Consider the following 56,408-nt stretch of genomic DNA (forward strand, 5'->3'; position numbering starts at 1 on the left):
AATGTTGCCATTTCTGGGAATCGTCGTCAGACTCGGCACCATGAATGTCAACGGTCCGCACATCGATGCCGCCATCTCGCAGATCGGCGCGCGCCTCAAACGCATTCGTACACAGAGGAACGTCACGCTCACAGCGCTGTCCGAGTCCACCGGTATTTCGAAGAGCACCCTGTCGAGGCTCGAAGCGGGGGAGCGTCGCCCGAGCTTGGAGTTGCTGCTTCCGATCGCGCTTGCCCACCAAGTGCCGTTGGACCAACTGGTGGCGGCACCGCAGGTCGCCGATCCACGCATCCAGAGTGCGCCTCGAAGCGTCAGTGGGCGAACGGTATTGCCGCTGACTCGGCAACCGGGTGGGTTGCAGGCATTCAAGATGACCATCCCGGCAAGCCAGACGGAACCGGATCCCCAAGTGCACGACGGCTACGAATGGCTGTACGTGTTGTCGGGGAGGTTGCGGTTGGTGTTGGCCGATCACGACATCGTGATGGGTACGGGTGAAGCTGCTGAATTCGACACCCGAAACCCGCATTGGTTCGGCAGTGACGGGCGCGGCCCGGTCGAGGTACTGAGTCTGTTCGGCCCCCAAGGAGAACGCATCCACGTTCGGGCCAGGCCTTCGGCGAAGTGACGGACAGTCATACTTTCATTCGATGCTGCCGGAAGCGAAGAGGACAGTGAGGGTCTGTGCGAATCGAAATTGACGACCTGAGTCGGGATGCGGTCCGTGCTCTACTCACCGAACATCTCGCCGACATGCACGCGACCTCGCCCTCGGACAGCGTTCACGCGCTGGACGTCACGGGGCTGATGGATATCTCTGTGACCATGTGGACGCTGTGGAGCGAAGGTGACGAGTTACTCGGTTGCGTCGCGCTCAAGGAACGGTCGTCGGCGGGCGGCGAGATCAAGTCGATGCGAACGTCATCGGCAGCAAGGGGGCGTGGCGTGGGAACGCGACTTCTTCAACACGTCGTGGACGAGTCGAGACAACGAGGTTACCGGCAACTCGAATTGGAGACCGGTACGCAAGAGTTCTTCGATCCAGCTCGCCGGTTGTACGCGAAATTCGGGTTCGTGCCTTGTCCACCGTTCGGGAACTACCGCGAAGACCCGAACAGCGCATTCTTCGTTCTCACCTTGTGAGCAGCTCGCACGCTACAGCATCTTTGCTGTGATGCGTCGTACTGCACTGTCGGAGTCCATGATTGCGGTGTCGAGCACCAGCCGTTCCGTAGTCCACGGCTCGTAGTCTCGATCCAGAATTTCCTGCCACGTCGGTAGTACGAGATCCGGGATGTCGACGACTCGCCGTTCAGCGCGTCTGCGATGCTCGCCGGGATCCGAACAGATGACCTCGACACCGAGCAGGCGCGCCGAATTATGTTGTGCGGTAGCGGACCAGGCGTCTCGTGTCGCCTCGACGGGGTTGACGCATTCGACCACGACCGAAAGTCCGAGTCGCAATTGTTCGGCGGCGAGCGCGTACCCGGTGATGTATCCGGCGGTCCCGGACCCGTCAGCGATACCGCTGCGGATCAGCGCCTGTTCGATGGTATCGATCCGCACGAAGGGGATTTGGTGACGCTGCGCAAGCGCCCGCGCGATCGTCGACTTGCCGGTGGCCGGCAAACCACCGATCACGACGAGCGTTGCGCGAGTCGATGGCTGGGGGTTGTGTCCGGCATCCACCATCCCCGAAATGTACGGGGCGTTGTCGATTTACGTGAACTCGCCCCGTACTCGCCCCGTACTCGCTCAGTTCGAGATCGCGAACTCTCGTGCTTCGAACGCCAGATCGTCGGCGGCGGATTCCATTCGTGCCGTCGCGCGGTTGGGTGCTGTCAGCACTGCGACAATCGGAACTGCCAACGCCAGCAGGCCGAGAACGAAGACAGGGAAGAGGAACGAGAACACTTCGAGTCCCTGTGGCGCCGGGGCTGCCGCGTCGTGAACAACCTCGACAGCGGCCATTCCGGTGTAGTGCATACCGACGACAGCGATGCCCATGATGATTCCGGCGACAAAACGCAGAATCGTGGACTCGAGCACCATGGTGAACCACAGTGCAGCGGTTCCGGCGACGACTGCGATGAGAACCGACAGTGCAACGAAGAGCAGGTCGTAGTGGATCTCGCCCTGAAAGCGCAAGGCGCGCATACCCGTGTAATGCATGATGTTCACGGCGAGACCGGTTACCACGCCCCCGATCAGAAGCCGCGTCCAGCGAAATTCGGTCCCGATGATCAGCAGGCCGACAAACACGGCCCCTACTGAGATGATCGCGGAGATCACGGTCCATCCGAGGTTGTATCGAATGGGACTGCCGGGGACCGCGAAGCCGAGCATGGCGATGAAATGCATGAGCCAGATGGCGACGCCACCGATCGACAAGGCAGCCATGGCGAGCCATCGCATGCGTGTGGCGGTTGTCGTCGCGGACGCTGAATGCCTGGTGCACGCCAGGCCGACTACCGACCCGACCACGGACACGACGTAGGCGAGTCCGAGCAGCCAGATTCCCATCGAGAAATGGTGCATTTCATCCGACATGCCAGTTCCTTTCGGCGACGATTCGCATCTGGTGATTCATCTAGACGACTGCTTCAGCTGCAAGTCGTTCGAGGGAGTATTCGGTGACGGCGATCAGCGCGCGTTTGGCCGATTCGCGGTTTCGGGCGTCGATCTCGATCATGGGAACCCGGTTGGGTAGAGCCAACGCCTGGCGGAGATCGCTCGCCGAATGGATTGGTGCGCCGTCGAAACGGTTGACCGCCACGATGAACGGGAGGCCTCGCGCCTCGAAGAAGTCGACTGCGGCGAAGCTGTCTTCCAGGCGACGCGTGTCGACCAGAATGACCGCACCGATCGCACCGGTGATCAGGTCGTCCCACATGAACCAGAAGCGGCGCTGTCCCGGGGTTCCGAACAGATAGAGGACCAGGTCGTCGGCGAGAGTGATGCGCCCGAAGTCCATCGCGACCGTCGTGGTGCTCTTGTCGGGAGTGGATCCGAGATTGTCGATACCGTCGCTGGCGTCGGTGACCATGGCCTCCGTGCGAAGGGGGACGATTTCGGAGACGGTCCCCACAAGTGTTGTCTTGCCAACACCGAAACCCCCGGCGATCACGATTTTTGTCGATTTCACGCGAGACGATGAGTCAGAGTGCCCGAAGTCCACTGAGGGTCCTTTCGATCAGTTCGCGTCGCTCGACTCGAGATGCGTCGCTTCGCAGAGTGGCATGTATTTCCAGTGATCCGGCTACTACGAGGTCGGCGACCAGTACCCGCACGACTCCGATCGGAACACCCAGGTGGGCAGCGATCTCGGCAACCGAGATCCGCTGCTCGCAGAGTGCGACGATCGATGCACGAATATCCTGCGGTGCAAGATTGTTCGAGACCGCGTCTTCGATCGTCGCGATGATCGCTTCGAGTGGGAGGTCGATGGACGGCAGGGTCCGACCTTCGGTGAGCGCGTACGGCCGGACCAAGCTCGGTTCGGCGTCGTCGTACTCGGATTGATGGTGAGGCATCGAACTCAAATACCCTGCGATGTTCTCGGGGCAATGTCCATGGTGGTGCCGACGCGATCGACGAGAGTCGCCATTTCGTAACCGATCTGGCCGATGTCGCATCCGGCGACAGCGAGAGCAGCAAGGTAAGCGCCACTACCGACGCCCATGAGAAGCAGGTAGCCGTTCTCCATCTCGACGACGGACTGCATGACGGCTCCACCGTCGAAGAGGCGTGACGCCCCCGCGGACAGGCTGGCGAGTCCGGAAGTGACAGCGGCTAATTGATCGGCCCGATCGAGCGGAAGATGTGTGCTCGAGGCCGTCAACAACCCGTCGGCTGAGACGATGATCGCGTGACTCACACCCGGCACGTCTCGGGCAAAAGCCGATACCAGCCAGTCGAGTGCGCGGGGAGTCTCTTGGGCTCCGACAGTGTTCACTGTTCTCCTTCATCGTTGTGCAACATCGTGGACGATTCGAAAGACTGTCCGCCATCGGGCTGATGGTCGGCGGCGCGCCGACGCCCTCGTTGTACTCCGGATTGGTAACTGCTCCAACCACGTTGGACGTCCGCCGGATTGGATGCATGGCGCTGTGTCGTTCCACCTCTCCCGACTGCGCCGGGAACCAGGCGGGCTCCGCGGTCTCGAATGGGAAGTCCGGAATCGGCGATCTTGGTGACCGGCATCTCGAACGAGGTCCGAGCGGCCAGCCAGCCTTGATCCGCGTCGGTGGTCCACGCACTGCCGGTGGAAGCAGCTGACGTCTCCGCCGTCGGGTCCACGAGCCACTCGGACACCATCCGGGCGAAAATCGGCATCGTGGTCGGGGCAGCGAGTACGCCGTTCGAGTTGCCGTCTCCCGCGCCGTCAGCGCGCGCCGATGCGCGAGCAGAGAGCCCGTCACGGGTGCGCGAGGAGAAGAACGCCGCAGTGTTTGTCGGCGTCGGGGCTGAGAGCCGGTGCCGTGGCGGCGGGGTTGTCGACGGGTGTGGACCCACCGGGATCTCGGGACCCTGTGCCGGCGAGGTGAATTCCGGCGACGGAGTACGCACGGGAAGGGACGTCGATGCGCTTGTGCCTTCGGGATCGGGCAGAGGAGCGAAGGACGACACGGAGGTGGCGGGTGCAGCAGTGGTCGGAGTCGAGGTACTGACCGCCGGTACTCCACTTGTGCCCGGAGTGCGACGTGGCAACCCCGAAGGCGCTGTTGTCGTGGGAATGGATTGCGGTGTGATCGGGGCGAACGTCTCAGTCCGGTCGGTGCTGTTGCTGGGCGTTCGACGCGGGAGATCTGCGAAACTTCTGGTCGCAGGCTGCGGGGGTGCCAATTCGGTCGGGACGGGCTGTGACCAGGACGGTTCAGACGGTGCGGGCGGCGGAGTCCGATCGAGCGTGGGCACGGGTCCGGTTCGCGGCGTGCGGATCTCGGGTCCCCGAGAAGAATCGAGTATCGACGTCGGTAGGAGCACCGTTGCGGTGATGCCGCTGTGCGTCGACGACGTTGCCGTCGGGCGCAGGCGCACAGAGATGTTGTAGCGACGACTGATTCGGCTCACGACGAACAAACCCATGCGACGCGCTGTATCCGCGCTCATCTCGCCGCCGGCGGCGAGGCGCTCGTTGGCATCGAGGATATCGGCAGGCGACATGCCGATACCGAGATCTGCGATCTCGACGATCATGGAGCCGTCGATGGTGCGGGCAGCGTTGATGGAGACGGTGGTCTCCGGCGGGGAGTACCGCAGAGAATTGTCGAGCAGTTCAGCGATGAGGTGAACGACGTCCGGGGCAGCATGACCGGTGACGACTCCGGGCGGTATCTGCCCGAGTTCGACGCGTCGATATTCCTCGACGCCTGATACCGCCGCACGAAGGATATCGCCGAGAGCGACGGGGGCGGTTCTGGCGCGGCGTACATCGGTTCCGGCGAGAACCAACAAGTTGTCGCCGTTTCTACGCATTCTCGCGGCGATGTGGTCGAGCCGGAACAGATTCTCGAGGCGACGAGGGTCGTCTTCGTCCTGCTCCAACTGTTCGATCAAACCGAGTTGCTGGTCGACGAGGGACTTGTTACGCCTCGACAGCGTTTCGAACATGTCGTTGACCTGGCGCCGCAGGGTGGCCTGCTCGCCGGCCAGCGTGATGGCCTGACCGTGCATGTCGTCCACCGCGCGTGCAAGCTCGCCGATTTCCTCGTGGGTGCGGATCGGTACACGGGCGAAGTCGACGTCGTCGATACTGGCACCTGCGCGAATTCGTTCGATCGCGTCGGGGAGTCCGCGTCGTGCTGCTTGCAATGCGGCAAATCGCAGCCGACGGATCGGATCGATGAGCGATCGGCTGATGACGAGGGCGATGGCCAGTGCCAGCAGGACCGCGCCGAGCACGATTGCAGTGTCACGAAGTGCTGCGGTTCGTGCTGCATTGGATTCAGCGGTGACGGTATCGCCGAACTCGGTGACGGTGGTGTCGGTCAGGCTGTTGTACTGGTCGTTTCCGGATTTCAGATCGGTACCGACGCGGCTCCCCAGAGGAGAGGTCGACGGGGTTGATCCGAGTGCGTTGATCCGGTTCTGAGCGGAGTTGCTGAGGGTCCGGACGGTGTCGTTGCTCCCGTCGATGGCGAGAATGTTGTTCAGAGCGACCAGTTCGGCACCGGCGGCACTGACCATCGAGGTACGAGCCTGCTGGTCCGGATCACCTGAGCCGAAGAGGATTCGTTGTTCGGCCAGTGCTCGTCGCGCATCCCAGAGTGCTGAGAGTCGGCCACCCTCTTCGCGCAGCGCCGGACGCTGAGAATGCTCGACGACGCTGGTGAAGGTGCTCGAGAGTGCGCGAGAGACTTCGCCGACCCGCGAAACCAAGCGTGCGGGAGCCACCGCGCCGGCGGCGACCTCCTCCGTGATGGAACGGCTCTCTGCGAGCGCCGAAGTCACTTGGTCGTTGAGATCGTCGTCGGACTGGAACGCGCGCGCGGCGTCGACCAGTTGATCCATTGCGTCCGAAACCGCTTGTGTGGCGGGGCCGGTGTCAGTGCGTGCCGATGCGGCTTCGGCGAGCTCGTACAGCGCGGATTCGAGATTGATCGCGGCGGGCACAGCGAGGGCGCGCTCGGACGAGGAACTCAGCTGTGCGGCTTCTTCGAGTTCCGTCTGAACGCGAAGGGCTCCGAGGACGACGGCGACGATCATCGGCAATGCGAGAACGGCGATGACCTTCCATCCCAGGCGCCATTCGCCGATCGACCACCAAGAGGTTGTCGTGTGTGAATCGTGTTTCATGCGGAACATGGCCCCTTCACGTCAACCCCCCCGTGGGTCATTGCCCGAACCCCTTCGATCCGGTTTGACCAGAAGGGGTAGTTAGCTGAACGGTAACAGACTGTTCGCTGGCTCGCTACATCCCAGTTGGCTTCTTGGATCGCCGATGACTATATCCGGATTGTAAGGCCAGGTGAAAGGGTAACCGGACAAGTGCGGCGAATGGGATAGCCGGATAGTCCAATTTGGTAGCTCGGCGAGTAGTGCTGCCCGGGAATTCGCGGAACTCACGGCAAGCATCTGGCTCGTGTCCCGACATCGAGGACACGTCCGAACGAGGCGCACACGCATGTCAGAATGTGGAAACCGCACCGATGACCGAATTGAACTTGGAGCCATAGTGAGTGGAACTGCTCGCGACGCGTTGCGCGCGATCGCCGAACTGCTCGCCCCTGACAGCGCTGTTGTCATCGATCGTGTGACTCTCGCGATCGACCAACCGGAACGGTATGTCGAAGTACAGAACGAGTTGTACTCACAGACGCTCGAGAAGCCACACCCGGAAATGGCGTGGTTTGCTCTCGTCGACGCATTGCACGAACAAGAACGCCTGGTCTGGGTGGACTGGAACGAGGATGCTGCCGAGGTTCTGGGTCAGCTGCGAGTGCTCACGTCGGCGCCGGCGGGATCGTGGGAGTGGTCGGACAGTCTTGTCGTGGCCTTCGATCGAGCTGCCGGACTCGAATCGCTTCTCGCCCGTATCGGCGACAACATCACCGATACGGGCGTTTCACTTGCCTGGCTCGACAGCGACAGCGATACGTTTCTCCTCGCGCTCGTCCCGAGTGTTCACGGTGCAACGCTCGTCGAACTCGCGCTGGCAACCGGGCACTGCGTGCGCGTGTTCTAGAGTCTCAGCGTTTGCCGAGCAGGCGGCGCAATCCTTCGATTCGATCGCTCAGTCTGGGTGGCGTGCGCTCGGGATCCATCAGTGCATTTTCAGCGAGCACGTGGTCTTCGCCGTCGACTGTGTTCCGGTCGAATTCGCGCAGACTGCGAGCGTCGGAGGTCGCGAGAGCGCGAACCGTCGACAACAGTGACTGCTCGCCCAACGCGTCGTCGACTTCTTCCTCGGTGACGTCGAGGTGCTCGCTGAGTAGGCGGCGCCTCAATCCGATGATCGAGGCGCGCAACTCGACATCTGCGACGTCGTCGGATTCGACGGCGATGTCGCACTCGGTGTCGAAGCCCATCGAACGGTTGTTGAGATTCGACGACCCGATTCGCAGGAGGCGATCGTCCATCACGAGAACCTTGGCGTGTACGTAAATAGGTGCGCCAGAAGAGGTCACGGGATAAAATGCACCGAAACGGTCGTGGATATCGGCCGACCACAGCAAATGCAGCAGGTCGTGGCGTGCCCCGTCCATCGCCTTTTGTTCGAGCCATCCATCGGCATTGCGGGGAATGACCAGAACGATTTCCGGCCCGTCGGCCTCACGTAGACGCGCGGCAATCGCCTCGGCCAGCGTGCGTGATGCGAGGTACTGGCTTTCGATGTACAGCGTGTGTTCGGCGCCGGCGATGGCGGCGAGATACAGCGCCTCGATCTCACGAACCTCCGCGCGCTCGCCGAGTTCCGGCAATGTTCTGGCGACGGCTACGTCGACCACCCGCAAGGTGGGAGCCAAATTGACGGGCCACGGAGTCGCAGTGCTCTCGACCGGTGTCAGATCCTCGCCGGTTGCGGATTTCCAGCGTGCCCGCGCCAATTCGCCGATGGCCGCAGCCGCATTGCCGTCGACCGCCGTGGTTGCGTCATGCCAAGGGCCGTAACGCCTTCCGCTCGGCGTGATTCGATAATCGTTTCGGTCGACGTGATCCGAGGTGTCCCAGCGGTCCACAGTCATGTCGATGCCGCCGCAGAACGCCAGAGCGTCGTCGATGACGATGATTTTCTGATGGTGCGCCGCACCAACCGGGTGGGCGCCGTCGATCTCGAACCGTAGGCGCTCGTCGGTCAGCCAGTTGGACACGAAGACGGGAGTCATGCCGCGGCCGATTGCGGTGAACGCGCCGATGTTCCATTTGAGTACGAGGATTTCGAGGTCGGGTTTCTCGCGGACGAGCCAGCGGAGGAACATTCCCAACCGGTTGGGGCCGTCGAGAGTCTGCTCGCCTGGTTCGAGTTTGATGCGCGTGTCGAAGTCCCAGCCGATCAACATGATTCGCTTCTCAGCTTGCAGCATTGCGGACTTCGCATGATGAAAGTAGTCAGCGGCGTCGACGATGCAGGCAAGATTGTCCGCCGGTTCGATGCGCCAGCAGGTTTCGCCCGGAACAAGGATTCTGTTCATTCGCCGATTCCCAGGTACGCGGTCAGTTCGCGCGCTGCCGCTTGGCCGGCGCGGTTGGCTCCGATCGTCGACGACGACGGTCCGTATCCCACCAGGTGCACGCGAGGGTCGGCTTCGACCTGCGTGGCGAGGCGCCCGGTCATCGGGATTCCGCCACCCGGTCCGCGCAGGTGCAACGGCGCCAGGTGATCGAGTGAGCTACGAAAACCGGTGCACCACAAGATGACATCGGCGTCGGCGACGGTACCGTCGGCCCACTCCACGCCGTTCGGAAGAATTTCGGAGAACATCGGCAGTCGATTCATCACACCACGCTCACGTGCTGCCCGGATGGCAGGCGTTACCGGGAGGCCGGTCACCGAGACAACGGATCCCGGTGGCAGGCCGCGTCGTACACGATCTTCGACCATGGCAACCGCAGCGCGGCCGATGTCCGGCGTGAACGGCTCGTCGCGGAACTCGGGTTCGCGCCGCGTCACCCAGGTAGTGGTCGTGACGCGTGAGATCTCGTCGAGCAGTTGGACAGCCGAGATCCCGCCGCCGACCACGACGACATGTTTGCCTTCGAACTCGGCAGCGGTTCGATAGTCCTTCGTGTGCAGTTGTCGGCCACGGAACGACTCGGCCCCGCGATAGTGGGGGATGAAGGGCCGCTCCCAGGTCCCCGTCGCGTTGATCAAGCCTCGCGCCGCGAATACTCCCCGGTCGGTCTCGATCCGCAGGCGCTCTTCCCTCGGACACACCACTCGCGTGTGTACCGGGCGGTGGACGGGAAGTTCGAATTGCTTTTCGTACAGTTCGAAGTAGTGGGGGACCGCCACCGATGCAGGCACCTGTTCGGCGTCTGTACCGGTGGTTTCCGCGAAGGACATTCCCGGGAGGTCATGGACGCCGTTGACGGTGCTCAGTGTCAGGCTCGGCCAACGGAACTGCCACGCCCCGCCCGGCCCCGACGCATGATCGAGCACCACGAACCCCGATTCGGGCTCGATTCCGAACTTGCGCAGGTAGTACGCGGCGGAGAGTCCGGCCTGTCCGGCGCCGATCACCACCACGTCAACCGGGTGTGGTTGCTGTGCGGCAAGGTCGTCTGTACTCATCGGTAATCTAACCTCCTGATGTACAGAACTTAGCTGCAGAGAAGTATGCGGACGGTATCGGCGCCTCGGAACATCCCTGTGTCGAGCCTTCCAGAAACGAAAGTGAGCGGACATGATCGGGTTCTCCCGTGACGGCAACGTCGTGACCATCGAGTTGCAGCGTCACGAGCGTCGTAATGCGCTCAGCGCGGAACTCTGCATCGCAATACGGGACGCGATGAACGCGGCGGTAGCCGAGCACGCGCACGTCGTCGTCATCACCGGTGAGGGATCGGCGTTCTGTGCAGGCGCGGACCTTTCCGGCGACGTCTACATGGAGGGCTTCACCGATCGCCTGTTCGAGATGCTTCGCTCTATCGACACGGCGCCCATCCCGGTCATCGCTGCCGTCAACGGTCCGGCCATCGGCGCGGGCACGCAACTGGCCATCGCGTCGGACCTTCGCGTCGTAGCGCCGAGCGCTCGCTTCGGAATCCCGGCCGCCACCCTCGGTGTCTCGGTGGACAAGTGGACGATGCGTCGGCTCGCGTCGCTGGTCGGCGGCGGTCCCGCGCGCACCATTTTGCTCGGCATCGAACAGATCGGCGCCGAAGAAGCCTTCACTCGCGGCCTCGCCAACAAAATCGGAACCCTCGACGACGCTCAGGAATGGGCACACCGCATCGCGAATCTCGCACCGCTGTCGTTGCGGCACATGAAGATGGTTCTGAACGACGACGGCACCATGGAGGAGCAGTCTCCCGAGCAGCTCGACGCGCTTCACGCCGCCTGGCTCAGCGAGGACGTCCAGGAAGCCCGCGCTGCCCGCATCGAGAACCGCCCTCCCGTATTCAAGGGTAAGTAAAGCTGGTTGCAGGGAAAACAGGCGCCGGGCACGCAGGGCAGATAGTGGCTACGCTCGTCTGAATGAAGAAGACGACGGTTCTCGGAGTTGCTGCTGTTGCCGCGGCGACGGGGTGGGTGGCGCGAGCCGCATGGGGCATCCCGACGCAGATCGGGGCCTCGCGAAACACGGTGCAACCGTATGCGGCGATGTCCCCGCGATACCGGGACCGCCAGTTCCACAACTCGGAGCCCAGCAGCACACTGGTTCCGGGCACCGATGTCGGAATGTTCAAGTCGATGGCCACGCGAGGGTCGACGGGTCGGCCGCGTCGGCCGATTCCGTTGGCCACTCCGCTGGCACCGGCGGCAGCCGGCGACGCGGCGGTGACGTGGTACGGCCATTCGAGCGTTCTCGTCGAGGTCGACGGCTACCGCGTTCTCGCCGATCCGGTGTGGAGTGAACGCGTATCACCCTCGGCCACAGTAGGTCCCGCGCGCATGCACCCCACTCCGGTGGCTTTGACCGAACTGCCTGCAGTGGATGCGATAGTCATCTCTCACGATCACTACGACCATCTCGACATGGCTACGGTCAAGACCCTGACTCGTACACAGACCGCTCCGTTCGTCGTGCCGATCGGTATCGGGGCTCACCTGCGGCACTGGAAGGTGCCCGAGAACCGGATCGTGGAATTGGACTGGGACGAGTCGACAAAAATCGACGACCTGGTCCTCACGTGCACGGAGGCTCGTCACTTCTCCGGTCGTGGCCTCGTCCGGAACACGACGCAGTGGGCGTCGTGGGTATTCGCCGGGCCGAAGCACCGGGTCTTCTTCGGTGGTGACAGCGGATACACATCGCGTTTCGAACAGCTGGGTGAAACCTATGGGCCTTTCGATCTGACGCTTCTCCCCGTCGGTGCGTACGACGTGCGCTGGCCGGACATCCACATGAATCCGGAAGAGGCAGTGCAGACGCACATCGACCTCAACAAGGGCGACGGGTCGCGCGGTGTCTTCGTCCCGATTCACTGGGCGACGTTCAACCTCGCGTTTCACTCGTGGTCGGAGCCGATCATTCGCCTCGACGAGTCGGCTGCAGATGCGGGCACAACAGTGTCGGTCCCGATGCCGGGCGGCAGGATCGACGCGTTGTCACCGACACCGCCGTCGAAGTGGTGGATACCGCTGGGCTGAGCGGCGAAGTGTCGCGGACGTGGTTGCCTGTCGAGTCGCACCCTGATTAGTTGCTCCGGGTGCGTAATCTTTGACCATGGCTCACGAGCACACCAGTTCAGAAGAGACAGCAGTGGCGGTAGCGCCTGAGCGATTGCCGGACGACGTCGACGTCGCCCGCGGTCTGACCGCCGATCAGGTTGCAGCAAGGATCGCGTCGGGACAAACCAACGATGTACCGGACCGGGCGTCCCGCTCGGTCAAGGACATCATTCGCGGCAACGTCTTCACTCGCATCAACGCGATCCTGACCGTGTTGTTGGTGATCGTGCTCGCGACGGGTTCGATCATCGACGGTATGTTCGGACTGCTGATCATCGCGAACAGCGGTATCGGCATCATCCAGGAGATCCGCGCCAAGCGCACGCTCGACGCTCTGGCCATCGTGAGTCAGGCCAAGCCCATGGTCAGGCGTGACGGCGTCGCCGTGGCGATGGCGCCCAAAGATGTTGTGCTCGACGACATTATCGAACTCGGATCCGGTGACCAGATAGTCGTCGACGGTGAGGTGGTCAGTTCGGCTGCACTCGAGGTCGACGAATCGCTGCTCACCGGTGAGGCCGATCCGGTTCACAAGGCGAGTGGCCAGCAAGTGTTGTCGGGCAGTTTTGTTGCCGCGGGCAGCGGTGCATACCGCGCCACCAAGGTCGGCGGCGATGCATACGCGGCCAAGCTGGCCGAAGAGGCGAGCAAGTTCACCCTCGTGCATTCCGAACTGCGCAGCGGCATCGACAAGATCCTGAAGTTCATCACCTACCTGATGATTCCGGCGGGTGCGCTGATCATCTTCAATCAGCTCTTCACGATCGGCCTGCCGATCCGACCGGCACTCAACGGCATGGTGGCAGCTCTGGTTCCGATGGTTCCCGAAGGCCTTGTGCTCATGACGTCCATTGCATTTGCGGTCGGTGTGATCCGGTTGGGCAAGCGCCAGTGCCTCGTTCAGGAGTTGCCGGCGATCGAGGGTCTGGCTCGTGTCGACGTGGTGTGCGCGGACAAGACCGGAACGCTGACCGAGAACGGTATGCGCCTGTCCGAGGTCGACGTCGCACCGGGTGGATCGGGGGAGACTGCGGTCAAGTCCGCGTTGAGCGCGATGGCCGCGTCCGACCCTCGCCCCAACGCGAGTGTCCTGGCGATTCGCGAGTCTCTCTCCGACGACTCCGGGTGGGGCGAAGCGACAGCGGTGGCGCCGTTCTCCTCGGCGAAGAAGTGGAGCGGCCAGTCGTACGGCAGTCACGGCAACTGGGTACTCGGTGCCCCGGACGTGCTGCTCGATCCCGACTCGGAAATGGCCCGCAAGGCCGAGGAAGTGGGTTCGAGCGGACTTCGTGTCCTCATGCTCGGCAGCAGCGACCTCCCCGTCGACGACGCCGACGCCCCTGGCACCGTCACCCCCGAAGCTCTGGTCGTGCTCGAGCAGAAAGTGCGCCCGGACGCCCAGGAGACGTTGGAGTACTTCGCCAGCCAGAAGGTCGCGGTCAAGGTCATTTCCGGCGACAACGCGGTTTCCGTCGGCGCCGTTGCCGGATCCCTCGGACTCGAAGGCGGCGACCGTCCCATCGACGCGCGAGAGCTGCCGAGCGATCAGGAAAAGCTGGCGGACACTCTCGACGGAGCAACGACGTTCGGTCGAGTGCGACCGGATCAGAAGCGGGAAATGGTCGCGGCCTTGCAGTCTCGCGGACATACCGTCGCGATGACCGGTGACGGCGTCAACGACGTGCTCGCCCTCAAGGACGCCGACATCGGAGTCTCGATGGGTTCGGGCAGCCCGGCTACCCGAGCCGTGGCCCAGATCGTGCTGCTGGACAACAAGTTCGCGACGCTCCCGTACGTCGTCGCGGAAGGCCGCCGAGTGATCGGCAACATCGAGCGTGTGTCGAATCTGTTCCTGACCAAGACCGTCTACTCGGTGGTGCTTGCGTTCCTGATCGGCATCACCGGCGTCCTGTCCCAGGTCTTCGACTTCGAACCGCTGCCGTACCCGTTCCTGCCCCGCCACGTCACGATCGCAGCGTGGTTCACGATCGGTATCCCGGCCTTCATCTTGTCTCTGGCACCCAACAACGAGCGCGCGCGAACCGGTTTCGTCTCGCGCGTGATGCGTCTGGCGTTGCCGTCGGGCCTGATCATCGGCATCACCACGTTCATCTCCTACGTATTGGCTTACCAAGGCCCGGACCAGACGGAAACCCAGAAGATCCAGGCCGGAACCAGTGCGCTCATCACGTTGATCATGATCGCCGTGTGGGTTCTGGCCGTCGTGGCTCGGCCGTACGTCTGGTGGAAGCTCGTTCTGATCGGCGGGTCGGTGGCCGGATACCTCATCCTGTTCGCGCTGCCGTTCACCCGCGAGTTCTTCAAACTGGATCCGAGCAACGTCGCTGCGACGACGCTCGCGATCACCCTCGGCGCGATCGGCGTTGTACTCGTGGAACTCTCGTGGTGGATCAGCGCACGCCTGCACGGGGAGAAACGAAAGATGTTCGCGACACCCGACGACCTGCCCGGCGAGCATCACCATGCCCACAGTGAGTGAGTAGTTTCAGCGCCTGAACATCTGCACCCAGGCAATGCGATCGCCGCCCCGCTTCTTGGCTCGGTACATCGCATTGTCTGCGTGCTCGATCAGTTCGTTGACAGCCCGATCCGGTAAGTCCGTCTCGGGACTCAGATAGACACTGACGCCGGTACTGGCGGACACAGGATAGGGATCGGAGTCGGACGAAACCGCCGAATGTATCTCGGTGGCGACCTGCTCGATATCTCCTCGATCGACTCCGCGCAGGACGACGAACTCGTCTCCACCGATTCGAGCCACCACCGCATCGGGGCCGGCGGCAGCGATGAGGCGGTCGGCGACAGCGGTCAACGCGTCGTCGCCCGCGACGTGCCCGTGCGTGTCGTTGAGGTTTTTGAACGAGTCGACGTCGATGAGTAGTGCGATCAGAGCCTGCGTTCGATCACTGCGCAGCAGATGCTGTGCCTCGTCCTGGAGTCCGCGGCGATTGAGTGTCGCGGTGAGGTAGTCCCGGTGGGCGTTGCGTGCGTCGTCGGTCAGGCGCAGCCAGACGATCTGCAGAATCCACGCGGTGGAGAAAACCACACCGGCAACCATCAGATAGAGATTCACGACCACCCAGTCGTCGTTGACCGGCTCGGACATCGCCATGGCAGCGAGCGTCGTGCAGACAGCAAGAGCCCAACCGATGTGGCTGATGGCAACGCGAGGGCTGTGAACTATCGCCGCATAGAAGCCGATCATGATGAACAGGATGCAGCCGATGGTTCCGACGAAAGCGGTGCGTACGGCGAAGAAGAGAGTGACGGCGAGCCACAGGTCGGCCCAGACGACAAAGGCCACGGATTGTCGCCAAGTTGGCCACGATTCGTTACGCGCCCAGCGGTAGCCCGCATAGGCGCCACTGATAGTTCCGAGGGCGAAGATCGACCGCGCCAGGGCGGTGTCGGAACCGAAGCGGCTCAACTGCATGGTCGCCGCGATCAGGGCGAAGAGAAAACACCACACCGCGACTAACTTGCGGCCGGGAACGGTCAGCCCGCGAGTGTCGAGGAATCGGGGGAGCCAGGTGTAATCGGTGCGATCCGACCACCACCGGGACAGCAGTTCACGCGTGGGGTAGGGGTCGCTCCCCGTCCCGCGCAGTCCTGCATTCAAACCGGGCACCTGTCGATGTCGATGGGTGGTCAATCAGCTATTGGCGGGTTAACGCTACCTCGAGTTGCGCACGGCTCGAACGCACGGACCTGCTTTCTGGCGCAGAGGCCGTCGACCTGTGAGAATCGAAGGGCGCGGAGGAACGATTCCGCCGAAGGATGTGCGTCAGCACCGGGAGAGGACACGGACATGGGTTTCTTGGACAACGTCAAGGGATTGGTCGAAAAGGGCCAGGAGCTCGCAGCGGAGAACTCCGACAAGGTTCACGACGCTATCGACAAGGTCGCCGACATCGCCGACGACAAGACCGGCAACAAGTACGGCGATCAGATCGACAAGGCAGCTGAGGCCGCCAAGAAGGCTGTTCCCGAAAAGCAGTAATATCGCATTCGGCATACCGTTTTTCGGTAGCACCGTTGCTCAGGGGCCCGTCACCGAAAAGGTTGCGGGCTTCTGTGCGTCCGCTGGGTGAACTCCCAGGGTCGGCGGGCAGAATGAACGCGTGAACTTCACCTGGATTCTGCTGGTCGTCATTGCCGCCATCGCAGTCACCGGGCTGTCCAATCGACGAAACCTGCAGGCTCCGCTGGTTTTGGTGACGGTAGGTTCGGTCGCATCCTTCATACCCGGTATGCCGCGGCCGGAACTCGATCCCCACGTCATTCTCGGTGTGGTCCTGCCGCCGCTTCTCTACTCGGCCGCTCTGAAATTCTCGGTGGCGACCTTCAAACGCAACTTGGCCCCGATCTTGCGCCTCGGCGTCGGAATGGTGTTGGTGACGGCGTTCGTGGTTGCCTTCTTCGCCGAATGGATGGTGCCCGAGTTCACGATCGGCGCCGCCCTGGTGCTCGGGGCCGTGATCGCGCCGACCGACGCCGTCAGCGCGGTGGCGGTCGGTCAGAAGCTCGGGCTCCCGAAACGGGTGATCGCCATCTTGACGGGCGAGGGGCTCGTCAACGACGCCACCGCGCTCACGCTCTTCACCGTCGCCGTCGCAGCAGTGACCGGAACGCGAATTGCCACCGATTCGCCCCTGTTGTTCTTCGCGTACGAAGTGATCGGCGGCGTTGTCGTCGGCTTGGTGCTCGCGTTTGTCGTCAAGTTCGTTCGTGCCCGCATGTACGACTCTCCACTGGAAACCGGCTTGGGGTTGGTGCTTCCGTTCGCTGCCTACCTGGCCGCCGAAGAACTACACGCGTCCGGTGTTCTGGCCGTTGTGGTCGCTGGTCTGGTGATCGGGCACTATTCGACGGACGCGTCGATCATGACGCGATTGCAGGAGCGCTCGGTGTGGTCGAGCCTGGACACTCTTCTCGAGATGTTCGTCTTCGCATACATGGGGCTCCAGCTGAGCTTTGTGATCGACGATGTTGTCGCCGACGGACTTCCGGTGCTTCACGTGTTCGCGTACGGTCTCGCAGTCCTGGCCGTTGTCATCGTGATTCGGCCGGTGTGGCTGTTCCTGAGCTACTCGCGTGTGCGATTCGGTGTAACCCTGCGCCGTGATCGCGAGAATCAACTGACGTGGAAACAGAATCTGGTGGTCTCGTGGGCTGGAATGCGCGGCGTCGTCACTCTTGCTGCGGCCGGCGGTATCCCGTTTGCACTCTCGTCCGGCGAGCCGTTCCCCGGACGCGGCGTCATCCAGGCGATCGCGTTCATCGTCGCGGTCGGGACATTGCTCATCCAGGGATCTACCTTGCCGTTCATGATCCGTCGCCTCGACGTCGCGGATCCTTACGAGCAGTTGCGCACGCAGGAACAGATGGAGTTGGCCCGCAACATTTCTCGCAAGGCGGGAGAGAAGGCGTTGGCAGACGCGGCCGCGCACCCTCCGCCGGGGATCGACGGGAAGGAACTGCAGGCGATCGTCGAACGCGTACGACGCTCGATGCAGGCGAGGCTTCAACTCCAGGAGGTCGACGAGGACGCCGATCGCGAGGCCGCCTTGTGGAATGCGGGAGCTCTGTTCGACAAGTTCCGGCATCAGTCACTGCGCTCGCAACGAGTTGCGCTGATCGCCGCACGTGACGACGGAGATCTCGACGACGAGGTATTGCGTACCGTATTGGAAGGACTCGACATCGAAGAGGCCGCAGCAGAGGAACGTGTCAGGCGTCGCCGAGCAGGTAGCGGTGCGGGCAAATAGAGGGGAACACTGCGTATGACTGTTCGGAGTTCGAGGGTTCGCGCAGTCTGGGGAGTCGTGGTGGCGAGCGCACTTCTCGTGAGCGTCGGCTGCGGATCGGATGCCTCGCCGGATGTCTCCGTCACCGACACCTCGACCACGACAACCCCGTCGGTCGAGAGCAGTGCGCAACGTGGCGTCGTGTTCGACAGTGAACCCTTCACCAGCACAGCCGAAGTGGCGGCGTCCGGAGCAAGCGCGGTGAAAATCCTGTACGGCTCCACCTCCGGTATCGACGGCCGAGAGACTCAGGTGTCGGGAACGGTGTTCACGCCGCCTGGAACTCCGCCGGAGGGCGGTTGGCCGATCGTCTCCATCGGCCATGGCACGACGGGTATTTCGGACGACTGCGCGCCGTCGGCCTCGCCGACCCTGTTCGGCACGATCGGCCTGGTCGCGCCGTTCCTCGACTCGGGATACGTGGTCGCTGTCTCCGACTTCGAGGGCCTCGGCACTCCGGACCCGCATCCTTACCTGCAACCGGACACCGCGGCGTTCAACGTCATCGACGCGGTTCGAGCGGCGCGCAACGTCGTTCCGGACACCTCGACTCGTTGGGCAACTCTGGGGCTGTCCCAAGGCGGGCAGGCATCCTGGGCAGCAGCCGAGGAAGCCGACACCTACGGCGACGGACTCGAATTCGTCGGTGCAGCAAACCTGTCCCCGGCAGCGGACATCTCGCCGATCATCTCGAGTGATTCCGAGGTGAATCTGTCACTGCCTCAGCAACTGCTGCTGCCCTATGTACTCGAAGGGCTGTCCCTCACCCATCCGGACCTCGAACGAACCGACTACGTGCGCGGCGCATTCGAGCAGAACTACGACCTGCTCACCTCGTGCCTGACCTCTCGGGCGACGGAGAAGTTGGGTCTGGTCGGAAAGGTGACGCCCGCCGACACGCGGCCGGCCACCGCCGAGGATGCGGACCGAATTCACGCGTGGCTCAGCGATGTTGCTCTTCCCCGTCAACGCGCGAGCGGTCCGATGTACGTAGTCGTCGGTACCAACGACAACCTGATCCGTCCGGAATGGACCGAGGCGGCAGTCGAACGCGCCTGCGCCGACGGTGACGTCATCGAATTCCAGGCGCGACCGGGTGAAGGTCATGCGGACGGCGCCGCTGTGCCGGGAGCTGTCGCGTGGGTGAAGGATCGATTTGCAGGTGTTCCGGCACCGAATACCTGCGGGTCGTGAATCGATGACGCCGTTGGAGCGAATCCGCGCTCTTGCACTGGCATTGCCGGAGGCGACCGAGCGGGTCAGCCACGGTGAAGCGTCGTGGTTCGTGCGCAAGGCGCCGCAGTTCGTCACCATGGCAGATCACCACCACGACGATCGCGTCGCGATCTGGGCCGCGGCCCCACCTGGGGCGCAGGCAGATTGGGTCAGTCGTGACCCGTCGAGGTTCTTCGTCCCTCCGTACGTGGGTGGCCGGGGATGGATCGGCGTGTACCTCGACGTTCCGAGTGCCGACGAGACCGAGGACGAGAAATTCTGGAACGACGTAGCCGACGTCGTCGAAGATGCGCACCGCACGGTGGCTCCGAAAACACTGATACGGAAACTGGACGAGGACTCGCGGTGAGTCCGGCCGTGGTCGCGCTTCTCAGCGTGCTGATTCTCGCAGTGGCCGGGGCGCTGACGGCTGTGTGGATGCGCACCAGACGTGAGGTGACCACCCCCACCGAACGTGCCGTCCATGCCGCTCTCCATACGGCTTCGCTTGCCGCGCGGCCACTTCGGCGTGGACTCGACGAGAATTCGGCCGCCGAGGCGGCGCCTCACCTACGTGAGCTGACCGGCGGCTCCGGTCTGGGCCTGGCAGACGCGTCGGGAAACCTGTTGGCGTGGGACGGCCGTCACGAAGCGTTGTCCGAACAATTCCACGACGCCGCCATTCGTGCGATCGCAGGCGAACGCCGGGTACTCGTCACGCACTCGGACCTGGTGCGCGGACCGAGCGATCACCATGTGCGAGCGCTGATCGCTCAGCCCCTGCTGATCGAGGACATCGGCGTGGTCGGCGTACTGGGAATCGTCACCAGCGAGGACCCGTGGCCGGGAATGCTCGGAGCGGTCACCGAGGTGGCACGATATGCCTGCAGTCAGATCGAACTCGCCGACCTCGACGCGTCCAGAGCCCTGTTGGATCGAGCCGAAGTGCGTGCCCTGCGCGCACAGATCAGTCCTCATTTCATCTACAACGCGCTCAACACGGTCGCATCGTTTGTTCGAACCGATCCGGCGCGGGCCAGAGAACTGATCCTCGAGTTCGCGGACTTCACGCGGTACTCGTTCCGATCTGCGGGTGAGTTCACCCTGCTTGCCGACGAGTTGCGCAACATCGATCGTTACCTGACCCTCGAACGCGCGCGATTCGGGGAGGCTCTGAACGTCCGCCTTCAGATAGCACCCGAAGTGCTCAACGTGGTTCTTCCTTTCCTTGCCCTCCAGCCGCTGGTCGAGAACGCGGTTCGTCACGGCATTTCGAGTAAGCCGGAGGGCGGGACCGTGAGCATCGTGGCTGCGGACGAGGGACCGGACTGCATCATCAGCGTCGAGGACGACGGTGTGGGGATGGACCCCGAACTACTGCGCTCCGGTTCGCTCGACGCCATCGAGTCGGGATCGGGGCGACCCAGCGCACGAGAAGCTGCTCACGTCGGTTTGGCCAACGTCGACGACAGACTTCGTGCCGCGTTCGGCAACGACTACGGACTCGTGGTGGAGACAGCGCCGGGTGCCGGTACGAAGGTCAGCATGCGTGTTCCCAAGTTCAAGCAGGGTATTCACGTCTGATTCTCGCCTTCGATGATCAGGCTGAAACCGTCGTGGGAACATGGACCTGTTGTGAACGAGACTGACACTGATGCCCAGCTGACCGTCCTTGCCGTCGACGACGAGAAACCAGCCCTCGACGAGCTGGCCTTCTTGCTGCGCGCCGAGGACTCGGTGGCGCACGTTCACACGGCATCGGATGCGACGACAGCGTTGCGGATACTGCGCGGTGGAAGCATCGACGCGGTGTTTCTCGACATCAACATGCCCGGACTCGACGGTCTCGAACTGGCCGGCATCCTCTCCAATTTCGCGACGCCACCGCCCGTGGTGTTCGTGACAGCGCACGACGATCGAGCGGTTGACGCATTCGATCTCGGCGCCGTCGACTACCTACTCAAACCGCTCCGGGAGGAGCGTCTCGCTCAGGCCGTTCAGCGGATCGTGGGGCTGGCCGGGCGCACCAAGAGTGAGAGCAAACCCGAAGCTGCGCCCACGGACGAGGTGATCCCGGTGGAACTGGGCGGTGTCACGACGCTCGTTCAGCGTTCCTCGGTGGAGTGGGTGGAAGCCGACGGGGACTACGCGCGTTTGCACACCGCTGGAAAGTCGCACCTGGTGCGCATCCCGATCTCGACGCTCGAATCACGCTGGGCCGACGCGGGCTTCTTGCGTGTGCACCGCTCCTACCTGGTATCTCTGGCGCTGGTCACCGGCATCCGAACAGTAGGCAGTGGATTGGTGGTCTGTCTGCGCCCGCACGGTGACAAACCTCCCGTCGAGCTTCCGGTCAGTCGCAGACACACCCGTGAACTCAAGGATCGACTGGTTCGTGCGCCCAAGCAGAGTTGGTTGTCGCGGTGACGTCGCAGTCCGATCCTCCGCAGCGTGAGCGCGTTGTGTTGGCGCAACGTAGTGGCGCACGGATCGTGCGAACACGGGTGGAGGTGCAGGAACAGACCGAAGTCGGTGACGCCATGATCCGCGGTCTCGTTCGCGCGCAGTTGGGACTGGCGATTCGCCTTGCCGTCGTGGCAGCCGGGCTCCTGTGTGCGGTGCCGCTTCTGACGCATCTCTTCCCGACGCTCTCGGAGGTCGCGGTCCTTGGCATCCGGTTGCCCTGGCTCGTGATGGGCGGCGCCGTGTATCCCTTGCTGTTGACGACCGGTTGGGTGTTCGTGCGTCGTGCGGAGCGAAACGAGCAGGACTTCAACGACATCGTGGACGACTGAGCGCGGCACTGTGGGAGGACAACCTATCCCGGTGTTGACGGTGCTCGGCATCGTGGCAGCAGCTGTCGCGACGGTGGCTATCGGAATCTACGGCGTTCGGCTCGCTCGTACCACCTCGGACTTTCTCGTCGCGTCCAGAACCGTCAGTGCGCGGTGGAATGCGACGGCCATCTCCGGCGAGTACCTCTCTGCTGCTTCGTTTCTCGGTGTTGCGGGGCTGGTCGCCAAGTACGGCGCCGACGCACTCTGGTATCCCATCGGCTTCACCGCCGGATACCTCGCCCTGCTGCTGTTCGTCGCAGCGCCGCTTCGGCGTTCCGGTGCGTATACCGTCCCCGATTTCGCCGAGTTCCGTCTCGGCTCACCGCGATTGCGCAAGCTCGCGATGCTCGTGGTCGCGATGGTGTGCATCCTGTACCTGATCCCGCAGTTCCAAGGCGCGGGACTGACGCTCAATATCTTGCTCGGGGTTCCCAGTTGGATCGGCGGCGTAGCGGTCGGGGTCATCGTCATCGCCAACGTCGTCGGCGGCGGGATGCGCTCGATCACCTTCGTTCAGGCCTTCCAGTACTGGCTGAAACTGACTGCCGTCGCGATTCCCGCTGTGGCACTGACCTTCTACTTCTTCGGCGATCACCACGACGTCGGCGCGTCGATGCCGCCGACGGTCACCACTGCGACGACCGTCGACATCACCACCGACGTCGTCGTCCAGGTGTCCGAGCCGGTGACGGTCAGCGGCGGCACAGTCGACGGGCGAGCGGTCGAAGGCACGATGACCCTGGGGCCGGGGGAGCACACTCTCGGTGAAGGCATGTCCATGGTCCTCGACGCGGGAGCCGCCGTCCCTGTCGTCGCCGGAGCGCCCGCGCAGAACTCTGACTGGATCACCCCGGGTTGGGGTTTCGGTGGGCCGCACCCGATGTACCAGGTGTACTCGCTGATGCTCGCGACCTTCCTCGGAACGCTCGGCCTTCCTCATGTTCTCGTCCGGTTCTACACCAACCCCGACGGCCGGGCAGCCCGTCTGACGTCGCTCGCCGTTGTCGGTCTGGTCAGCGTGTTCTACCTGTTTCCGACACTCCTCGGCGTCTTCGCTCGCCTGTACGTTCCGCAACTTCTGATCACCGGCACCTCCGACGCGGCGGTGCTGCTGCTGCCGGGCTCGGTGTTCTCGGGGTGGGGCGGACAACTGCTGGCAGCCCTCGTCGCGTCCGGTGCCATTGCCGCCTTCTTGTCGACGTCATCCGGATTGCTCGTCAGCATCGCGGGCGTCGTCAGTACCGACGTTCTCCGTGGGCGAGTTCGAGACTTCCGTATTGCAGCGCTACTGGCCGGGGTCGTTCCTCTCGTGCTGTCGCTGGCGGTGGTGTCGGTCGACCTCTCGAGAACCGTCGGTTTGGTGTTCGCAGTCGCTGCGTCGACGCTCTGCCCACTGCTCGTATTGGGTATCTGGTGGCGCGGTCTGACTGCCGTCGGCGCGGGGGCGGGGATGGTTGTCGGTGGATGTGTTGCGGGCACTGCCGCTACTGTCGCCGTCCTGGGTGGTTTGTCGGAGGACGTCCTCGGTGGCTGGCCGGCAGCCATTTTCGCGTTCCCGGCCGCGGTGAGCGTGCCGCTGGCGTTCCTCACGATGATCGTCGTGAGCAAGGTGTCGTCGAAGCAGATACCGGCAGATATTGCGCGAATCTTCACGCGGATGCACGCCCCGGAACGGCTCGGAATGGGCTCCGATCGCGAAGGCGATCTCCGCCAACCCTGACTTTCACCGCCCGAACCCTCTGCCGTTGGTCGCGCCTGCCTGACCGTTCGGCGCAGCGCGCGACTGCTCACCGTGTGACTGGCGCCACAGCGTCTTCATGTGACTCCGATCTCACTAACGTCTGTGCGTAGTTCACTTCACACGCGAGGCGAGGAGCCGGCAGTGTCCACAGCAGAAATCAGTGAGGGGTCGCCGCAAGAGCGACGCACCCCGGATGCCCAGGCATTCATAGACATGCAAGCGAGTCCCGAATTCCAGGAACTCCGAACGCGTCTGCGCAAGTTCGTTTTCCCCATCACTGCATTCTTCCTGCTCTGGTATGCGGTGTACGTCGTCCTGGCTACCTATGCCCACGACTTCATGGCCACCAAGGTCCTCGGCAACATCAATCTCGGCATCATCCTCGGCCTCGGGCAATTCGTCACGACCTTCGCCATCACCGCGTGGTACGTGAAGTTCGCCGGTCGTGAGCTCGATCCCCGCTCCGCCGCCATCCGTGAAGAACTGGAAGGTCCCGCACAGTGATCACCACACTCGCCGCGTCCGGAACGGACGTAGGAAACCCAGCCTTCAACATCGCGATCTTCCTCGCTTTCGTCGTCGTGACCATGACGCTGGTGATCCGCGCCAGCCGGACCACCAAGAAGGCGTCCGACTTCTACACCGGTGGTGGGCAGTTCACCGGCCCGCAGAACGGGTTCGCCATCGCCGGTGACTACCTCTCGGCGGCATCGTTCCTCGGTATCGCAGGTGCGATCGCCGTGTACGGCTACGACGGCTTCCTGTACTCCATCGGCTTCCTTGTCGCCTGGTTGGTTGCACTGCTCCTGGTCGCCGAATTGCTCAGGAACACGGGCAGATTCACGATGGCCGACGTGCTGAGCTTCCGACTCAAGCAGCGTCCGGTGCGCATGGCGGCGGCCCTGTCCACTCTGGCCGTTTCCCTCTTCTATCTTCTTGCCCAGATGGCCGGCGCCGGTGGACTTGTCGCGCTGCTGCTCAACATCGACGGCAAGGTGGGACAGTCGATCGTCGTCGCGATCGTGGGTGTGCTGATGATCGTGTACGTCTTGGTCGGCGGCATGAAGGGCACCACCTACGTACAGATGGTCAAGGCAGTTCTGCTGGTTGCCGGAGCCGGAATCATGTTCGTACTCGTTCTGTGGGCAGTGCGCGGCAACTTCTCTCAGTTGCTCGCCAATGCGCAGGACATGGTCAACAGTTCCACCACCAAGGGTGTGCAGGGACGCGACATCCTCGGGCCCGGTGCCAAGTACGGTCTTTCCGGAATGACGAAGCTCGACTTCATCTCTCTCGGAATCGCTTTGGTGCTCGGCACGGCGGGCCTGCCGCACGTGCTGATGCGCTTCTACACGGTGCCCACTGCCAAGGAAGCTCGCCGCTCGGTGACCTGGGCGATCGCGCTGATCGGTGCCTTCTACCTGTTCACACTGGTTCTCGGCTACGGCGCGGCCAGCATGGTCGGACCGGACAAGATCTTGGCAGCGCCTGGTAAGGAGAACGCGGCCGCTCCGCTTCTCGCCTTCGAGCTCGGTGGCACCATCTTCCTCGGCATCATCTCCGCGGTGGCGTTCGCGACCATCCTCGCCGTCGTTGCCGGTCTCGCGATCACTGCTTCGGCGTCGTTCGCTCACGACATCTACGCCAGTGTCATCAAGCGCGGCAACGCAACCGAGGAGCAGCAGGTTCGAGTTTCTCGAATCACCGTCGTGGTCATCGGACTCGTCTCCATCGTTCTCGGCATCATGGCGATGGGGCAGAACATCGCCTTCCTGGTGGCTCTCGCCTTCGCAGTGGCGGCCTCGGCGAACCTGCCCACCCTGCTCTACTCGTTGTTCTGGAAGAAGTTCAACACCACCGGTGCGCTCTTCAGCATCTACGGCGGTTTGATCAGCTGCTTGACGCTGATCGTGTTCTCCCCGGCGGTGTCGGGTAAGCCGTCGTCGATGTTCCCGAACTCCGACTTCGCCTGGTTCCCGCTCTCGAACCCCGGCATCGTCTCGATTCCGCTGGCATTCGTCCTCGGCATCGTCGGTACGTACATCGGACGTAACAAGATCGAAGATCCGGCAAAGCAGGCGGAGATGGAAGTTCGCTCCCTCACCGGCGTCGGCGTCGAAAAGGCTGTCAGCCACTAAGAGGGGCAAAGCCCCGTGCGTCTTTCTGGTACCTCTGGTTACGGAAAAGGCGCACGGGGCTTATTGTTCTGCCATGGCAAAGCTCACAGTGAAAATCGACGTTCCGCTTCCTCCTCAGGAAGTGTGGGACAAGGCGTCCGATCTCAGTGGATACGAAAACTGGCTCGTGGTTCACGACGGATGGCGCAGTGAACTTCCCGAACAACTGGGTGTCGGCACCGAGATCAGCTCGGTCGTGACTGTGAAGGGCCTGCGCAACCGCGTTCGGTGGACCATCAAGAAGTACGACGTCCCGAAGGCGATCTCGCTCAAGGGAGACGGCAAGGGCGGGGTCAAGCTCGGTCTCGAACTCGACGTGAAGGCAAAGGGCGACGGGTCGGAACTCGCGCTGACAGTCGAGTTGGGCGGCGCGCCGTTGTTCGGCCCGATCGGTTCGAGTGTGGCGCGGGCGCTCAAAGGCGATGTGGAGAAGTCGCTGGCCCAGTTTGTCCAGATCTACACCTAGTTGTGGAGATTTCCACATCGAGCTACTTCACCGCTAACATGAGATAGGATTCTTTTCGGCGGGATAAACCGGGCATCGGTTGGTTATTGATGCGGGTCCCGCCGGAAAGGATTCGATCAATGTCGTCTCGTCATGGGTACGGCGCACCACCTGCGTCCATGCCTCGATCCGTGCAGGTTCTGATCGGACTCTTGGCAGTAGTCGCAGTCGGTGGCACCGCAGCATTCGCCGTGACGTTCAAAAGCGTCAGCGACAAGGGAGAACTCGGTGCGAGTGCTGTCACAGCGGCGACGGCAACCAGCTGTGAGAACCCGGAGACCGTGACCGTGGCGGCCGATCCGTCGATCGCCTCGGGACTCGAAGCTGTCGCCGCTGCCATCCCCGCTACGGAACTCGGGTGCAGCTCGCTCAGCGTGACGCCGCAAGATCCCGTGCTCACCGTCGCGGCGATCGCCGACGGTTCGGCGCCCGCACTGTGGATCCCTGATTCGAGCGAATGGTTGGACAAGGTTTCGGCGAGCGGGCAGGAGATTCGCCGGATCAGCAACTCGGTCGCGTCCACCCCTGTTGTCACTGTCTCGGCGCCGGGTAGCGAGGCACCCGCCGCTTGGACGGATGTCCTCGGCGCTCCAGCACTGCACATCGGCGATCCCCTCACCAGTGCCGTCTCCAGCGCACCGATCGTGGCAGCCTTTGCCGAGGCCCAGTCGCGGGGCGGGGACCTCACGTCCATTTCGGCAGCCCTGGTCCCGGTGGCGCAAGCGCAGTACGGAAATCTGAAGGAAACCGGTTCGACCGGACGCATCCAAACCGTGGACGCGGACGGCGGGACCGCGGTGACGACCGAGCAGATCTTCGAGGCTTATCTCGCCGCACATGCGGACAGTCGACTCACCGCGTCGGTACCGTCGTCCGGTTCGGTCTTCATGGACTACCCGATGGCAAGTGTGGGTGCAGACTCGTCGGCGGCGGTCGACGCCGGCAAACTGCTGGCGGCAGCGCTGACATCGGACACCGGGCGCTCCGTACTTGCCGGCCTCGGGTTCCGCGGCGCGGATCAGGCCCCGCCGGTCGCCGGTGGAGTGGGAAAAGTTGGCTCGCTGGTGCCGTCCGATCCGACTGTGGTCGCCAAAGCGCTTGCGCGGTACGAGATTCTGTCCAGGCCTTCCCGTGCACTGGCAGTTGTCGACGTCTCGGGGTCCATGGACTACATGCAGGACGGGGTCACTCGAATGGCCGCGACTGCACAGGCCGGTGACATTGCGATCCGAATGTTTCCCGCCAACGCACAATTGGGTCTCTGGGCATTCTCCGTAGACCTCGGCGAGGGCACGGACTACCGCGAACTCGAACCTGTCGCCCGTATGGATGCAACTGAAGGCGACACGGATCATCGGAGCAAACTGCTGTCTCGGATCGACAGCCTCTCTTCGATCGTCGGCGGCGGAACAGGTTTGTACGACAGCGTTCTCGCCGCGTATCGGTCCATGCAACAGACCTACGATCCGGCCTCGATCAATTCGGTGATTCTACTGACCGACGGTGCGAACGATGATCCGTCGAGTATCTCGCTGCAGGAACTTCTCGACACCCTGACTCGCGAGCAGGACCCGACGCGGCCGGTACCGATCATCACCATCGGTGTCACCGATGACGCCGATACCGATGTGCTCGAGCAGATTTCGGCTCTCACCGGCGGCAACAGCCACTTCGCTCCGACACCGGCAGACATCCCGAAGGTCTTCGTCGGCGCGATCAGTGGGCGCGCCGGCTGAACTACTCGAGGACTGGCGCGTCGGCGCTGTCCGTGATCCATTCGGTTGCGAGTCTCTCGAGGGTGCCGTCGGCGTAGAGCGCATCCACGGCGGCAGAGACGCACGCCGTCAGAGGACTGTTCTTCTCGAGCACGAACCCGAAGAATTCGGTGACCGCGTTGGGCCGCGGAAACTGACCCACGATGACCGACCCGGGCAGTTCGTTCTCGGTGATGTGAAATCCGGTCGGGATGTCGACGACCAATGCGTCGATCTCGCCCGCGGCCAGCGCAGCTTTCGCATCGTCCGTGGTCGCGAACTCGCGTGGCGCAGTGGTCGGAACAATCGTGTCGGTGATCGCCGCGAGGCTGGTGGAACCGGTCTGAGCGCCCAAACGGTAGCCGGCCAGATCCGCAAGATTCTTTGCCTCAGCGGCTTTGCTCCCGCGCGAGGCGATCACCGACTGCGCCACTGCGTAATACGGCGAGCTGAAGTCGACGTTCTCGCGGCGATCCCCGGAAACCGTGAACTGATTGACGTCGAAGTCGAAATCCTTGGGGCCTGGTTTCAGTGCGTCGTTGAAGGCGACCGTGGTGAAGCGAACCTGATCGGCGTTGTACCCGAGTTTGTCGACGACGGCCCGGGCCACCGCCCCCTCGAAGCCCTTGCCGTTGGACGGAGTGTTGTCGACGAACCACGGCGCGTACGCCGGCGAATCGGTGGCGATGGTCAAGACACCGTCTTCGAGGGTGGTCCCGCTCTGGGGTCCGCACTTGTCCACGGCGGTGGTCGAGGGCAGTTTGGTGAATGCCTCGGGAACCGTGGTCGTGGTGTCCGCTGCCGCAGTTGCCTCCGGCTGCGACGAACACGAGCCCAACAAGATCGAGCAAGCGAAGATCGCGGTCACGGCAACAGCGCGTCGTGTCATAGGCACAAGGCCATCTTGCCTGTTTGTCCGGTACGGACGTGACGGGGGTCTCGTGTGAGCGGAGTTCACGCAGCTGAGCGTCGTAGTGCAAGGCGCTCCGACGGTGTCGTCCCACCCCATACTCCGTGTGGTTCAGCGGTGTCGAGTGCAAAGGTCAGGCAGTCCCGAATGACCGGGCAGCGGAAGCACACCTGCTTCGCGGAACTCTCCCGTGCAGCCCGATTGCGTCCGCGCTCTTCACCCGGCGAATAGAACACCGCCGGGTCCACTGTTTTACAGGTGGCGAACATCCGCCAGTTGTTGTCCACCAACGGCTCCACGGAACTGCGAACTGTCATCGTGGTCTCCTCTCCCATCGAGAATCCAGTCTTGCCCGTGGCCTGGCACAGCGGCAGGTTTCCGATCCATCAGATTTCTACTGCCAGACGCAGCGCTATCCAGACACAGTGCTATCCAGCACAATGAGGAGATGGCAACGACGGATCGGGGTCAGATCACGCTCGATGGCACAACGGTGTCCGTGACCAATCTGGGCAAGATTCTCTACCCCGAGAGCGGCACCACGAAGGCCGAAGTCATCGACTACTACACCCGTATCGCCGCAGTCATGCTTCCGCATGTCGTCGGTAGACCGGGTACTCGAAAGCGTTGGCCCAATGGCGTGGACGGTCAGTCCTTCTTCGAGAAGAACCTGGCGTCGTCTGCCCCGCAGTGGCTCACGCGTGCGTCGCTGCAACATTCTGATCGTGTCGTCACTTACCCGGTCTTCGATTCCGTTGCATCCCTGGCGTGGCTGGGGCAGCAGGCCGCACTCGAATTGCACGTTCCCCAATGGCGATTCGACGGTTCCGAGCGTGGTCCGGCGACACGACTGGTATTCGATCTCGACCCGGGCGAAGGCGTCGGATTGACCGAGTGCGCCGAGGTGGCGAGGTCGATTCGAGATCTGGTCGCAACTCTGGGGTGGACTGCCTATCCGGTAACCAGTGGTAGCAAGGGAATTCACCTCTACGTTCCACTGGATCGAGCCTTGGACGGCAGCGGTGCGTCGACTGTCGCCAAGCAGATCGCCACCGGACTCGAGAAGCTTCACCCGGATCTCGTCACCGCGACGATGGCTCGAAATGTGCGGGCAGGCAAGATTTTCGTGGACTGGAGTCAGAACAACGCAGCCAAGACAACCATTGCGCCGTACTCGATGCGCGGTCGCGATCAACCCTATGTTGCCGCGCCGCGCAGTTGGGACGAACTCGACGATCCGAAACTACGACATCTGTTGTTCGACGAGGTTCTGGAGCGCGTCGAATCCGATGGTGATCTGCTGGGCGATCTGGATCCGCCGGTCTCGGCGGCTGTAGCCGACACGTTGACGCACTATCGCAACAAGCGGTCGGCCGACCGGACGCCGGAGCCGATCCCTGCTGCGGTGACCAAGGAGACAGCGGGCAATACCTTTGTGATTCAGGAACATCACGCCAGACGATTGCATTACGACGTTCGGCTGGAGCGGGATGGTGTGCTCGTGTCCTGGGCTGTTCCGAAGGGCGTGCCGACCAGTGCCGGAGAGAATCGGTTGGCCGTGCACACCGAGGATCACCCGCTCGAGTACGCCACGTTCTCGGGCACGATTCCGAAGGGGGAGTACGGCGGCGGTTCGATGACGATTTGGGATTCCGGGACGTACGAGACCGAGAAGTGGCGTGAAGACGAGGTGATCGTGCGCCTGAGTGGGAAACGGGTGCAGGGACGCTTCGCGCTGATCCGGACGAAGGGTGACCAGTGGTTGATGCATCTGATGAAGGATCAGAACGCGAGTTTCGGAACGGAGTTTCCCAAGAATCTCGAGCCGATGCTTGCCACCGCTGGAACGCTCGAAGGTCTCGACTCGCAGGAGTGGGCTTTCGAAGGAAAGTGGGACGGGATCCGAGTGATTCTCGAATATCATTCGGGCACAATGTCACTTCGCAGTCGCGCGGGTAACGACAAGACCGGGGACTATCCCTCCCTTGCCGGGTTGGCCGAGGTGCTGGACGGTCATGACGTGGTTCTCGACGGTGAAGTGGTGGCGTACAACGACGCGGGGGTCACCGATTTCGGTCTTCTCCAGCGAGGTGGGGAGCCGGTGTTCCTGGCCTTCGATCTTCTGTACCTCGACGGAGTGTCTTTGCTGCGGAAATCCTACTCGGACCGGCGCACCGTGTTGAATGCGTTGGCGGGCAAGGTCGGTGAGCTCGAGGTACCTCCACAGATCGAGGGCACGGCGGAGAACGCGTTGGAGGTGAGTACCGATGCCGGATGGGAAGGGATTGTCGCCAAACGTCGTGCATCGGTCTACCTTCCGGGGCGGCGTGGGTCGAGTTGGATCAAGGTGAAGAACTGGCGCACTCAAGAGGTGGTGATCGGAGGGTGGCGCACCGGGCAGGGCAATCGAGCACAGGGGATCGGGGCGCTGCTCATGGGAATTCCGGGTGAGGATGGATTGACCTACGTTGGGCGCGTCGGTACCGGCTTCAGTGATCGCGACTTGGAGTCTTTACTTGCGACACTGGAACCGCTGCGTCAGAAGGAAAGTCCGTTCGGGGAGGAACTTCCAGCAGATGACCGCAAGGGTGCGGTGTGGGTGAGGCCGGAACTCGTCGGTGAGGTGCGGTTCATGGATTGGACGAAGACCGAGCGTCTGCGTCATCCGAGTTGGCGAGGTCTGCGGGAGGACAAGAAACCGGGCGACGTGGTGCGGGAAACAGTGCAATGACGGCCAACGCACCGACGAACGCGACTGCGGCACAGATTTGGATTCCGGTACTCATCGCCGAGGTGTAAGCCTGGTTCGCTGCGTCGGTCAAGGCACTCGCGGGGGGAGCGCCGGCATGGATCTGCGCCGGATCGGCTGTGGAAGTGCCGACTCCGGGTTCGAAGCGGGACCGGAAAACGGTGGCTACGACCGTCCCGATGACGGCGACGCCCAGAACTCCACCCAACTCTCGCACGACGCTGTTGATCGAACTGGCCATCGAAGCCTGCTGGGGCGCAACCGAAGACATCGACGTGGTTGTGGCCGGAGCCATGACCAACCCCATCCCCGCGCCGACCAGTGCCATGATCGCAGCCAGGATTCCGAACGGTGCGTACCTATCTGCTGCGATCGACAGGACCAACAGTCCCGCGGACATGACTGCGAGACCGGTCGCGATCGAACTGCGCACGCCGAATCGGCCGACCATACGATCGCTGCTGGAGGCGACAGTCGCCATCACTATCGCAAACGGAACTGCACCGACGCCGGCGACCAATGGACCGTAACCACGAACTAATTGGAGGTATTGCGTGTACGTGAAGAGAACTCCGAAAAGGGCGAAGAATGTTACGGCCAAGATGGCATTGGAGGTGCTGAACACTCGACTGGTGAAGATGCGCACGTCGGTCATCGGCGCCGAGGCCCGCAGCTCCCACCAGACGAATCCGGCGAGAAGTGCTGTTGCGCTGACGATCTCCAGCACCGTGACGGGCGACGACCATCCGCGAAGGCTTGCCTGGGTGAGGGCATCCACGATCAAAGCCAGTCCGCCGGCGGACAGCAGGAGTCCGGGGATGTCGAACGAACCCTTCGTGATCCCTCTTGCCGGGGGCACAAGAAAAACCGTCGCGGCGATCACACCGGCGACCAGTGGGACGTTTATCCAGAAGACGCTTCCCCAACTGAAATGTTCGAGAAGTACGCCACCGGCCACGGGGCCGATCGCGATTCCCAGTCCGGCGGTTGCAGACCAGATTCCTATCGCCCGGCCTCTCTCGTGCGGGGCGAACATCGAGACGACAAGTGACAGCGTCGCCGGCATGACCAGTGCGGCGGCTGCCCCCATCACTGTTCTCCATCCGATCAGCTGCATTGACGTGTGAGAGAGGGCAGCGAAGGCTGACCCGAGGGCGAACAAGGTGAGGCCGGTCAGAAGTATCCGACGGTGACCGAATCTCGCGCCGAGTCCACCTGCCGTGATGAGCAAGGCGGCGAACGCCAATGTGTATGCGTTGGTGATCCATTGCAGGTCGACGGTGGTCGCCCGCAGTTCGCGGGCAAGGGTCGGGATAGCGGTGTTGAGGATGGTGTTGTCGATCGTGACTACGACGAGGGATGTGCAGAGGGCGCCCAGTGCTGCCCATCGTCGCCGGTCAGTGGGTTCGAGGGAATTCATCATGTCCTTACGAATGTAACCTTACGAATGTTTAGTGATGAGAACGTACCCCCACGCCTTACATGTGTAAAGTTTGTCGGGTGAGTGATGTTTCCGAAGATGCCGATGAAACTGGGACGGGTGGTTCTCGGAGTACTCGCGCCCGAAATCCGAGAGGAAGCGGCGCACGGCTCCGCGGAGAGATCGTCGCCGCAGCGGCGACGCTCATCGCCCGCACCGGATCGGATCAGGCGGTGACGCTCCGATCAGTCGCTCGCGAAGTCGGGATATCCGCACCATCTATCTACGGACACTTTTCCGATCGCGATGCCATTGTCGAAGCGGTGGTCTCCGAATCGCTGGAGCAGTTGCATCTCGCCGTGGCCGACGCCGTTTCCGCACACCCCGACCCGGTCGAGGGTCTGTATGCCGGGTGCTCGGCATACGTCGAGTTCGGCATTTCCGAGCCCGCTCGGTATCGGGTCTTGTTCGGGTGGTCCAGGCCGAAAGGTCAGTCACCACAATCGGATACGCGAGGACTGGCCGCCTTCAACACGCTGGTGACCAACCTCGACGCGTGCGTCGCCGCTGGGAGGTCGGCCAGCACAGACACTTTTGTCGATGCGGTATCGATCTGGACTTCGCTGCACGGACAGGTGATGTTGCGGGCCGATCTTCCGGAATTCCCGTGGCCGTCGACCGACACCGTCGGTGAGATGGTGAGGAGCCTTGCGCGGCTTGTGAACTGACGCCTCAACCGTTTGCTGATCGGCAACCAGGCGAGGTCTGATCCAGCATCGTGAGATAGGCATCGAGCTGAGCCGCGCCGGCGAGAAGGTTGCGACTGCGTGTGGTCAGCCGGTCCTGCCAGGATTCGAGGAACGCTGACAATGCGTCTGCTCCGCCGGCCTCGCGCAGCGAATCGAGAAACTGGGCGACTTGCGACAGCCGATAGCCACCGCGCCGCAGCTGCCGTGCGATCTCGGCGTCGCGCACACACTCCGAACCGTATTCGCGATAACCCGTTGCCTGTTCGCGCTCGGGGCGCAGGATGCCATGCTCTTCCCACGTGCGCAGTGTCGCCGGGTGAACGCCGAGACGGCGCGCCAGCTCACCCACCGTCAGCGCTGGACCGTGCACCAGTGCCGGTGCCATGGTGGACAGAGTCCCCAGCGCTGTGGCTACCTCGGTGCGAGTTTTTCGCTCGGCGAGCAGCGTCACGTGCGCACTGTCGATCAGGCGGTAGGCGGACTCGGTGTCGCCCTGGTTGGTTGCCCGCATGATTTCCGTGGCCCGCTGGTGCCCGTGACCGCCGCGCAATGCGAGGAAAGTGCGCAGGGCTTGCGCGTGCACTGGGGTGTATCGCCGGTAGCCGTAAGTGCTGCGCTCGGTCGGAGGGAGGATGCCGGCATCGTCGTAGTTGCGGATCGCCTGTGCGGACAACCCGTGTTCACGGGCAAGGTCGATGGGCCGCACTGATCACCTCCGATTGAGGCTTTTCACGTCATACCCCAGGTAATTGCCGGTAAAAGTTTAACCGGAATCTTCAACGATACTGTCGAAGGCAGTCCACCTTCGAAAGGGATGATCATGTCCACTGCCCCAGCGCTGAGTGAGTTCGGCCGCCAACTCGAAGACGCGGCAAGTCTTGGTCGTGCCGTCGACGAACTGCTCGCAGCGCGAACCGAGGTGCCGGCTCTGCTCGCTCTCGGCGAGCCGACTCATGGGATCAAGGCTTTTCCGTTGCTGCGCAACGAACTTCTCGGCCAACTGGTCGAACGAGGATATCGGTCGATCGTGCTCGAAACAGATGTCTTTGCGGCTTTGCTCGTGAACGACTACGTGAACGGGGGAGAGGCGGACATCGAGAAGGTGCTCGCCACAGGCTTCAGCCACGGATTCGGTGCGGTACCGGGAAACCGCGAACTCGTCGAATGGCTACGCGAGTACAACCACGGCCGCGCTCCGGCCGACCGAGTTCGCTTCTACGGCTTCGACGCTCCGGTGGAGTACTCCGGCGCACCGAGCCCACGTGGCGCGCTGTCTGCAGCAGGTGACTTCCTGCCCGCTGCGATGCGGCCGCACTCGTTCGACGACATCGACCTTCTGCTCGGGCAGGACCCCGACTGGACCAACCCGGCGGCGATGTTCGAACCGGCTGCGTCCGTCGGCAACTCCGATCAGGCTCGTGCCCTGCGCATCATTGCGGACGACCTCGCCAGCGTCCTGCGGCGCGCCGCACCTGTGCTGCGGCCCGCCGACCCGGGCGGATACGACCTGGCCCTCGCACACGCACGCACCGCTGTAGGTCTTCTGCGCTACCACGCCGCGATGGCGAGTTCCGCTCCTGATCGTATCGGCACTCTGCTCAGTCTCCGTGCCGAGATGATGGCCGAGAACCTGCTGGCCGTCGTCGCCCAGGAGCAGCGACGCGGGCCGATCCTGCTCTTCGCACACAATGCCCATCTCCTGCGAGTGCCGTCCGACATGCCCGTCTACGGCGACGTGGTCAGCTGGGGGAGCGCCGGCTCACTTGTCGGACTTGTCCTCGGAGAGCGCTACGTATTCGTGGCAACCGACGCCAACCCCGACAGTGATCCGGGCACTCTGCAGGGAGCGTTGGCCGATGCGACCAGTCGGCGTGCCCTGTTTCCGACCCCCGCACTTCGCGCAGCACTTGACCTGTCCGTCACCGCGGGAGAGGCGATCCTGCCAGGGCATCTGCCGCTGAAACCTTCGGAGTTGGACGGCGCCGACGCGGTCATTTTCGTCGCGGACACTGATGGAAAACGTCATCAATACTGGTAACAGCGTCAAGGGCAGAGTGCGTGCGAGAGTATCGCGACGGTGTCCGGCTGGTCCTTCGGCGTCGACGTCAGCGTCACAGTGAACGCGCGGTCCGGCGTCGCACCGGACAGTGTGTAGTACCCGTAGATCCCACCACTGTGGCCGGTATAGGTGACGCCGCAGGGAAGTTCGGTGGCGCCGACGCCCATCCCGTACCCGAGCCCCTCGGCTTCGGTGGCGCCGACCTGAGGGGTGGTCATCTCGGCAAGCTGCTCGGCCGGCACCACCTGCCCGTCGAGTAGCGCGCGCCAGAAGGCGTTCAGGTCTGTGCCCGTCGAGACCATCGCTCCGGCAGACCAGGGGATCGACGGTTCCGTGCGGGAAACGTCGGTCAGGCCACCGTCGAGATCCTGATAGCCCGTCAGGTGATCGCCCCTGATGTCGAGCTCACCGGCCGGCGGGAGGTACGTGTCTTCCAAGTCCAGCGGATCGAGTATCCGAGACCGGAGTTCATCGGCGTAGCTGCGGCCACTCACGGATTCGACGAGCATTCCGAGAACGATGTAGTTGGTGTTGGTGTAGACGAACGACGTTCCGGGGACGAATTGCGCCGGTTTGCCGAGGGCGATGGCGACCGCGGCGGACGGCGTCAGCGTTCGGTTCTCGTTTGCTGCAATCCATTCGTCGGCGCCGGGTTCTCCGGCGAACTCGGGAAGGCCGCTGCGATGTTGCAGCAGTTGCCGCACGGTGATCGCGCTACCGTCGATGCCACTGCCGTCCATGTCACTGCTTTGCAGTAGGCCCGGGAGATACTGCTCGATCGGTGCGTCGAGGTCGACCTTGCCCTCGGCGACCAACTGCAGAACGAGCGAAGCTGTGAATGTCTTTGTCACACTTCCGATCCGGACGCGATCATTCTTGCCGATCGAATCGCCGTTGGTCCGGTTGGGCACGCCGCTGGTCATGACAGCCGTCGTGGTGCCGTCGTCGAGTGTTGCGATCGACCCGACGACACCCGACCTGGTGAGTCCGTCGAGATCCGATTGAATCTCCACTGCGCGCTGGAGCGTCGAGCAACCGACGAGTGCCGTGGTGGCTCCGATGATGACCGCGGCGACGAGCAGGTATGGGCGCATGAGTCGAATCTATGGACCTTGTCGTGCCGCGGGATCCAGGAAATCCCCCATCATTCCCTGATCTTCTGCCAGCCCGGGACGTAAGGCCCGTTTGTTCAAAACCGACAAATCGGATCAATCATTCCTGTCCGAACACCACGTCCACGCCGTTAACATCCGAACGAAGTGTTTGTTTTCACGTGTCTTACCAGTTCACGGCTATCGAGGTGCGCTGCCGCGCGCCGAAACGACTCCCACGAAGGACGGATGCATGAAGAAGTCGACACTCCGCACGGGAACGGTCGCGGCTTTGCTGACCGGAAGTGTCCTGTTGCTCTCCGCTGCCCCCGCCTCAGCCGACCCGGGAAGCCTCGGTAGCGGTGGCAGTAGCGGGAGTTCCGGAAGCTTGGGAAGCACGGGCAGCATCAGCAGCGGATCAGCCGCCCTTCCGATTCCGAGTCCGGCAGGGCTGATCGCGCTGGCAGCGGCGAGCACTCAGACCGGAAAGCCCTACCAGTGGGGCGGCGTCGGGCCGAACTCGTGGGACTGCTCCGGGCTGGTGCAATGGGCGTTTCGGCAGGCCGGCGTGAATCTGCCACGGACCAGCCAACAGCAGGCCAACGTCGGACAGCCGGTTCCCCGGTGGGCCCTCGCCCCCGGCGACGTCATCACCTTCTACCCCGGTGCGACGCACGTCGGCATCTACGCTGGGTTCGGAATGGTGTTCAACGCCTACGGAGTTGGTGTTCCGACCGGACTGACGCCCCTGGCGGATCTGCCGATCAATAACATCCGCAGGTTCTAGAACCTGCACAGAACCTTCACAAGTCCTCCCAGGTTCATCCACGAGGGCCGAATACAGTCAGTTCCATGAGTCAGCGAAGAGTGCTCGTGGTCGACGACGAGGTCAGCATCTGCGAGTCCATCGCGGCGAGGCTGCGTGCCGAGGGCTACGACGTCGAGCTGGCGTTCGACGGTCCCAGCGCGGTGGCCCGCTGCGAGCAGATGGACGCAGACCTGGTGGTACTCGACGTGATGATGCCGGGATTCGACGGACTCGAAGTCTGCCGCCGCATCCAGGCCGTGCGCCCGGTGCCTGTGCTGATGCTGACCGCTCGCGCCGATGAAACGGACATGCTGATCGGTCTCGGCGTCGGGGCCGACGACTATCTGAGCAAGCCGTTCAGCATGCGTGTGCTCGTCGCCCGGGTGCAGGCTCTGCTTCGGCGTGCGGATCGCGCGGAGCACGCTGCTCGCCCGGTGGCCGACCTCCTCGACCGCCGCGAGTTGATCGGCAACGTCTCCCATGAACTGCGCACGCCCATCACCGCTTTGCAAGCCATGCTCGAGAACGTCGTCGACGGTGTCGAAGAACCGGATCCGGCGATGATGAAATCGGCGCTGCGGCAAACGGAACGACTGGGCGCGCTGGTAGCCGACCTTCTCGATCTCTCGAAACTCGAGGGTGGCGCAATGCCGTTGAAACGCCGCCGTTTCGAGGTCGAGCCGTTCCTACGCGAGCTGTCGAGTGTGAGTGCGGGCGACATCGAGATAGACGTCAAGCCTCCACAATTGTCCGTGGTCGCCGATCCGGATCGCCTCCACCAGGTGGTGACCAACCTGGTGGACAATGCGGTTCAGCACGGGAACGTCGACACCAAAGTTGTCATCCGAGTACGTACCGGCAGCGCGGGGGAGTTGGTGCTCGACGTCCACGACGACGGCCCCGGCATCGAACCACAGGCCCGTGAGCGAGTGTTCGACCGCTTCATCCGCGGCGGCTCGACCGACGGAGGCACCGGACTCGGCCTCGCGATCGCGAAGTGGGCGGTCGAATTACATGACGGCAGGATTGCCGTCGTCGATGCCCCGTCGGGTTGTTGCATTCGAGTAGTGCTGCCGCAGAACTGAATCAAAGTCCCTGACGAGATCGAGAGATCTCGCGATGGCGCGTGTCTTCATCGGCATTCGTCTGTACTTCCGACCCTGAAAAATTGAACCAGACACATAGGAGATCACATGAGCGCTCCGATAGTAATTCCACCGAAACCGCCGATGCCGGCCGTAAAACCCAAGCGTTCCAGCCGGTTCTGGCGTCCCGATCGCACTTCGATGGCCACCCGCTCGATGCTCCTCGGCGCGGCCGCAGTAGGGGTGCTTGCGGCCCTGATCCTCGACCCAGGGTTCGCGAGTATCGCGTACGTGATCGTGGGTGCCGGTGTGGTGATCGTCTTCGGGATTCTGACGCCGCCGCGGATGACCGTGACGCAGTGGGTCGCCGCCATCGGGATGCTCGCACTGCTGGGTGTTGCCGCCGTTCGCGGTGCGGAGTGGTTGGTGTTCCTCTGCGTCGTAGCTGCGTGGGTTCTGTTCACGTGGACTCTGATCGGCGGGCGGACGTGGACCGGAATACTTCTGGGAACGGTCGCTCCCTGGCGGGCACCGCACCGGACGGTCAACTTCGTTCGTCGTCGAAAACTTGCTACCCGCTCTGCTCCGCGGGTGCCGGCGGCGCGAGTTGTCGTCGTAAGCGCAGTATCGATTATTCTCCTGCTGATTTTCGGATCTTTGTTCGTGAGTGCGGATCCGGAGTTCGCGAAGATCTTCGACGGCTTCGCTCCGGCCATCTCGGTGTCGAACCCGGGAGCACGGATCTTTGCCGGCGTCGTGATGGCGTTCGGCACGCTGGTTGCGGTGTATCTGCGCCGCAGAACGCCGACGGTGGACGCGTTTGCACCTGCGCAGGCGACGCCGTTGCCGATGTGGGAGTGGGCGGTCCCGCTCGGAGTACTCAACGTGCTGTTCCTCGGTTTTGTTGCAGTACAGACGAAGACGCTGTTCGGGGGAGACGAGCACGTACAGGTGACCGATGGACTGACCTATGCGGACTATGCGCGTGAGGGTTTCTGGCAGCTCATGGCGGTTACCGTGCTGACGCTGCTCGTCATCGCCGTCGCAGTGCGGTACATCGACCGCCGCGACGCTGGATCGAGGCGTCTTGCCCGCGGACTGCTGGGTGCCCTGTGTGTTTTCAGCCTGGTGATCGTGGCGTCCGCTGTGCACCGGATGTGGTTGTACGAGAATCAGTACGGTTTCACGGTGCTCCGGGTCAGCGTCTTCGCGACCGAGCTGCTTCTTGGCTTCGTGTTCGTGTTGTTGCTCGTCGCAGGTATTCGGATGTCCGGGAAGTGGCTGCCCACAGCTGTTCTCGCCACTTCGTCCGTCGCGCTGCTGGCCTTCGCGGTGTTCAACCCCGACGCGTACATCGCGCAAAAGAACGTGGAACGGTTCGAGGGCGGCAAGAGCATCGACGTTTCCTACTTACGCGGGCTCTCCGTCGACGCGGTACCCGCCTTGGATCGTCTACCGGAACCGCAGCGTTCGTGTGCCTTGAGCAGATATCGATTCGGAGTGCCGGGCACCACTGCGCCCTGGGAGTTCAACGCAGCGCGTGAGAAGGCCCGCGACGTCCTGGAAGCTCGCCCGGTGGGGCCGTGCCTGCAGATGTACACGGTCGGATAGACGCAGGGCGATTGTGCAGCCGCACGGCAGATATCGCGCGCGGCTGCACAATCGGCGAGCGTCGCCTGGTCGATCAGTGCACGGCGAGTGAGATTTTCTCCCGTTCCTCTGCGGACACCACGTCTCGGGTGGATCGTAAGTCGACGGTCACGCTGTGGAGTTTGCCGCCGTAGCGGAACGTGCCCTTCTCCGCAAACTCCTCCGCCACCGGGCTTCCCCGGTTGATGCCGACGTCGAGCTGTTCGTTCATGCTGAAGATCGCCCGAGTGGTCTTCTCGATCCGGCCTTCGGAGATCACCTCGCCGTCGACAATCAGGGTGGCGGTTCCGCCCTTGCCGATTCCGCCGCCGTCGTACTCGAAGTGGACGGACACCTCGCGTGCATCGGGTGCCAGCGGGTTGCGCCCACGCACGAAGGTCCGACCACTGCCGCTGAAGTTGTAGCAGTAGACGGGGACGGAATCGAGTATGTACAAAGCGAATCCGCCGAACCGGCCACCGAGGCTGACCAGCATGCCGTCGGCGACGCTACCCAGACTTGCGGTCAGCGTGTACGAGCGGTTGAAGAACGTCGGCGCGGCTTTCTCGACCAGACCGTTCATGTGTGGGTACAGCGTGAGGGTCTTGCGGCCCATCATCGGATGCGGGGGTCGTGATTCCGCGGTGGCGTGGCGACCGACCGTTCTGTCGTCCAGCGGCAGCACCTGATATTTGGCCGCCTCGACGAGGAACTTTTCCTTGAGCCGGGCGAGGATCTCGGGATGCTCGTCCGCGAGATCGCGGGCCTGCGACCAGTCGACCGAGGTGTCGTACAGCTCCCAACGGTCCTCGCTCATCGGTGTGAGCTCGAGGCCGTGAGTGGCCATCAGCCAGGGTGCGCGGTGGGCCGTGACTGCGGTCCAACCGTGATCGTAGATTCCGCGGTTGCCGAAGATCTCGAAATACTGTGTGGTGTGGCGCTCTTCGGCGTCGGGCTCGGCGAAGGTGTAGTTCATCGCCACGCCTTCCATCGGTTTCTGGGTGACCCCGTCGACGCTGGTCGGTGCCGGAATACCGGCAGCTTCCAGGATTGTCGGCGTGATGTCGACGCAGTGATGCCACTGCTCCCTGATTCCTGGCTTGTCGATCCCCTTGGGCCAGTGGGTGATCAGACCGTTTCGGGTACCGCCGTAATGGGACGCAACCTGCTTGGCCCACTGGTAAGGGGTGTCGAGAGCCAGAGCCCACGACGCCGGATAGTGCGGGTAGCTGGTTTCGGTCCCCAATTCGTCGTAGCGCGCCAGTACGTCGGATGTCGCACTCTTGTAACCGTTGAGGCCGGCGAGGTAGTTGAACGAGCCCTCCATTCCGCCTTCCGCGGAAGCGCCGTTGTCACCCATCATGTAGAGCACCAGAGTGTTGTCGAGTACACCCATGTCCTGCAACCGGTCGACGAGCCTGCCTACCTCGTCGTCGGTGTGCTCGAGAAACGCCGCGTACAACTCCATCAAACGGGCCGAGACCTTCTTCTGGTCGTCGTCGAGTTCGTCCCAGTGTGGGAGCCCTGGAGCCCAGGGGGCCAATTCGGTGTCAGGAGCGACGACGCCCAGTTCCTTCTGCTTTTGGAGGGTGATCTCGCGTTGGCGATCCCACCCGTGATCGAATTCGCCGACGTACTTGTTCAGGTATCGGTCCGGAACCTGCAGTGGAGCGTGGCACGCGCCGAAGGGGAGGTAGCAGAACCACGGCTTGTCGGGGTCCATCGTGTTGACGCCCTCGACCCATTCGATCGCGTGGTCGACGAGATCCTCTGACAGGTGGTAACCCTCCTGTGGTGTCTTGGGTAAGTCGACCATCGTGAAGTCCTCGTAGAGAACCGGGGTGAACTGGTCGGACTCGGCACCGAGGAAACCGTAGAACTTGTCGAAACCCTCACGGACCGGCCAACGGTCGAACGGCCCGGCAGCGGTGGTCTCCCACGTCGGGGTCTGGTGCATCTTGCCGAAAGCACCTGTCGCATAGCCGTTTCCCTGTAGGACGCGTGCGACCGTGGCGGCAGAGGCGGGGCGGGTCCCGTTGTATCCCGGTGCCGCGTTGGCCATTTCGGAGATGACACCCATACCGACACTGTGGTGGTTGCGCCCGGTCAGTGTGGCGGCACGCGTCGGCGAGCACAGAGCCGTGGTGTGGAATCGGCTGTATTTCACGCCGGTTTCGGCCAAACGCTCGGCGGTGGGGGTGCGGCACGGGCCACCGAACGCGGAGGGTGCGCCGAATCCGACGTCGTCGATCATGATCAGCAGCACGTTCGGGGCCCCGGCCGGCGGGCGAAGCGGTTCCGGGCGGGTGTACGGGGGATTCTGATCGGGGTAGTACACGGCGGCCGCGACGTTCGGCGTCTCGGGAATGATCGGAATGGAATGGCGATTCACCAGCAGGCTCCTTGGCGTGTGCAAAACCGGGCGGATTAAGCAGTCGTCTTAATCTGGAGCGTATCGATCGGAATTCAGTTGGCGGCGTATGTCTCGTTGACTGGGACAACTACCCCCGTGAGTGGTTAAGGAGTCCCTGCACTCCCTAACCGCGCGTAGGGGGTGGGGCTTGCGGAATTAAGACAGTGACTTATATGGTCGGTGTATGCCCGCTTCGTTGGATGCCAAGAACGCCATGATCGCCGTCGCCGAGCGGATGTTCGCCGAGCAAGGTATTCACGAAGTGTCCATGCGGGACGTGGCGACTGCGGCCGGGCAGCGCAACAACTCTGCAGTTCAGTATCACTTCGGTGGGCGAGACGGTCTGGTGCTGGCCGTATTCCGGCATCGGATGGATCAGATCAACGCAGCGCGACTGACGTATCTCGACGACATCGACGCCAGTGGGCGGACCGACTTGGTCCGTGCTTTGGTCGAAGCCTTTCTGTACCCGCTGGCAGATTTTCTGGCGACGGTCGACGGGGCCAACTATGCGCGGTTCATCGCGAGAATTTCACCGTCAGTGGATACACAGAGTGCTGAGTTTCGCGAGGTCAGTGAAGGAATCAACGAGGTAGTCGGCAGGTTGACGCGGGCGTTGCCGCATCTGCCCCGCCGCGTCGCGGTTGAACGGATCGATCTGACGTTCAACATGAGCGTCTCTGCTCTGGCCATCTTCGAGCAGCGCCGCGAAGACGAAAACCCCGTTGTGCAGGCAGATTTCGATACGACAGTGGATCATCTGGTCGATCTCGCGGTAGGAGCACTGACCGCGCCCCAAAGCGCACACAAACGCACACGAGCAAAGCGGGTGCACGCGTCGACTGACGTGTGACCCCGCGACACGACACGACAGGACGGAGTCATTCGATGGCTACCCTTACATCCTCACGAACAGTCCAAATCGGCAATCACACAATCGAATTCGGACCACGCGGAATGAGGCGAAACCCGGAAGGCGTTGAATCGAGGCCGTACGAGCGGTTCACTCTGACACCCGTCACACCGTTCATCGGTGCCGAGATCAGCGACATCGACCTGCATGATCCGTCGGAGGAGCAGATCGAGGACGTGCGTCGGGCCCTGCTCGAATGGAAGGTCGTGTTCTTTCGGGACCAGCCGATTTCGAGCGTGAATCATCGTGACTTCGCTGCCCATTGGGGCGAACTCGAGGTCCATCCACTTCTCCCACAGGGAGAGGTCCCGGCAGTCGTCAGATTCGAACGCGGAGAGGACAGTCCAGGAACGGAGAACATCTGGCACGTCGACGTCACCTGGACGAAGACGCCGCCGCTCGGTTCAGTACTTCGGGCGATCGACGTACCGCCTGCCGGTGGTGACACGCTCTGGGCCGATATGGGTAACGCCTTCGACTGCCTCCCCGACGAGATCAAGGACTTGATCGACGGCAAGGACGCCATCCACGATTTTGTACCGTCCTTCGGACGCGGCATGAGCCCGGAGAAGTTGGAGCAGATGAAGGAGCAGTACCCGCCGGTTCTGCATCCGATGGTGCGTAAGCATCCGGAGACCGGGCGTAAAACTCTGTTCGTCAACAGCCTCTTCACCACCCACATTCCGGATATGGATCCTGTCGAAGGCAACGATCTGCTCAACCTATTGTTCGCGCAGGTCAAGGTCCCGGACTTTCAGTGCCGCTTCAAGTGGGCGCCGAATTCCATTGCCTTCTGGGACAACCGGGCCACCCAGCACTACGCTGCGAGCGACTACTTCCCGCATCGTCGCGTCATGGAGCGGGTGGCCATCCTGGGGGACGTGCCCTTCTGATCTACTCCTGCGGAATGCGGATGATGCACCGGAAGCCGACGTGGCAGGTCGAGGACTCCTCGGATTCGCCCTGCCGCGCGGCGGGGCGGTATCGCAAGCAGTAGTTCGGTGCACACAGATGTGAGCCGCCTTTGATCACCCGTCGTGCGTAGGGTTCGCCCACCAACGCCTCCGTGGCGAACTCCGCTCGGGGATTACGAGGAATGCAGCACGACGAGGCCGGCGCGACGTTCTTGGAACTGTGGGCGTGGTCGGACGTGTAGTGATCGGCCGTCCATTCCCACACGTTCCCGGCCATGTCGAACAGTCCGTAGCCGTTGGGCCGGAACTTTCCGACCGGAGCGGTGCGCTCGTAACCGTCCTCGAGCAGATTCTCCCAGGGGAACTGGCCCTGCCACACGTTGCCACCGGGTCGCCCGCCCGGAGAGTCGTGATCGCCCCACACGTACGCCTGGCGATCGAGTCCACCGCGGGCGGCAAACTCCCACTCGGCCTCGGTCGGGAGTTCCTTGCCGGCCCACGCGGCGTAGGCCTGGGCGTCGAAGTACGACACGTGGGTGACGGGGTGCCGTTCACGTCCCCCGATGTTGCTGTCGGCGCCCTCGGGATGGCGCCAATCGGCGCCGGGAGTGAACGACCACCACTGGGTGTAGTCGTCAAGTGAAACCGGGCCGGGTGGCGAATTGAAGACCAACGATCCCGGGACGAGGAGGGCTGGATCGGCCTCGGGATAGTCGGCGGCGTCCGGGGCGATTTCAGCAGTGGTGACGTGGCCGGTTGCCTTCACGAAGCGTCGGAACTCGGCGACCGTCACCGCCGTCGTGTCCATCCAGAATCCGTCGACGGTGACCTGGTGAACTGGGCGTTCTTCCGGATAGAAGTCTTCGGAGCCCATCCAGTACGTCCCACCCGGGATCAAAGACATGTTCTTCGGGGGAGTTGCCGTGGAGTGAGGCGTCGTCATGAATTCAAGAATGGCACGTTGGTCACGCCGATGTGGGGAGAGTCCCACCTGGTGCCCTCGGCAGGATTCGAACCTGCGACCCTTCCTGTCGCAGGTTCAAATTCAGGTACTTCCTGGTAGTGGCTGTAAATCGAGTCCATCTGGACTCTGAACTCAACTAAAACTCAACGCTTTGCCTAAAGTCCCTGCGCTGCAGCAGATTCCAAAATTTCGGCGACTTCATGCCTGATAGTGCCACGAGACATGTACTTGTCCTGCGTCATTGAAACCTTGGCGTGACCGAGCTGATCTGCCGTCGCGCGAGCCGTCAGCTTTGCGTCATCGAGAATCGTCGCCACAGTTCGCCGGAAGGTATGTCCGGTAACCCAGTCGAGCTCGAGCACTTTACGGACTCGACGCCACTGCTGATTGAACGCGTCCGGATCTCGCAAGGTGCCCTTCGCACTCGGGAACACGACGTCGTCATCGCTCGGTCCTGCCGCCAACTTGCGGGTGCGCAACATTGAGATCGCGTAGTCCGGCAGCGCGAGAACGCGGTGACGATTCTTCGGGTCGAGCTCGGCCGTCGTGCGGACCATGCCCTCGCCAGGAACGCGGGAGACCTTGCCCGTCAATGCAACGGTCTTCCCTTTGAAGTCGATATCCGGCCATGCGATGCCGAGCAGCTCGGACATGCGAACGCCAGTGGCCGTGAACATTGTGATCGGGTCGGCCAGGTCTGCGCGCCGACAGTAGTCGGCGACGGTAGGCACGGAGTACTTCGACCCCTGCAGTGGAGGGCACTCCAACTTGGACTTGCGCACATCGACGAGCAGCTTCGACAACTGCTCAGGAGTGAGAGACCTAGGTGTCTTCTTTGCGGTGGACTTCGCGCCCTTGGTGTCGCGGACGAGGTTGGATTTCATGGCTCCGAACCTGACTGCCATTCCGAGCATTCCCGACAGAACTGTGCGCGTCGTCTTGAGATTGCCGGGGCCGTTTTTGACTTCGATGGCGCGCAGGAACGCTTCTAGTCGTTGCGTCGTCAATTCGCGCAGACGGACGCCGCCCAGGCCGTTCTCGATGAACTTGGCAACTTCGTCATAACGCGTGAGTGTCCGGTGTGCCTTCTTGTCGGCCACGAGTTCGACACGGTACGCGGTCCACAGTTCCATCACTGAGGTATCCGTTGTGATCGCGTCACTGCCTTCGATATGTGTCCTAGTTGCAAGGTGCTTCGTCAGCTCTCGCTCGGCCGCAGCGCCAACCTTGTCGTACACGCCGGCGGGGGAGTAGCGGCGCGCCTGCCTCGTTACTCCGTCATGGTCCCTCACTCGGCAGTTTGCAAACCAGTGGCCAGGTTCGATCTGGTGGCGCTTAATCTTTCCCCAAGTGCCAATTAGGAGTGGCGGCCTAGCCATTGCGACCTCCATTGCGGTTCTGTCGCCTTTGCATTGATTGCCAGGCGTAAATCATCGGTGCGGTAACTCCGAGCTGTACCGCGAGAGTCGGGACATGCGGCCCGTACATTCGTTCAGTCACTTCGTAGTCGTACGAATTAATCAGCAGCTTTGCTGCAAATTCATCAGCCATACGCTCCTGGCGGATAGCAATGATCGAACCCGGCTCGTCGTCGTGTTCGTGGCCGTAGTGGGCATGCCCGAGCTCGTGGCCGAATGTATGCGCCTTTTGTCGAGACTGAAGTCGAGTATTGAGAACGATTCGCCGTTTGGAATGGATGTACCGTCCCCACTGGTGACCGGGTAGGAATCGCTCGACCACGGTGATTTCCATGGATTTTGCAGCGGTGTATAGCTGATCCATGGGTACCTATATGTCGTACTTCGACTCGTCGTCATCCTCGTCTATGTCCTGACCCGGCTCATGTGCCACATAGGGCAGGTCGAGGTCGTCGATTTCATCGTCAACCTCCTGGGGTGGATTTGTGCGAGTCAACTGATGCACATTGTCGGAGCTCCCCGTACGTTGCGACTTCCCTGCGTATTCATCGATAGGCATCTCAAATGCTGGATGGCTGCCGGCCAGCATTCGACGGAGGACCTCGTCAGCGATCTGTTCGTCCGTGACTCCACGGAGAGCGGTCATTGGATCGACCTGCTTCGCATACTCTGGCGCAAGGTAGCCGGTCTCCACCAGGGCGCCAACCGGGTTGGCCCCATATGCGATCGCCAAGGAGATTACCGCCTCGGCTGGGATCTTCCCTCGCTCAACGTAATTTGCAAGAGACCTCGGTGCGACTCCGGACCGGCGCGCAACACTTCGCACGCTCTCATCTCCCCAGAGTGATTGCATCCACTTCGTGTGATCCATGCGTGTCACTATGCCAACCCATTGATAGGTGCGCAAGTTTGGCACACCCTCAACCTGGTGAAACACATTCATGGAATTACATGTTTGCCAATCAGGCTCACCATGTGCTTGACTGGCACATGTCAGGCAAGAGAGGCACGGCAGGGAGGTGAAAATGATCCGCCTAGATCCCGAGGTTCTTGACGACGCTCGTCGCATATATCGACTGAGTAGCGATGAGAAGCTCGCCCACAAGCTAAATCTTTCGGGTAGCACGGTCGCCAACCTGCGATCGGGACGCACGACCCCCACGATTTCCACACTGATGGCACTCAAGAAGGCCACTGGCAGGCCACTGGACACCCTCGTTCAGGAAATTGCCATTCCGGCCGCATAGGCCACTCTCGCAACATCTTTCGCCAGGCGACCACCTGGCGCGACCTTTGACATCTTCATAGTGAACAGACCGACCTGGCGAGCGCGCCGCTCATACACCTGCCAATGGTTCAAAGGTGCAGACCCGCAGCAACATTCGACACTGTGGAGGTAACGCGCCGACCGATGCCGCCAGGTCCAATTTTCGCCTTAAACCTCATCCGGCACGAAATGGAGGTGACATGACTCTTCTCAATATCCATGGAATCAGTGAACGTACAGGGGATTCCCCGCAGCGCATTCGGGTGCTCCGAGTTGAAGGTCACGAGTTGTACTCGCAGGCCTGGAAGACGGGGACCGCTCAAAGCTCCCCTCTGAAGCTCGAGTCCGAGATCGTTGAAGCATGGGTGGCTAAGCAGCGCGCCGCCACAACTCACTCACGCTCCGCATGAAAAAGCCGTCATCTGCGCGAACAGATGACGGCCAACCGAATCCCAAGCAAAGGAATCTGATGACAGAGACTACCGCACAACCGCTTACCAGTGAAGACATCATGGCGGCAGTGATCGACGCACTCAACAACAACACCATAGACGTGATGACTTCAGCCAAGCCGAATCGCTTTCGCCTGATTAGTAAGCCTGAGCAGGCGGCGCGTGATCGACATCCCGCAGGGCGAGCAAACCGCAGCCCCGCCGCCCTCGACGTTGCACCGCCCAGCTACTCGCTCGGCCCATGCACGGCAGAAGAGTCGCGACGTTTCGCGCGCATACTCCGCGACCTACTTGCTGCGCTGGATGGGGAGATCGTCGTTGCGGCCTTCGTCGGAGAGTGCGAGACCGATCTGCTGGACCCCGAACGACAGGAAGTGCACCGCGTTCGCGAGTTCCTGAATGGCCGGATCACTATGCGATCGGAGCTGAGCAACCTTCGCGGTTGCGCTCTGGCAGTTCTGGATTCCCTCGCGGACCAGTTCGAGACGGGTGCTGATCACAGTTCTTCTCCTTCTGTTGATGGTTGTGGTGACCTAACAGTAGGAGAGGCCGGATCCGTCGGGGGCGCCTCGGTGTCCTCGACGGGCAAGGTCGACGATCCAAAGATCTCGGCGCGCTATGACCGAGCGCTGAACATGATTGCGATCAGCGTCGACGGCGAGGATGCCGTCTACCTCCCGCGTGACGACGCATTCACCTTCATGGATGACATCGCCCAGGCGCTCGAGGTCCAGGCGAAGCTCGGCGGTGCGGCATGAGCATCGAACTGTTCTCCTATGAGTCCACCGAGATCCGGACCGTCGACATTGACCGACAGCGATGGGCAGTCGCCGCCGACATCTGCCGAGCGCTCGACATCAAGGACGTGCGTCGAGCAGTCGAGCGGCTCGACGAAGCTGATCGGCGTTCTACGCCAATCAGGTCCGTCGGACAGAACCGCAACATGTGGGTCGTGTCCGAGGATGGCGCAACCGATCTCGTCCTCGACTCCCGCAAGCCCGAAGCTCGCCGCTTCCGTCGCTTCCTAACCCACGAGGTGTGGCCCGCAATTCGGGACACAGGCACCTACTCCACGGCGCCGGCACTCACGGGCCCCGCTCTCTTGGCGCAGGCCGTTATCGAGGCTCAGGCGATGCTTGCAGCGAAAGACGAGCAGATCGAGGCGCAGGGCGCACAGATTGCAGCCCTCGAGCCGAAGGCAGCGTACGTCGACATCTTCGTTGCCGGTAGCGATGTGATGACGGTGCGCACGGTCGCCTCGACGCTCGGCGTAGGGGAGACGTGGCTACGCGCCGAGTTGATTGCACGCAATTGGATCTACGCCGAAAAGTCGTCCAGGTTCTCGGAGAAGCACGGCAAAGTCGTACCCCAGACGCGCTACTCCGAATACGCCGACAAGAAGGCATATTTCCAGCGTTGCGAGGCTCATGACGCTCCACGGTTTCGAGGCGAGGTCATGCACACGCTCAAGATCACTCCCACTGGTGCGCAAGCGATTGCACGTGCGGTCGGACGCTGGACGAAAGAGGCTGCAGCATGAATGCTATCTCGAATAGATCGGAATTTTCGTGCCATGAAATGGAATCCGGGCGAGCTGACACGAGAGCAGCGGCAATCTTGCCTCGTCCTACTGGGCGGACTGTCCGGGGAGGTTGCAGCATTTCAGCGGAGCGAGCTGGGGTCCGGTCCGGAAGTTCTGGCGCTCGACTTCGCGTATGCAAAGGTGGCGGCGATGATCGACGACCGAATGTCGTCGATCCTTCAGGCCTACGACTAGCTTTCGAGCGCCAAGCTGACGCCTTGCTCGATCGCGGTCGTTGCTCCCGACATCAACAAAGGCATGCCAGCGCGAGTCCAGAATCGGGAGAATCTATCTCGCCAGGTCGCGTCGGTCGACCCCGAGGCCTCGGCGCGGGCAAGTTCGGCATACAGGCGGTCGACAGCCTGGCGAAGCGCGAAGTCTCCGAGAATTTCATACTCGTCGATGCAGCGCCTGCAGTGCTCAGCGACAGCAAAGAGATGCGCCTTGAGTTCGTTCGGCATCTGTATATCTTCGTGAAGCGCTTCCAGGATTTCGGTCACCAGATCGGATATCGACGAGCGCTCCTGCTGGGATGCGACTGGTACCAACGATCCGATGACTTCGATCAACGCTTCGAGCGTATCGAGGTCCCCTTGGTCGAAAGTCGAGGCACGGTTTGTCCAGCCGTCTGGATAGGAAAGAACCATCGCGGTCCAATTTGGATATCTGCGTCGATACAGTCCCGTATTGCGCCCGGCTGCTTCCATTGCGGACAGCAATTCTCCGATCTCCGAGAGATAGCCGACCGCTCGGATAACCCGCGATACGCCATCCTGATTTTGCATAACTCGCATGTCGGTAGCAGAGCGACCGGAACCTCTCGGATCCCACTCTTTCAGGGCTTCGTGAAGAAGCTGCGCGGGGTTTGCCATGGCGTGGAGTTTACCCCAGCAAATATTGGGGTGACGTCGACAAAACAACGCGCCCGCACGCGCACAACCGGTGCGAACTCGACCCCACAAACGCCGGTGGCGTAACCCAAGTACGGCTTTCGCCGGTCCAGATGGCCGGCAACCCGACGCCACCGGCCCAAACTTCCCACACTCTCATTTCTCCTGCGAAGGACATTTTGTGATGACGCATACCCAAAACACGCCCAAAACGGCACCGGTGCAGCCTGAATCGTGCCTGGAATCGTCGCCGCTCGCAGTGCTCGGTCCAAGCGATCCGCTCGTCACTGCGCAGGCTTTCGACTGGCCCGGCGATTCCGACGTCGACCATGACGACGATCTCGACGCGCTCACCATCGAGAACGGAGCGATCCGCTTCGCTGACGAGGTGAAGCCGGTTGTGGTCGACCGCGACACCTGGGCTGAATGGGGACTGGAGCCCGCGCCGAAGTCGTCCCGCCGCATCAAGGTTGCCGCGATCGTCATTGTGGCGGTAATCGCGATCCTGCTGGTAGCCGCTATGGCGTCGCTCGGCCCGATCGGTGGTGCAGCATGAGGCGCCCGACCGCGACTCAGCGCGCAGCCCGGATGGCGGAGCGAGTCCTCATCGAAGGCCGACTGGTTCACCCTCGCGCGAATCACGGCACCTTGTCCGCCTACAACAACTTCGGCTGCCGTTGCCTCGATTGCTCAGCGCGTGAGCTCGAGCGAAAGAAACGAGCCAGGCAGTCGCGGCCCGACGGCGAGTGGACGCGTTTGGATTCCATGCGCGTAGACGAATGGGCTCGATCCCATCCGAACCGCACTCCACTGCAGTGTGATCCGCATCTGTACGCGTTGCTTCACGACGCTGAGTCGGTGGCGGCATGACCGACCACATTCACAACACCGAATGCACGAAGCTCGGTCAGCCCTGCCACGGCCGCGGACTCCCGTGCAAGCAGTCTCACCCAACGCAGCCAGATCTCACCTGCGCCAAGCTCGCCGGCCACGGCCCCAATCACGAGGGCTGGGGCAACGCAATGAAGCGAATCGAATGGACCACGGAGGCAACAGCATGAGCATCACATTCAGCATCAGCCGCGGCGACCTCACGAAGGCGGTCACTATCGGGCTCAAATTCGCAGGCAAGGACGACACCCTTCCGATGCTGCATGGGATTGACTTGCAAATCCTCAGAAGCCGGTTCGTGATCGCCAGCACCGATCGATTCCGTGGAGGCGTCGTCAGACTCCCGGCCGTCGACGATCTTACGGGCGGCGACCAATACCTTGGCCATCTCAGTCGAGGTTCCGCCACCCGAATACTCAAAGTCTTCGGCGGTGGGCGAGCTCCGGAGCGGTCAATGCGAGTGCAGGTCACTGCGGATCGAACCACCCTCACTGTCGGTGATGGTGAAACCAGCATCACCGTAACTTTCACCGGAGAGAAGTTCCCCAATCTGGCCGAGATCCTTCTGGTCGAGATGGAACGTCCGATCGAAGTCGAGAACTGGATGGCGAACTCGGCGTATCTCGCAGCCTTCAAAGACGCTGCTTGGAGTCCGAATCAAGCAGTGAGCATTCGACTCTCGACGCCGAGTCGTCCAGCAGTAGTCCGCATAGGTGAACACTTCATCGGCATCCTGATGCCTGTGAGGTCCGGTACTGACCGAGATCCGGTGTCGGACTGGAAGGAGTTCCTCACACCGACGCCCGAACCCGAACCTGAGAAGCCGGAGCGCGCACCGCGAAAGAAGGCTCCCGCCAAGGCCGCGACGAAGACACTGGCCAAACGCGCCCCGACGAAGCGCACCGCGGCAAAGAAGACTCCGGCCAAGCGTGCATCCAAGGCGGCGAAGTGACTGACCCGCTGCAGGATCCGGTCAATAGTCCGGACTGGTACGAGCAGGAGATCGGCGAGCAGGTCGACCGCGCGTACGAGAGCCTCGTTGCTGATTGCGTCGAGGAGTTCCCAACCCGCGAGCCTGCGACGTTCCCCGCGGTGCCGAGCTTCATCACCTGGGGGTGTGGAACGTGCGGGAAGTGGCGGTCCGCGCCGTGTGCACCGAGCTGCGTGTTTGGCGGCCAGGGCGATCCGGCCGACTTCAAACGCGCGCGTGTCGAGTCGGAACGTCGCGAGGACGTCCAGGCTGCAATGCGAGGTGAGTGGGAATGAAACTCTCCGAAGCCATCGAGAACGTCGGCAAGCGGGTGATCTACACGCACCCAGCAACTCTGGCGACCGAGCCCGGAATCATCCGCAGCGCCGACATTGCGAACCGCGGACTCGTGAACGTCCAGTACGGCGCCAATATCTGGGCCACCCATCACGACAACCTCACACTTGATCGGAGCAGAAGATGACCTCCCGACTCGTGACGACGAAGGCCGTACCGGGCTCGCCGGAGTGGCTGAAGATAATCACCGCGTCCAAGATCCCGTCCATTCTCGGTATCTCGCGGTTCAAGTCGCAGTTCTCGCTGTGGCACGAGATGGCCGGCACCGTGACGCCGGAGCCGATCGGCAAAGCGCAGCAGGACGATTTCGACTACGGGCATGCGGCGGAGCTGGCGGCCGCCGAGTACTGGCGGTACAAGAATCCCGGGTGGAAGCTCTCGCGAGCCGAGGTCCAATACACCAATGACGCACTGGGATTCCCCAACGCCGCCACCGTCGACGCCCGCGGTTCACGCGGATCGAAGCGCCGCGGTGTGGAGAAGAAAACAGCACGCGACCTCGCCGAGTGGGGCGACGACGGAACTGGTGAAGTGCCCGCCGACTACACCGCGCAGGTGATCTGGCAGCAGATCGTCACCGGCTGGCTCGACCCGTCGGACGTCGTCCTGTGGCCGCAATACGGCAAGCCGAAGATCTACACGATTGCGCACGATCCGGTGGTCGCGGAACTCATCCTCGAGCGCGTCAGGGAATGGAATGCCAGCCTGGCCGCAGGGATTCCGCCGGAACTCGACGACTCGATCAGCACGTACGCGACGGTTCGGCGCCTGCATCCCGACATCGATGACCGAGAGGTTCAGCTCGATCCGGATCTCGCTCACGACTACCTGACCACCGTCGCCGAGGAGAAGGACGTCGCGAAGCGGCTGACTGGCGTCAAGTCCCGAGTGCTCGACGCGATGGCCGGGGCGAGGACCGCGAAGGCCGGTGGACTGCTGATCGCAACCCGCGGCCCGCACGGTAAGGGCATTGCACTCAAATCCAACACGAAGGCCGATCCGGCCGAAATCGAAAGGCCTGCAGCATGACAAATCAGATCGCAGTACGCGGAAACACCACCGATCTCGTTATCGACCCGACTCAGTCGACGTTCACCGATGTGCAGGTGGCGGCGCTCCGGCAGCTCGGTGTCGAGGATGCGCCGAAGGGGGACCTCGACCTGTTCTTCCATCAGGCGAAGCGCACCGGGCTGGATCCGTTTGCGAAGCAGATCTACATGCTCGGTCGCCGCACGAAGATCAAGGTGTGGAACGAGCGGGCTAAGCGTCAGGACGAAGAGTGGGTCATGAAGTACACGATCCAGACGGGGATCGACGGCTACAGGGTGACCGGTCACCGGCTGGCGCGTCTCGCTGGTGACGACATCGCGGTCGAGGGTCCGTTCTGGCGCGGCGCCGACGGTGGCTGGGATGACGTCTGGCTGGACCCGAATCGTCCACCACTTGCAGCGAAGTACATCGTCGTCAAGAACGGCGTGAAGTACTCGTCGGTCGCAATGTACGGCGAGTACGTGCAGACGTATTCGAAAGATGGCCAGCAGGTTCCGAATTCGATGTGGGCGAAGATGCCGGCCAATCAGCTCGCGAAGTGCGCAGAGGCTGCGGCATGGAAGAAGGCGTACCCGAACGACTTCTCGGGCATGGTCCTCGAGGACGCTGTGCAGGTGATCGAGGCCGAGTCGACGTCGGTGACGTCGGAACGTGTGCCCGCGCCGAAGGGGGGCACCGCTGGTTTGGCTGCCGCGCTCGGTGTGACGGCAGAGCCTGAGCAGCCCGCGATCGAAGCGCGTGCGACGCCAGATGAGCTGCAGGAGTTGCTCGCGGCGCTGGACAAGCACGGGATCGAAGTGTCGGAGCGGGCGGCATTCTTCGCTAGTCGACTCGAGAGGCCGCAGGGGCAGGAACTCTCCGGGCTCGAAGATCTGACGAGCGCCGAGGTGGCGACCACGATCCAGTTTCTCGAAACCGGCGAAGAACCGGCCGAGTAAGTCCAACTGCAACAGGCTTGGTCCGTCTCTTCGGTGGCGGCCCGGGCGAGCAAGGTGAGAACTGAACCATGACGGCAGAGCCAGCGATCGAGTTCGAGGACGGGCAGCAGTCGGTCGATCGGTTCGTCTGGGAGGGCATCGTCCGACGTGTCAGCATGCCCTCGGGCGCGAAGTATCTGGCGCTGATGTTGGCGACGTTTTCGGACAGTGACGGGTCGCGAATTTATCCCGGCGTCGACCATTTGGGTCGTGTGCTGGAGGTGTCGAATCGGACGGTGATTCGGAACATGTCGTGGCTTCGGGAGAACGGTTTCGTGACTCGTTCGAAGAAGGGGAATCGGTACCAGAAGTTGGCGGACGAGTACCAATTGACGGTTCCGCCAGACGTTCTCGATCGGCTTGTTCTGGATCCTGATGGCGCAGAGTCTAAGTGACATGGGTGTCACCTAGAGATTGTTTCCACAGGCTGTGGATAGAGGTTCGAAATCCTGTGGA

Annotated in this window: 59 protein-coding genes; 39 read left to right on the plus strand and 20 right to left on the minus strand. The window is 62.5% G+C overall.

The genetic code is table 11. The features are described from left to right. Position 1: 1 nt before the first annotated feature. Positions 2-628 carry a helix-turn-helix domain-containing protein gene (locus tag ATN37_RS28605; RefSeq protein WP_007727793.1) on the plus strand — a complete coding sequence of 209 codons (627 nt, stop codon included), beginning with the start codon at positions 2-4 and terminating at the stop codon, positions 626-628. Positions 629-684: 56 nt separating this feature from the next. Further along, positions 685-1,143 (plus strand): GNAT family N-acetyltransferase, encoded by a 459-nt coding sequence (locus ATN37_RS28610; protein ID WP_007727787.1) that lies wholly within the window; start codon positions 685-687, stop codon positions 1,141-1,143. A 12-nt stretch (positions 1,144-1,155) separates the two neighbouring features. Here the strand turns inward: ATN37_RS28610 and ATN37_RS28615 are convergent, their stop codons facing one another. The 6 genes from ATN37_RS28615 to ATN37_RS28640 all read right to left on the minus strand — a co-directional run bounded on the left by ATN37_RS28615 (position 1,156) and on the right by ATN37_RS28640 (position 6,798). Beyond that, positions 1,156-1,692, minus strand: coding sequence for an AAA family ATPase (locus tag ATN37_RS28615; RefSeq protein WP_218695932.1), 537 nt, complete (start codon positions 1,690-1,692; stop codon positions 1,156-1,158). 63 nt (positions 1,693-1,755) lie between these two features. After that, positions 1,756-2,550, minus strand: coding sequence for an MHYT domain-containing protein (locus ATN37_RS28620; protein ID WP_003939865.1), 795 nt, complete (start codon positions 2,548-2,550; stop codon positions 1,756-1,758). 40 nt (positions 2,551-2,590) lie between these two features. Further along, positions 2,591-3,178: an ATP/GTP-binding protein gene (locus tag ATN37_RS28625; RefSeq protein ID WP_003940118.1), complete on the minus strand. Its 588-nt coding sequence runs from the start codon at positions 3,176-3,178 to the stop codon at positions 2,591-2,593. Further along, complete coding sequence (locus ATN37_RS28630) at positions 3,159-3,533, minus strand: DUF742 domain-containing protein (protein WP_007727785.1); 375 nt, start codon at positions 3,531-3,533, stop codon at positions 3,159-3,161. The genes ATN37_RS28625 and ATN37_RS28630 overlap by 20 nt, the downstream gene beginning before the upstream one ends. A 5-nt stretch (positions 3,534-3,538) precedes the next feature. Continuing rightward, positions 3,539-3,955 (minus strand): roadblock/LC7 domain-containing protein, encoded by a 417-nt coding sequence (locus tag ATN37_RS28635; protein ID WP_003940329.1) that lies wholly within the window; start codon positions 3,953-3,955, stop codon positions 3,539-3,541. Beyond that, complete coding sequence (locus tag ATN37_RS28640; RefSeq protein ID WP_233272327.1) at positions 3,952-6,798, minus strand: ATP-binding protein; 2,847 nt, start codon at positions 6,796-6,798, stop codon at positions 3,952-3,954. Before ATN37_RS28640 ends, ATN37_RS28635 begins: the two co-directional genes overlap by 4 nt. Positions 6,799-7,177: 379 nt before the next feature. On the opposite strand from ATN37_RS28640, the gene ATN37_RS28645 reads away from it, so the two are divergent. After that, positions 7,178-7,687 (plus strand): hypothetical protein, encoded by a 510-nt coding sequence (locus ATN37_RS28645; protein WP_058037916.1) that lies wholly within the window; start codon positions 7,178-7,180, stop codon positions 7,685-7,687. A 4-nt stretch (positions 7,688-7,691) separates the two neighbouring features. Here ATN37_RS28645 and ATN37_RS28650 read toward each other — a convergent pair whose 3' ends face one another. Both ATN37_RS28650 and ATN37_RS28655 read right to left on the minus strand, forming a co-directional pair. Then, positions 7,692-9,134, minus strand: coding sequence for a phospholipase D-like domain-containing protein (locus ATN37_RS28650; RefSeq protein ID WP_218695934.1), 1,443 nt, complete (start codon positions 9,132-9,134; stop codon positions 7,692-7,694). Next, a complete protein-coding gene (locus tag ATN37_RS28655; protein WP_218695936.1) occupies positions 9,131-10,234 on the minus strand; it encodes an NAD(P)-binding domain-containing protein in 1,104 nt (367 codons plus the stop codon). Before ATN37_RS28655 ends, ATN37_RS28650 begins: the two co-directional genes overlap by 4 nt. Before the next feature lie 112 nt (positions 10,235-10,346). Between ATN37_RS28655 and ATN37_RS28660 the strand changes: the two genes are divergently transcribed. The 3 genes from ATN37_RS28660 to ATN37_RS28670 all read left to right on the plus strand — a co-directional run bounded on the left by ATN37_RS28660 (position 10,347) and on the right by ATN37_RS28670 (position 14,837). Next, positions 10,347-11,078, plus strand: a complete 732-nt coding sequence (locus ATN37_RS28660) for an enoyl-CoA hydratase (RefSeq protein WP_003940192.1) — start codon at positions 10,347-10,349, stop codon at positions 11,076-11,078. Between the two features lie 62 nt (positions 11,079-11,140). After that, positions 11,141-12,256, plus strand: a complete 1,116-nt coding sequence (locus tag ATN37_RS28665; RefSeq protein WP_007727770.1) for an MBL fold metallo-hydrolase — start codon at positions 11,141-11,143, stop codon at positions 12,254-12,256. A gap of 76 nt (positions 12,257-12,332) precedes the next feature. Then, positions 12,333-14,837 (plus strand): cation-translocating P-type ATPase, encoded by a 2,505-nt coding sequence (locus tag ATN37_RS28670; protein WP_003940410.1) that lies wholly within the window; start codon positions 12,333-12,335, stop codon positions 14,835-14,837. Between the two features lie 6 nt (positions 14,838-14,843). On the opposite strand, the gene ATN37_RS28675 is transcribed toward ATN37_RS28670, so the two are convergent. Further along, positions 14,844-15,986, minus strand: a complete 1,143-nt coding sequence (locus tag ATN37_RS28675) for a diguanylate cyclase (RefSeq protein ID WP_003940053.1) — start codon at positions 15,984-15,986, stop codon at positions 14,844-14,846. Between the two features lie 180 nt (positions 15,987-16,166). Between ATN37_RS28675 and ATN37_RS28680 the strand changes: the two genes are divergently transcribed. The 12 genes from ATN37_RS28680 to ATN37_RS28735 all read left to right on the plus strand — a co-directional run bounded on the left by ATN37_RS28680 (position 16,167) and on the right by ATN37_RS28735 (position 28,376). Then, positions 16,167-16,358 carry an antitoxin gene (locus ATN37_RS28680; RefSeq protein ID WP_003940164.1) on the plus strand — a complete coding sequence of 64 codons (192 nt, stop codon included), beginning with the start codon at positions 16,167-16,169 and terminating at the stop codon, positions 16,356-16,358. Between the two features lie 121 nt (positions 16,359-16,479). After that, entirely contained in the window at positions 16,480-18,126 is a 1,647-nt protein-coding gene (locus ATN37_RS28685; protein WP_003939739.1) for a Na+/H+ antiporter, read from the plus strand. A 15-nt stretch (positions 18,127-18,141) separates the two neighbouring features. After that, positions 18,142-19,359 (plus strand): lipase family protein, encoded by a 1,218-nt coding sequence (locus tag ATN37_RS28690; protein ID WP_030534944.1) that lies wholly within the window; start codon positions 18,142-18,144, stop codon positions 19,357-19,359. 4 nt (positions 19,360-19,363) lie between these two features. After that, positions 19,364-19,750 (plus strand): MmcQ/YjbR family DNA-binding protein, encoded by a 387-nt coding sequence (locus tag ATN37_RS28695; protein ID WP_165639102.1) that lies wholly within the window; start codon positions 19,364-19,366, stop codon positions 19,748-19,750. Continuing rightward, entirely contained in the window at positions 19,747-20,964 is a 1,218-nt protein-coding gene (locus ATN37_RS28700; protein WP_165639103.1) for a sensor histidine kinase, read from the plus strand. The genes ATN37_RS28695 and ATN37_RS28700 overlap by 4 nt, the downstream gene beginning before the upstream one ends. 51 nt (positions 20,965-21,015) lie before the next feature. Next, positions 21,016-21,807 (plus strand): LytTR family DNA-binding domain-containing protein, encoded by a 792-nt coding sequence (locus ATN37_RS28705; RefSeq protein ID WP_003939723.1) that lies wholly within the window; start codon positions 21,016-21,018, stop codon positions 21,805-21,807. Further along, positions 21,804-22,175, plus strand: coding sequence for a membrane protein (locus ATN37_RS28710; RefSeq protein ID WP_003939880.1), 372 nt, complete (start codon positions 21,804-21,806; stop codon positions 22,173-22,175). Before ATN37_RS28705 ends, ATN37_RS28710 begins: the two co-directional genes overlap by 4 nt. A gap of 10 nt (positions 22,176-22,185) precedes the next feature. Beyond that, positions 22,186-23,937: a cation acetate symporter gene (locus ATN37_RS28715; protein WP_165639104.1), complete on the plus strand. Its 1,752-nt coding sequence runs from the start codon at positions 22,186-22,188 to the stop codon at positions 23,935-23,937. A 162-nt stretch (positions 23,938-24,099) separates the two neighbouring features. Next, positions 24,100-24,462: a DUF485 domain-containing protein gene (locus ATN37_RS28720; RefSeq protein WP_003939976.1), complete on the plus strand. Its 363-nt coding sequence runs from the start codon at positions 24,100-24,102 to the stop codon at positions 24,460-24,462. Next, positions 24,459-26,096: a cation acetate symporter gene (locus tag ATN37_RS28725; protein WP_007727752.1), complete on the plus strand. Its 1,638-nt coding sequence runs from the start codon at positions 24,459-24,461 to the stop codon at positions 26,094-26,096. Before ATN37_RS28720 ends, ATN37_RS28725 begins: the two co-directional genes overlap by 4 nt. Before the next feature lie 73 nt (positions 26,097-26,169). Further along, a complete protein-coding gene (locus tag ATN37_RS28730; protein ID WP_003939735.1) occupies positions 26,170-26,601 on the plus strand; it encodes an SRPBCC family protein in 432 nt (143 codons plus the stop codon). Positions 26,602-26,720: 119 nt separating this feature from the next. Then, a complete protein-coding gene (locus ATN37_RS28735) occupies positions 26,721-28,376 on the plus strand; it encodes a substrate-binding domain-containing protein (protein ID WP_165639105.1) in 1,656 nt (551 codons plus the stop codon). A 1-nt stretch (position 28,377) separates the two neighbouring features. Here ATN37_RS28735 and ATN37_RS28740 read toward each other — a convergent pair whose 3' ends face one another. Next, the gene (locus ATN37_RS28740; RefSeq protein ID WP_165639106.1) at positions 28,378-29,283 is read right to left on the minus strand and encodes a transporter substrate-binding domain-containing protein; all 906 of its coding nucleotides are present in this window, start codon (positions 29,281-29,283) and stop codon (positions 28,378-28,380) included. Between the two features lie 65 nt (positions 29,284-29,348). Further along, on the minus strand, positions 29,349-29,621 hold the full coding sequence (locus ATN37_RS28745; RefSeq protein ID WP_050654722.1) for a WhiB family transcriptional regulator: 273 nt from the start codon (positions 29,619-29,621) through the stop codon (positions 29,349-29,351). A 131-nt stretch (positions 29,622-29,752) separates the two neighbouring features. On the opposite strand from ATN37_RS28745, the gene ATN37_RS28750 reads away from it, so the two are divergent. Further along, on the plus strand, positions 29,753-32,035 hold the full coding sequence (locus ATN37_RS28750; protein ID WP_003940540.1) for an ATP-dependent DNA ligase: 2,283 nt from the start codon (positions 29,753-29,755) through the stop codon (positions 32,033-32,035). Here the strand turns inward: ATN37_RS28750 and ATN37_RS28755 are convergent. Next, positions 31,935-33,476 (minus strand): MFS transporter, encoded by a 1,542-nt coding sequence (locus tag ATN37_RS28755; protein WP_058037852.1) that lies wholly within the window; start codon positions 33,474-33,476, stop codon positions 31,935-31,937. The genes ATN37_RS28750 and ATN37_RS28755 overlap by 101 nt on opposite strands. 77 nt (positions 33,477-33,553) lie before the next feature. On the opposite strand from ATN37_RS28755, the gene ATN37_RS28760 reads away from it, so the two are divergent. Next, positions 33,554-34,201 (plus strand): TetR/AcrR family transcriptional regulator, encoded by a 648-nt coding sequence (locus ATN37_RS28760; RefSeq protein WP_165639107.1) that lies wholly within the window; start codon positions 33,554-33,556, stop codon positions 34,199-34,201. Positions 34,202-34,205: 4 nt separating this feature from the next. On the opposite strand, the gene ATN37_RS28765 is transcribed toward ATN37_RS28760, so the two are convergent. Next, positions 34,206-34,928 (minus strand): MerR family transcriptional regulator, encoded by a 723-nt coding sequence (locus ATN37_RS28765; protein WP_064443874.1) that lies wholly within the window; start codon positions 34,926-34,928, stop codon positions 34,206-34,208. Between the two features lie 108 nt (positions 34,929-35,036). Between ATN37_RS28765 and ATN37_RS28770 the strand changes: the two genes are divergently transcribed. Further along, positions 35,037-36,260: an erythromycin esterase family protein gene (locus tag ATN37_RS28770; RefSeq protein ID WP_165639108.1), complete on the plus strand. Its 1,224-nt coding sequence runs from the start codon at positions 35,037-35,039 to the stop codon at positions 36,258-36,260. 5 nt (positions 36,261-36,265) lie between these two features. Here ATN37_RS28770 and ATN37_RS28775 read toward each other — a convergent pair whose 3' ends face one another. Beyond that, positions 36,266-37,375: a serine hydrolase gene (locus ATN37_RS28775; RefSeq protein WP_165639109.1), complete on the minus strand. Its 1,110-nt coding sequence runs from the start codon at positions 37,373-37,375 to the stop codon at positions 36,266-36,268. Positions 37,376-37,625: 250 nt separating this feature from the next. Here ATN37_RS28775 and ATN37_RS28780 point away from each other — a divergent pair, with 250 nt between their 5' ends. The 3 genes from ATN37_RS28780 (at position 37,626) to ATN37_RS28795 (ending at position 40,876) form a co-directional block, all read left to right on the plus strand. Continuing rightward, positions 37,626-38,159, plus strand: a complete 534-nt coding sequence (locus tag ATN37_RS28780; RefSeq protein WP_020970417.1) for an NlpC/P60 family protein — start codon at positions 37,626-37,628, stop codon at positions 38,157-38,159. Positions 38,160-38,224: 65 nt separating this feature from the next. Further along, the gene (locus ATN37_RS32825; protein ID WP_256933495.1) at positions 38,225-39,265 is read left to right on the plus strand and encodes a response regulator; all 1,041 of its coding nucleotides are present in this window, start codon (positions 38,225-38,227) and stop codon (positions 39,263-39,265) included. Positions 39,266-39,373: 108 nt separating this feature from the next. Next, positions 39,374-40,876: a DUF4153 domain-containing protein gene (locus ATN37_RS28795; RefSeq protein WP_306300763.1), complete on the plus strand. Its 1,503-nt coding sequence runs from the start codon at positions 39,374-39,376 to the stop codon at positions 40,874-40,876. A gap of 73 nt (positions 40,877-40,949) precedes the next feature. Here the strand turns inward: ATN37_RS28795 and ATN37_RS28800 are convergent, their stop codons facing one another. Further along, the gene (locus ATN37_RS28800) at positions 40,950-43,286 is read right to left on the minus strand and encodes an arylsulfatase (protein ID WP_218695937.1); all 2,337 of its coding nucleotides are present in this window, start codon (positions 43,284-43,286) and stop codon (positions 40,950-40,952) included. Between the two features lie 205 nt (positions 43,287-43,491). On the opposite strand from ATN37_RS28800, the gene ATN37_RS28805 reads away from it, so the two are divergent. Continuing rightward, positions 43,492-44,160, plus strand: a complete 669-nt coding sequence (locus tag ATN37_RS28805; protein ID WP_218695939.1) for a TetR family transcriptional regulator — start codon at positions 43,492-43,494, stop codon at positions 44,158-44,160. Between the two features lie 35 nt (positions 44,161-44,195). After that, positions 44,196-45,113, plus strand: a complete 918-nt coding sequence (locus tag ATN37_RS28810) for a TauD/TfdA family dioxygenase (RefSeq protein WP_030534931.1) — start codon at positions 44,196-44,198, stop codon at positions 45,111-45,113. A 1-nt stretch (position 45,114) separates the two neighbouring features. Here ATN37_RS28810 and ATN37_RS28815 read toward each other — a convergent pair whose 3' ends face one another. The 4 genes from ATN37_RS28815 to ATN37_RS28830 all read right to left on the minus strand — a co-directional run bounded on the left by ATN37_RS28815 (position 45,115) and on the right by ATN37_RS28830 (position 48,387). After that, positions 45,115-46,077 (minus strand): formylglycine-generating enzyme family protein, encoded by a 963-nt coding sequence (locus ATN37_RS28815; protein WP_083057105.1) that lies wholly within the window; start codon positions 46,075-46,077, stop codon positions 45,115-45,117. 176 nt (positions 46,078-46,253) lie between these two features. Continuing rightward, complete coding sequence (xerC, locus tag ATN37_RS28820) at positions 46,254-47,231, minus strand: tyrosine recombinase XerC (protein ID WP_256933496.1); 978 nt, start codon at positions 47,229-47,231, stop codon at positions 46,254-46,256. 238 nt (positions 47,232-47,469) lie between these two features. Beyond that, on the minus strand, positions 47,470-47,880 hold the full coding sequence (locus ATN37_RS28825; RefSeq protein ID WP_218695942.1) for an ImmA/IrrE family metallo-endopeptidase: 411 nt from the start codon (positions 47,878-47,880) through the stop codon (positions 47,470-47,472). 6 nt (positions 47,881-47,886) lie between these two features. Continuing rightward, the gene (locus ATN37_RS28830) at positions 47,887-48,387 is read right to left on the minus strand and encodes a hypothetical protein (protein ID WP_218695944.1); all 501 of its coding nucleotides are present in this window, start codon (positions 48,385-48,387) and stop codon (positions 47,887-47,889) included. Positions 48,388-48,541: 154 nt separating this feature from the next. Between ATN37_RS28830 and ATN37_RS28835 the strand changes: the two genes are divergently transcribed. From ATN37_RS28835 to ATN37_RS28850, 4 genes are all read left to right on the plus strand, one after another. Then, positions 48,542-48,763, plus strand: a complete 222-nt coding sequence (locus ATN37_RS28835; protein ID WP_218695946.1) for a helix-turn-helix transcriptional regulator — start codon at positions 48,542-48,544, stop codon at positions 48,761-48,763. A 489-nt stretch (positions 48,764-49,252) separates the two neighbouring features. Next, positions 49,253-49,993 (plus strand): hypothetical protein, encoded by a 741-nt coding sequence (locus ATN37_RS28840; protein WP_218695948.1) that lies wholly within the window; start codon positions 49,253-49,255, stop codon positions 49,991-49,993. After that, complete coding sequence (locus ATN37_RS28845) at positions 49,990-50,775, plus strand: phage antirepressor KilAC domain-containing protein (protein WP_218695950.1); 786 nt, start codon at positions 49,990-49,992, stop codon at positions 50,773-50,775. The genes ATN37_RS28840 and ATN37_RS28845 overlap by 4 nt, the downstream gene beginning before the upstream one ends. Before the next feature lie 33 nt (positions 50,776-50,808). Further along, entirely contained in the window at positions 50,809-51,012 is a 204-nt protein-coding gene (locus ATN37_RS28850) for a hypothetical protein (RefSeq protein WP_218695952.1), read from the plus strand. On the opposite strand, the gene ATN37_RS28855 is transcribed toward ATN37_RS28850, so the two are convergent. Beyond that, entirely contained in the window at positions 51,009-51,689 is a 681-nt protein-coding gene (locus ATN37_RS28855) for a hypothetical protein (protein ID WP_218695954.1), read from the minus strand. The genes ATN37_RS28850 and ATN37_RS28855 overlap by 4 nt on opposite strands. A 202-nt stretch (positions 51,690-51,891) precedes the next feature. Between ATN37_RS28855 and ATN37_RS28860 the strand changes: the two genes are divergently transcribed. The 9 genes from ATN37_RS28860 to ATN37_RS28900 all read left to right on the plus strand — a co-directional run bounded on the left by ATN37_RS28860 (position 51,892) and on the right by ATN37_RS28900 (position 56,347). Then, positions 51,892-52,263: a hypothetical protein gene (locus ATN37_RS28860; RefSeq protein ID WP_218695956.1), complete on the plus strand. Its 372-nt coding sequence runs from the start codon at positions 51,892-51,894 to the stop codon at positions 52,261-52,263. Further along, on the plus strand, positions 52,260-52,577 hold the full coding sequence (locus ATN37_RS28865) for a hypothetical protein (RefSeq protein ID WP_218695957.1): 318 nt from the start codon (positions 52,260-52,262) through the stop codon (positions 52,575-52,577). The genes ATN37_RS28860 and ATN37_RS28865 overlap by 4 nt, the downstream gene beginning before the upstream one ends. Further along, entirely contained in the window at positions 52,574-52,768 is a 195-nt protein-coding gene (locus tag ATN37_RS28870; RefSeq protein ID WP_076948386.1) for a hypothetical protein, read from the plus strand. The genes ATN37_RS28865 and ATN37_RS28870 overlap by 4 nt, the downstream gene beginning before the upstream one ends. Next, positions 52,765-53,550 carry a hypothetical protein gene (locus ATN37_RS32965; protein ID WP_218695958.1) on the plus strand — a complete coding sequence of 262 codons (786 nt, stop codon included), beginning with the start codon at positions 52,765-52,767 and terminating at the stop codon, positions 53,548-53,550. Before ATN37_RS28870 ends, ATN37_RS32965 begins: the two co-directional genes overlap by 4 nt. Then, positions 53,547-53,864: a hypothetical protein gene (locus ATN37_RS28880; protein ID WP_218695959.1), complete on the plus strand. Its 318-nt coding sequence runs from the start codon at positions 53,547-53,549 to the stop codon at positions 53,862-53,864. Before ATN37_RS32965 ends, ATN37_RS28880 begins: the two co-directional genes overlap by 4 nt. After that, positions 53,861-54,052, plus strand: coding sequence for a hypothetical protein (locus ATN37_RS28885; protein ID WP_218695960.1), 192 nt, complete (start codon positions 53,861-53,863; stop codon positions 54,050-54,052). The genes ATN37_RS28880 and ATN37_RS28885 overlap by 4 nt, the downstream gene beginning before the upstream one ends. After that, positions 54,049-54,954 (plus strand): YqaJ viral recombinase family protein, encoded by a 906-nt coding sequence (locus tag ATN37_RS28890; RefSeq protein WP_218695961.1) that lies wholly within the window; start codon positions 54,049-54,051, stop codon positions 54,952-54,954. Before ATN37_RS28885 ends, ATN37_RS28890 begins: the two co-directional genes overlap by 4 nt. Next, positions 54,951-55,913 carry a recombinase RecT gene (locus tag ATN37_RS28895; protein WP_218695962.1) on the plus strand — a complete coding sequence of 321 codons (963 nt, stop codon included), beginning with the start codon at positions 54,951-54,953 and terminating at the stop codon, positions 55,911-55,913. Before ATN37_RS28890 ends, ATN37_RS28895 begins: the two co-directional genes overlap by 4 nt. A gap of 68 nt (positions 55,914-55,981) precedes the next feature. Further along, entirely contained in the window at positions 55,982-56,347 is a 366-nt protein-coding gene (locus tag ATN37_RS28900; protein ID WP_065455380.1) for a hypothetical protein, read from the plus strand. The last annotated feature ends 61 nt before the right edge of the window (positions 56,348-56,408 follow it).

Source organism: Rhodococcus sp. MH15, assembly GCF_019266045.1.
Taxonomy (GTDB): Bacteria; Actinomycetota; Actinomycetes; order Mycobacteriales; family Mycobacteriaceae; genus Rhodococcus_F; species Rhodococcus_F qingshengii.

Coding starts and splice junctions, on each gene's coding strand:
- ATN37_RS28605 (WP_007727793.1), top strand. CDS start 2: ATGTTGCCATTTCTGGGAATCGTCGTCAGACTCGGCACCATGAATGTC.
- ATN37_RS28615 (WP_218695932.1), bottom strand. CDS start 1,692: ATGGTGGATGCCGGACACAACCCCCAGCCATCGACTCGCGCAACGCTC.
- ATN37_RS28620 (WP_003939865.1), bottom strand. CDS start 2,550: ATGTCGGATGAAATGCACCATTTCTCGATGGGAATCTGGCTGCTCGGA.
- ATN37_RS28630 (WP_007727785.1), bottom strand. CDS start 3,533: ATGCCTCACCATCAATCCGAGTACGACGACGCCGAACCGAGCTTGGTC.
- ATN37_RS28640 (WP_233272327.1), bottom strand. CDS start 6,798: ATGAAACACGATTCACACACGACAACCTCTTGGTGGTCGATCGGCGAA.
- ATN37_RS28650 (WP_218695934.1), bottom strand. CDS start 9,134: ATGAACAGAATCCTTGTTCCGGGCGAAACCTGCTGGCGCATCGAACCG.
- ATN37_RS28655 (WP_218695936.1), bottom strand. CDS start 10,234: ATGAGTACAGACGACCTTGCCGCACAGCAACCACACCCGGTTGACGTG.
- ATN37_RS28660 (WP_003940192.1), top strand. CDS start 10,347: ATGATCGGGTTCTCCCGTGACGGCAACGTCGTGACCATCGAGTTGCAG.
- ATN37_RS28665 (WP_007727770.1), top strand. CDS start 11,141: ATGAAGAAGACGACGGTTCTCGGAGTTGCTGCTGTTGCCGCGGCGACG.
- ATN37_RS28670 (WP_003940410.1), top strand. CDS start 12,333: ATGGCTCACGAGCACACCAGTTCAGAAGAGACAGCAGTGGCGGTAGCG.
- ATN37_RS28680 (WP_003940164.1), top strand. CDS start 16,167: ATGGGTTTCTTGGACAACGTCAAGGGATTGGTCGAAAAGGGCCAGGAG.
- ATN37_RS28690 (WP_030534944.1), top strand. CDS start 18,142: ATGACTGTTCGGAGTTCGAGGGTTCGCGCAGTCTGGGGAGTCGTGGTG.
- ATN37_RS28695 (WP_165639102.1), top strand. CDS start 19,364: ATGACGCCGTTGGAGCGAATCCGCGCTCTTGCACTGGCATTGCCGGAG.
- ATN37_RS28730 (WP_003939735.1), top strand. CDS start 26,170: ATGGCAAAGCTCACAGTGAAAATCGACGTTCCGCTTCCTCCTCAGGAA.
- ATN37_RS28735 (WP_165639105.1), top strand. CDS start 26,721: ATGTCGTCTCGTCATGGGTACGGCGCACCACCTGCGTCCATGCCTCGA.
- ATN37_RS28740 (WP_165639106.1), bottom strand. CDS start 29,283: ATGACACGACGCGCTGTTGCCGTGACCGCGATCTTCGCTTGCTCGATC.
- ATN37_RS28745 (WP_050654722.1), bottom strand. CDS start 29,621: ATGACAGTTCGCAGTTCCGTGGAGCCGTTGGTGGACAACAACTGGCGG.
- ATN37_RS28750 (WP_003940540.1), top strand. CDS start 29,753: ATGGCAACGACGGATCGGGGTCAGATCACGCTCGATGGCACAACGGTG.
- ATN37_RS28755 (WP_058037852.1), bottom strand. CDS start 33,476: ATGATGAATTCCCTCGAACCCACTGACCGGCGACGATGGGCAGCACTG.
- ATN37_RS28770 (WP_165639108.1), top strand. CDS start 35,037: ATGATCATGTCCACTGCCCCAGCGCTGAGTGAGTTCGGCCGCCAACTC.
- ATN37_RS28775 (WP_165639109.1), bottom strand. CDS start 37,375: ATGCGCCCATACCTGCTCGTCGCCGCGGTCATCATCGGAGCCACCACG.
- ATN37_RS28780 (WP_020970417.1), top strand. CDS start 37,626: ATGAAGAAGTCGACACTCCGCACGGGAACGGTCGCGGCTTTGCTGACC.
- ATN37_RS32825 (WP_256933495.1), top strand. CDS start 38,225: ATGAGTCAGCGAAGAGTGCTCGTGGTCGACGACGAGGTCAGCATCTGC.
- ATN37_RS28795 (WP_306300763.1), top strand. CDS start 39,374: ATGAGCGCTCCGATAGTAATTCCACCGAAACCGCCGATGCCGGCCGTA.
- ATN37_RS28805 (WP_218695939.1), top strand. CDS start 43,492: ATGCCCGCTTCGTTGGATGCCAAGAACGCCATGATCGCCGTCGCCGAG.
- ATN37_RS28810 (WP_030534931.1), top strand. CDS start 44,196: ATGGCTACCCTTACATCCTCACGAACAGTCCAAATCGGCAATCACACA.
- ATN37_RS28815 (WP_083057105.1), bottom strand. CDS start 46,077: ATGACGACGCCTCACTCCACGGCAACTCCCCCGAAGAACATGTCTTTG.
- xerC (WP_256933496.1), bottom strand. CDS start 47,231: ATGGAACTGTGGACCGCGTACCGTGTCGAACTCGTGGCCGACAAGAAG.
- ATN37_RS28825 (WP_218695942.1), bottom strand. CDS start 47,880: ATGGATCAGCTATACACCGCTGCAAAATCCATGGAAATCACCGTGGTC.
- ATN37_RS28830 (WP_218695944.1), bottom strand. CDS start 48,387: ATGGATCACACGAAGTGGATGCAATCACTCTGGGGAGATGAGAGCGTG.
- ATN37_RS28835 (WP_218695946.1), top strand. CDS start 48,542: ATGATCCGCCTAGATCCCGAGGTTCTTGACGACGCTCGTCGCATATAT.
- ATN37_RS28840 (WP_218695948.1), top strand. CDS start 49,253: ATGACAGAGACTACCGCACAACCGCTTACCAGTGAAGACATCATGGCG.
- ATN37_RS28845 (WP_218695950.1), top strand. CDS start 49,990: ATGAGCATCGAACTGTTCTCCTATGAGTCCACCGAGATCCGGACCGTC.
- ATN37_RS28850 (WP_218695952.1), top strand. CDS start 50,809: ATGAAATGGAATCCGGGCGAGCTGACACGAGAGCAGCGGCAATCTTGC.
- ATN37_RS28855 (WP_218695954.1), bottom strand. CDS start 51,689: ATGGCAAACCCCGCGCAGCTTCTTCACGAAGCCCTGAAAGAGTGGGAT.
- ATN37_RS28860 (WP_218695956.1), top strand. CDS start 51,892: ATGACGCATACCCAAAACACGCCCAAAACGGCACCGGTGCAGCCTGAA.
- ATN37_RS28865 (WP_218695957.1), top strand. CDS start 52,260: ATGAGGCGCCCGACCGCGACTCAGCGCGCAGCCCGGATGGCGGAGCGA.
- ATN37_RS28870 (WP_076948386.1), top strand. CDS start 52,574: ATGACCGACCACATTCACAACACCGAATGCACGAAGCTCGGTCAGCCC.
- ATN37_RS32965 (WP_218695958.1), top strand. CDS start 52,765: ATGAGCATCACATTCAGCATCAGCCGCGGCGACCTCACGAAGGCGGTC.
- ATN37_RS28885 (WP_218695960.1), top strand. CDS start 53,861: ATGAAACTCTCCGAAGCCATCGAGAACGTCGGCAAGCGGGTGATCTAC.
- ATN37_RS28890 (WP_218695961.1), top strand. CDS start 54,049: ATGACCTCCCGACTCGTGACGACGAAGGCCGTACCGGGCTCGCCGGAG.
- ATN37_RS28895 (WP_218695962.1), top strand. CDS start 54,951: ATGACAAATCAGATCGCAGTACGCGGAAACACCACCGATCTCGTTATC.
- ATN37_RS28900 (WP_065455380.1), top strand. CDS start 55,982: ATGACGGCAGAGCCAGCGATCGAGTTCGAGGACGGGCAGCAGTCGGTC.